Origin of the sequence: Nocardia shimofusensis NBRC 100134, from assembly GCF_001613125.1 — a bacterium.
In the GTDB taxonomy this organism is placed as follows: Bacteria; Actinomycetota; Actinomycetes; order Mycobacteriales; family Mycobacteriaceae; genus Nocardia; species Nocardia shimofusensis.
Map to the genome: position 1 here is coordinate 1 of NZ_BDBT01000029.1, position 57,671 is coordinate 57,671.

At 69.2% G+C, this 57,671-nt stretch carries 52 protein-coding genes and 2 pseudogenes (1 of these 54 running past the window's edge); 28 read left to right on the top strand and 26 right to left on the bottom strand.

What is annotated here, in order from left to right; genetic code table 11:
* The 3 genes and pseudogenes from NS3_RS29285 to NS3_RS23095 form a co-directional block, all read right to left on the bottom strand.
* Positions 1-413, bottom strand: a pseudogene (locus NS3_RS29285) (hypothetical protein); the annotation flags it as partial.
* Between the two features lie 241 nt (positions 414-654).
* Positions 655-3,123 (bottom strand): DUF6049 family protein, encoded by a 2,469-nt coding sequence (locus tag NS3_RS23090; RefSeq protein WP_067863376.1) that lies wholly within the window; start codon positions 3,121-3,123, stop codon positions 655-657.
* Entirely contained in the window at positions 3,120-3,665 is a 546-nt protein-coding gene (locus tag NS3_RS23095) for an NUDIX hydrolase (protein ID WP_067863534.1), read from the bottom strand. Before NS3_RS23095 ends, NS3_RS23090 begins: the two co-directional genes overlap by 4 nt.
* A 133-nt stretch (positions 3,666-3,798) precedes the next feature.
* Here NS3_RS23095 and NS3_RS23100 point away from each other — a divergent pair, with 133 nt between their 5' ends.
* Entirely contained in the window at positions 3,799-5,244 is a 1,446-nt protein-coding gene (locus NS3_RS23100) for a CCA tRNA nucleotidyltransferase (protein WP_067863537.1), read from the top strand.
* A gap of 24 nt (positions 5,245-5,268) precedes the next feature.
* Here NS3_RS23100 and NS3_RS23105 read toward each other — a convergent pair whose 3' ends face one another.
* On the bottom strand, positions 5,269-6,087 hold the full coding sequence (locus tag NS3_RS23105; protein ID WP_067863378.1) for a hypothetical protein: 819 nt from the start codon (positions 6,085-6,087) through the stop codon (positions 5,269-5,271).
* Between the two features lie 107 nt (positions 6,088-6,194).
* Between NS3_RS23105 and NS3_RS30175 the strand changes: the two are divergent.
* The 4 genes and pseudogenes from NS3_RS30175 to NS3_RS23120 all read left to right on the top strand — a co-directional run.
* Positions 6,195-6,908, top strand: a pseudogene (locus NS3_RS30175) (LamB/YcsF family protein); the annotation flags it as partial.
* A gap of 45 nt (positions 6,909-6,953) precedes the next feature.
* Positions 6,954-7,247 (top strand): LamB/YcsF family protein, encoded by a 294-nt coding sequence (locus NS3_RS30615; RefSeq protein ID WP_373865338.1) that lies wholly within the window; start codon positions 6,954-6,956, stop codon positions 7,245-7,247.
* Positions 7,248-7,410: 163 nt separating this feature from the next.
* Positions 7,411-8,139, top strand: coding sequence for a 5-oxoprolinase subunit B family protein (locus NS3_RS23115; RefSeq protein ID WP_067863381.1), 729 nt, complete (start codon positions 7,411-7,413; stop codon positions 8,137-8,139).
* Positions 8,136-8,999 carry a 5-oxoprolinase subunit C family protein gene (locus NS3_RS23120; RefSeq protein WP_067863384.1) on the top strand — a complete coding sequence of 288 codons (864 nt, stop codon included), beginning with the start codon at positions 8,136-8,138 and terminating at the stop codon, positions 8,997-8,999. The genes NS3_RS23115 and NS3_RS23120 overlap by 4 nt, the downstream gene beginning before the upstream one ends.
* A gap of 16 nt (positions 9,000-9,015) precedes the next feature.
* Here NS3_RS23120 and NS3_RS23125 read toward each other — a convergent pair whose 3' ends face one another.
* Positions 9,016-10,611 (bottom strand): glycoside hydrolase family 183 protein, encoded by a 1,596-nt coding sequence (locus NS3_RS23125; RefSeq protein ID WP_067863387.1) that lies wholly within the window; start codon positions 10,609-10,611, stop codon positions 9,016-9,018.
* 103 nt (positions 10,612-10,714) lie between these two features.
* On the opposite strand from NS3_RS23125, the gene NS3_RS23130 reads away from it, so the two are divergent.
* A complete protein-coding gene (locus NS3_RS23130) occupies positions 10,715-11,245 on the top strand; it encodes a hypothetical protein (RefSeq protein WP_067863390.1) in 531 nt (176 codons plus the stop codon).
* A 12-nt stretch (positions 11,246-11,257) separates the two neighbouring features.
* Here NS3_RS23130 and NS3_RS23135 read toward each other — a convergent pair whose 3' ends face one another.
* Complete coding sequence (locus NS3_RS23135) at positions 11,258-12,688, bottom strand: MFS transporter (RefSeq protein ID WP_245649765.1); 1,431 nt, start codon at positions 12,686-12,688, stop codon at positions 11,258-11,260.
* A 45-nt stretch (positions 12,689-12,733) separates the two neighbouring features.
* A complete protein-coding gene (locus NS3_RS23140; RefSeq protein ID WP_245649766.1) occupies positions 12,734-13,255 on the bottom strand; it encodes an NUDIX hydrolase in 522 nt (173 codons plus the stop codon).
* Positions 13,256-13,445: 190 nt separating this feature from the next.
* Between NS3_RS23140 and NS3_RS23145 the strand changes: the two genes are divergently transcribed.
* Together NS3_RS23145 and NS3_RS23150 are read left to right on the top strand one after the other, a co-directional pair.
* Complete coding sequence (locus NS3_RS23145) at positions 13,446-14,183, top strand: pirin family protein (RefSeq protein ID WP_067863400.1); 738 nt, start codon at positions 13,446-13,448, stop codon at positions 14,181-14,183.
* Between the two features lie 161 nt (positions 14,184-14,344).
* Positions 14,345-14,896, top strand: coding sequence for a DUF4190 domain-containing protein (locus tag NS3_RS23150; RefSeq protein WP_067863403.1), 552 nt, complete (start codon positions 14,345-14,347; stop codon positions 14,894-14,896).
* Positions 14,897-14,906: 10 nt separating this feature from the next.
* Here the strand turns inward: NS3_RS23150 and NS3_RS23155 are convergent, their stop codons facing one another.
* Positions 14,907-15,449, bottom strand: coding sequence for a hypothetical protein (locus NS3_RS23155; protein ID WP_067863406.1), 543 nt, complete (start codon positions 15,447-15,449; stop codon positions 14,907-14,909).
* Between the two features lie 130 nt (positions 15,450-15,579).
* Between NS3_RS23155 and NS3_RS23160 the strand changes: the two genes are divergently transcribed.
* The 3 genes from NS3_RS23160 to NS3_RS23170 all read left to right on the top strand — a co-directional run bounded on the left by NS3_RS23160 (position 15,580) and on the right by NS3_RS23170 (position 18,995).
* Positions 15,580-16,431 carry a helix-turn-helix domain-containing protein gene (locus tag NS3_RS23160; protein WP_067863409.1) on the top strand — a complete coding sequence of 284 codons (852 nt, stop codon included), beginning with the start codon at positions 15,580-15,582 and terminating at the stop codon, positions 16,429-16,431.
* Positions 16,432-16,441: 10 nt separating this feature from the next.
* Positions 16,442-16,816, top strand: a complete 375-nt coding sequence (locus tag NS3_RS23165; protein ID WP_067863412.1) for a DUF397 domain-containing protein — start codon at positions 16,442-16,444, stop codon at positions 16,814-16,816.
* 70 nt (positions 16,817-16,886) lie between these two features.
* Positions 16,887-18,995: a M13 family metallopeptidase gene (locus tag NS3_RS23170; protein WP_067863415.1), complete on the top strand. Its 2,109-nt coding sequence runs from the start codon at positions 16,887-16,889 to the stop codon at positions 18,993-18,995.
* 67 nt (positions 18,996-19,062) lie between these two features.
* Here NS3_RS23170 and NS3_RS23175 read toward each other — a convergent pair whose 3' ends face one another.
* Entirely contained in the window at positions 19,063-19,959 is an 897-nt protein-coding gene (locus tag NS3_RS23175) for a L,D-transpeptidase (RefSeq protein ID WP_067863418.1), read from the bottom strand.
* A 459-nt stretch (positions 19,960-20,418) separates the two neighbouring features.
* Entirely contained in the window at positions 20,419-20,949 is a 531-nt protein-coding gene (locus NS3_RS23180; RefSeq protein ID WP_067863540.1) for a DUF6764 family protein, read from the bottom strand.
* Between the two features lie 210 nt (positions 20,950-21,159).
* Between NS3_RS23180 and lppU the strand changes: the two genes are divergently transcribed.
* Positions 21,160-21,780: an LppU family putative lipoprotein gene (lppU, locus tag NS3_RS23185; protein WP_067863421.1), complete on the top strand. Its 621-nt coding sequence runs from the start codon at positions 21,160-21,162 to the stop codon at positions 21,778-21,780.
* Positions 21,781-21,866: 86 nt separating this feature from the next.
* On the opposite strand, the gene NS3_RS23190 is transcribed toward lppU, so the two are convergent.
* Positions 21,867-22,541, bottom strand: coding sequence for a S1 family peptidase (locus NS3_RS23190; RefSeq protein WP_067863542.1), 675 nt, complete (start codon positions 22,539-22,541; stop codon positions 21,867-21,869).
* Positions 22,542-23,028: 487 nt separating this feature from the next.
* Between NS3_RS23190 and NS3_RS23195 the strand changes: the two genes are divergently transcribed.
* From NS3_RS23195 to NS3_RS23235, 9 genes are all read left to right on the top strand, one after another.
* The gene (locus NS3_RS23195) at positions 23,029-23,883 is read left to right on the top strand and encodes an MlaE family ABC transporter permease (protein ID WP_067863424.1); all 855 of its coding nucleotides are present in this window, start codon (positions 23,029-23,031) and stop codon (positions 23,881-23,883) included.
* A gap of 4 nt (positions 23,884-23,887) precedes the next feature.
* Positions 23,888-24,751, top strand: a complete 864-nt coding sequence (locus NS3_RS23200) for an ABC transporter permease (protein WP_067863428.1) — start codon at positions 23,888-23,890, stop codon at positions 24,749-24,751.
* Positions 24,752-24,758: 7 nt separating this feature from the next.
* The gene (locus NS3_RS23205; protein ID WP_067863431.1) at positions 24,759-26,285 is read left to right on the top strand and encodes an MlaD family protein; all 1,527 of its coding nucleotides are present in this window, start codon (positions 24,759-24,761) and stop codon (positions 26,283-26,285) included.
* Positions 26,285-27,325, top strand: coding sequence for an MCE family protein (locus NS3_RS23210; RefSeq protein WP_067863433.1), 1,041 nt, complete (start codon positions 26,285-26,287; stop codon positions 27,323-27,325). Before NS3_RS23205 ends, NS3_RS23210 begins: the two co-directional genes overlap by 1 nt.
* On the top strand, positions 27,322-28,320 hold the full coding sequence (locus tag NS3_RS23215) for an MCE family protein (protein WP_067863436.1): 999 nt from the start codon (positions 27,322-27,324) through the stop codon (positions 28,318-28,320). The genes NS3_RS23210 and NS3_RS23215 overlap by 4 nt, the downstream gene beginning before the upstream one ends.
* Positions 28,320-29,423 carry an MCE family protein gene (locus NS3_RS23220; protein ID WP_067863439.1) on the top strand — a complete coding sequence of 368 codons (1,104 nt, stop codon included), beginning with the start codon at positions 28,320-28,322 and terminating at the stop codon, positions 29,421-29,423. Before NS3_RS23215 ends, NS3_RS23220 begins: the two co-directional genes overlap by 1 nt.
* Positions 29,424-29,431: 8 nt before the next feature.
* Positions 29,432-30,523, top strand: a complete 1,092-nt coding sequence (locus tag NS3_RS23225; protein WP_169811677.1) for an MCE family protein — start codon at positions 29,432-29,434, stop codon at positions 30,521-30,523.
* Positions 30,520-31,683 (top strand): MlaD family protein, encoded by a 1,164-nt coding sequence (locus NS3_RS23230; RefSeq protein WP_067863445.1) that lies wholly within the window; start codon positions 30,520-30,522, stop codon positions 31,681-31,683. The genes NS3_RS23225 and NS3_RS23230 overlap by 4 nt, the downstream gene beginning before the upstream one ends.
* A 132-nt stretch (positions 31,684-31,815) precedes the next feature.
* Complete coding sequence (locus NS3_RS23235) at positions 31,816-32,655, top strand: hypothetical protein (RefSeq protein ID WP_067863448.1); 840 nt, start codon at positions 31,816-31,818, stop codon at positions 32,653-32,655.
* Between the two features lie 103 nt (positions 32,656-32,758).
* Here NS3_RS23235 and NS3_RS23240 read toward each other — a convergent pair whose 3' ends face one another.
* From NS3_RS23240 to NS3_RS23265, 6 genes are all read right to left on the bottom strand, one after another.
* Positions 32,759-33,334 carry a ribonuclease H family protein gene (locus NS3_RS23240; protein ID WP_067863545.1) on the bottom strand — a complete coding sequence of 192 codons (576 nt, stop codon included), beginning with the start codon at positions 33,332-33,334 and terminating at the stop codon, positions 32,759-32,761.
* A gap of 10 nt (positions 33,335-33,344) precedes the next feature.
* Positions 33,345-33,818: an SRPBCC family protein gene (locus tag NS3_RS23245; RefSeq protein WP_067863451.1), complete on the bottom strand. Its 474-nt coding sequence runs from the start codon at positions 33,816-33,818 to the stop codon at positions 33,345-33,347.
* A 226-nt stretch (positions 33,819-34,044) separates the two neighbouring features.
* Entirely contained in the window at positions 34,045-35,283 is a 1,239-nt protein-coding gene (gene lhgD / locus NS3_RS23250) for an L-2-hydroxyglutarate dehydrogenase (protein ID WP_067863454.1), read from the bottom strand.
* A 169-nt stretch (positions 35,284-35,452) separates the two neighbouring features.
* The gene (locus tag NS3_RS23255) at positions 35,453-36,106 is read right to left on the bottom strand and encodes a hypothetical protein (protein ID WP_157101494.1); all 654 of its coding nucleotides are present in this window, start codon (positions 36,104-36,106) and stop codon (positions 35,453-35,455) included.
* A gap of 449 nt (positions 36,107-36,555) precedes the next feature.
* Positions 36,556-37,347, bottom strand: a complete 792-nt coding sequence (locus NS3_RS23260) for a TIGR03084 family metal-binding protein (protein WP_067863459.1) — start codon at positions 37,345-37,347, stop codon at positions 36,556-36,558.
* Between the two features lie 127 nt (positions 37,348-37,474).
* A complete protein-coding gene (locus tag NS3_RS23265) occupies positions 37,475-38,830 on the bottom strand; it encodes a DUF445 domain-containing protein (RefSeq protein WP_067863462.1) in 1,356 nt (451 codons plus the stop codon).
* A gap of 232 nt (positions 38,831-39,062) precedes the next feature.
* Between NS3_RS23265 and lon the strand changes: the two genes are divergently transcribed.
* Complete coding sequence (lon, locus tag NS3_RS23270; protein WP_373865337.1) at positions 39,063-41,534, top strand: endopeptidase La; 2,472 nt, start codon at positions 39,063-39,065, stop codon at positions 41,532-41,534.
* 44 nt (positions 41,535-41,578) lie between these two features.
* On the opposite strand, the gene NS3_RS23275 is transcribed toward lon, so the two are convergent.
* Positions 41,579-42,511, bottom strand: a complete 933-nt coding sequence (locus NS3_RS23275) for an NAD-dependent epimerase/dehydratase family protein (RefSeq protein WP_067863468.1) — start codon at positions 42,509-42,511, stop codon at positions 41,579-41,581.
* A gap of 164 nt (positions 42,512-42,675) precedes the next feature.
* On the opposite strand from NS3_RS23275, the gene NS3_RS23280 reads away from it, so the two are divergent.
* On the top strand, positions 42,676-43,632 hold the full coding sequence (locus NS3_RS23280; RefSeq protein WP_245649767.1) for a GlxA family transcriptional regulator: 957 nt from the start codon (positions 42,676-42,678) through the stop codon (positions 43,630-43,632).
* Between the two features lie 89 nt (positions 43,633-43,721).
* On the opposite strand, the gene NS3_RS23285 is transcribed toward NS3_RS23280, so the two are convergent.
* A complete protein-coding gene (locus NS3_RS23285) occupies positions 43,722-44,156 on the bottom strand; it encodes a PaaI family thioesterase (RefSeq protein WP_067863473.1) in 435 nt (144 codons plus the stop codon).
* 53 nt (positions 44,157-44,209) lie between these two features.
* Positions 44,210-44,791: a TetR/AcrR family transcriptional regulator gene (locus tag NS3_RS23290; RefSeq protein WP_067863476.1), complete on the bottom strand. Its 582-nt coding sequence runs from the start codon at positions 44,789-44,791 to the stop codon at positions 44,210-44,212.
* A gap of 76 nt (positions 44,792-44,867) precedes the next feature.
* Between NS3_RS23290 and NS3_RS23295 the strand changes: the two genes are divergently transcribed.
* Entirely contained in the window at positions 44,868-45,938 is a 1,071-nt protein-coding gene (locus NS3_RS23295) for a DNA polymerase IV (RefSeq protein WP_174550508.1), read from the top strand.
* A 99-nt stretch (positions 45,939-46,037) separates the two neighbouring features.
* On the opposite strand, the gene NS3_RS23300 is transcribed toward NS3_RS23295, so the two are convergent.
* The 3 genes from NS3_RS23300 to NS3_RS23310 all read right to left on the bottom strand — a co-directional run bounded on the left by NS3_RS23300 (position 46,038) and on the right by NS3_RS23310 (position 49,127).
* Entirely contained in the window at positions 46,038-46,457 is a 420-nt protein-coding gene (locus NS3_RS23300) for a hypothetical protein (protein ID WP_067863481.1), read from the bottom strand.
* Positions 46,458-46,622: 165 nt separating this feature from the next.
* On the bottom strand, positions 46,623-46,868 hold the full coding sequence (locus tag NS3_RS23305) for a hypothetical protein (protein WP_157101495.1): 246 nt from the start codon (positions 46,866-46,868) through the stop codon (positions 46,623-46,625).
* Between the two features lie 381 nt (positions 46,869-47,249).
* Complete coding sequence (locus NS3_RS23310; protein ID WP_067863488.1) at positions 47,250-49,127, bottom strand: ABC transporter ATP-binding protein; 1,878 nt, start codon at positions 49,125-49,127, stop codon at positions 47,250-47,252.
* Between the two features lie 152 nt (positions 49,128-49,279).
* On the opposite strand from NS3_RS23310, the gene NS3_RS23315 reads away from it, so the two are divergent.
* Both NS3_RS23315 and NS3_RS23320 read left to right on the top strand, forming a co-directional pair.
* Entirely contained in the window at positions 49,280-52,111 is a 2,832-nt protein-coding gene (locus NS3_RS23315) for an FAD-binding and (Fe-S)-binding domain-containing protein (RefSeq protein ID WP_245649768.1), read from the top strand.
* Between the two features lie 209 nt (positions 52,112-52,320).
* Positions 52,321-53,262, top strand: a complete 942-nt coding sequence (locus NS3_RS23320) for a DNA-3-methyladenine glycosylase family protein (protein ID WP_084495860.1) — start codon at positions 52,321-52,323, stop codon at positions 53,260-53,262.
* A 45-nt stretch (positions 53,263-53,307) separates the two neighbouring features.
* Here the strand turns inward: NS3_RS23320 and NS3_RS23325 are convergent, their stop codons facing one another.
* Positions 53,308-53,514: a hypothetical protein gene (locus NS3_RS23325; protein WP_067863493.1), complete on the bottom strand. Its 207-nt coding sequence runs from the start codon at positions 53,512-53,514 to the stop codon at positions 53,308-53,310.
* Between the two features lie 398 nt (positions 53,515-53,912).
* Between NS3_RS23325 and NS3_RS23330 the strand changes: the two genes are divergently transcribed.
* Positions 53,913-54,842, top strand: coding sequence for a helix-turn-helix domain-containing protein (locus NS3_RS23330; RefSeq protein WP_245649769.1), 930 nt, complete (start codon positions 53,913-53,915; stop codon positions 54,840-54,842).
* Between the two features lie 95 nt (positions 54,843-54,937).
* A complete protein-coding gene (locus NS3_RS23335; RefSeq protein ID WP_067863497.1) occupies positions 54,938-55,135 on the top strand; it encodes a hypothetical protein in 198 nt (65 codons plus the stop codon).
* Between the two features lie 30 nt (positions 55,136-55,165).
* On the opposite strand, the gene NS3_RS23340 is transcribed toward NS3_RS23335, so the two are convergent.
* The gene (locus NS3_RS23340) at positions 55,166-55,912 is read right to left on the bottom strand and encodes a succinate dehydrogenase/fumarate reductase iron-sulfur subunit (protein WP_067863500.1); all 747 of its coding nucleotides are present in this window, start codon (positions 55,910-55,912) and stop codon (positions 55,166-55,168) included.
* A gap of 2 nt (positions 55,913-55,914) precedes the next feature.
* Positions 55,915-57,671: the 3' portion of a fumarate reductase/succinate dehydrogenase flavoprotein subunit gene (locus NS3_RS23345; protein WP_067863502.1), read on the bottom strand. The gene runs 232 nt beyond the window's last position; only the last 1,757 of its 1,989 coding nucleotides appear in the window; the start codon falls outside the window, past its right edge; its stop codon occupies positions 55,915-55,917.

Here is a 57,671-nt window from a genome sequence, read left to right on the forward strand (position 1 = left end):
TGGCCCGGGTCGGCCGCGTTGCCGCGCCCGCCGGGGGCGGCGCCGGGTCGGCCGGGCACCGGAGCGGGCGGCGCCGCGGGGTCACGCTGTGCGGGGAACGGCCGCGAGGGCGGTGGCATGGGACCGGTGGCCGGCCCCATACGACGGCCGGGCGGCATCTGCGGCCTGCTGACCTGCGGGATGCGCGGAGGCGGGCCACCCTGCGGATCGCGCGCCGTCATACCGGGCTGATCCTGCGGAACAGGCCTGCGCTCCCACGGTGCGGACGGGGTCCGGGCAGGCGGAGCGCCTTGCGGCCGGTTGTCGGACTCTTCGGACGAGCGGCCGCCTGCCTGCCAGTCGTCGCGCTGCCGGTCGGGAGTGCGACGGTCGCCGGGCTGCGGCCGATGAGCGGAGAGGTCATCGTCGCTCATCATGCCTCCTGTGTCGTCCATGACCCGTGCCCGGCGGCCCGGTCCGGCGTTTCGCCGACCGGGCATCTTCCCCCGCCGCGCCCTCGGATGTCGAACCCGTGCCCACGCGGCGGCTGCCCGGCCGAGGCGCTCACCGGGCAGCCGCCCGGCACAGGTGCTGCGGGTGGTGCGCCTCGCGCCGCGGCGGATCCGCCGATTCTCTTCGATTGTTCCTTACCGAGCGCGGGTGCCGGGGCCCGACTCACTCGTCCGCCGGATCCGGCCTGCCACGGAACCGGTGGTAGAGCCTGCGACCGGCCAACCCGAACAGCAGCAGCGCGGCGCACGCGGTGATGATGGCCAGGATCTGGCCGTAGGCGTTCGATCGCACCGAGACCGATGTCGACTCGCCGAGCAGTACGCCCTCGGCGGTGGTGACCGAGATCGGGATCACCAGATTGCGGCTGTCGTTCACCTCGGTGGGCACCCGGAACGAACGGGTGCCGTTCGGTGGCAGCTGCTGTTCGCCCAGGTCGGTGATGTTCGCGCCGGGGGGCGCCTCGATGCGGAACCGGATCCGGATCGCCACCGGCAGGTCGTTGCGCGCCACCAGCAGCAGCGGGCTCTGCTCGGTGGCGAGGGTGTAGACGCCGCCCGGCGGCAGCACGGTCACCGAGCGATACAGCTCGTCGAGGGTGCGCGTGGTCTGGTCGAGGCGGCGCCGGGCCCACGTGTCGGGCTGGTCGAAGGCACCCGACCGCCGGTCCGACAGGGTGAGCACACGCAGCAGGTCGTCGCGTAGCGGGGTGAGGAATTCGCTCGGCGTCGGTTCCAGCTCGGGTACAGAGACCAGCGAGGCGAACAGCTCGGTGATCCGCTTGCCCTGCACTCTGGTCGGCTCGACGAACCGGCCGGGCACGGCGTCGCTCGCGGCACGCTCCGAATAGTCCAGTTCGTAGGGCACCGGATCGGGCGCCTGCGCCACCAGATCGGTGAGCGCGCGGGGGGTGGCCAGCCCGGCTCGCATCAGCGACTCGACCTGGCGCAGCAGCGCGGTCGCCTCGTCGCCGCTGGCCCCCCACTGCTGCGGCGGCATCATCAGCAGCGAGCGCGCGCCCGTGGCCTGCGGATTCACCGCCCGCCAGGTGATCGCGCCGAGCGCGTCCTGCAGACGGGCGGTTCTGGAATCGTTGGTGACCTCGTAGCGCACGCTGCCCGGCGTGAACGACGGCGTCGACGGGTTCGAGCCGACCGCGGCCAGCGCCGTCGCCGACCAGATGTCGAAGGTCGTCACCCGCAGAGCCGAATCCTCGGGTATCACCGGCGCCGGGGCCGCGGCCGACGATTGCGGTGCGCCCGCGGCGGGCGGGCCCTCGAGAGCGGGCGCACCGCCCGCCGCGGGTTCGGCGCTCACCCCGGGCAGGCGCACCACATCGGGCGCGGGCGCGGGATCGGCCGCCGCCCAGGAGCCGCCGTAGGAATAGTCGAGTTCGCCGGCCGTGCTCCCGGCGCCCGCGCTGCCCTCCGGCGCGGTCGCGGTGCCCGCCAGCACCGCGCTCCCGTAGCCGTGGCCGCGCAGCAACGCCGCACCCGCGGAGTCGAGGGCGCCCGCGTCGGGCAGGGCCAGCCCGCGCACCGAGTTCACCGCGAGTGTCGCGTCGACGATCTCGGCGGGCTCGGCCAGCGCGCGCGCTGTCAGCGCCGGATCGCCGACCGCGGCCAGCGCCGCCGGATCCACCTGCGCGTAGGGCAGGGCCACCGTGCACAGGGTCGGCGCCAGTGCGCGCAGCCGGTCCAGCCACGCCGCGGCCTGCTCCTCGCCGATCCCCTCCCTGGTCGCGCCGTCCGGGTCCGAGGGGCTGGCCAGCACCCGGTAGCCGGCGGTCATCGCCTGCACCGTCACCAGCAGATCCGGATCGATGGCCAGGCAGATCGACGAGGCCAGGCGGCGATCTCCGGTCGTTCCCGTCCCGATGACCGTCTCCAGCGCGCCGAGCAGCTGGTCGAGCCTGCCGCCCTTGCCGAGCGAACCGGCCAGCTCGTCGTCGGTCAGGACGGTGGTGCTGTCGACCGATCCGGTGACACCCGCCACCAGCCGGGGCCGGTCGGCCAGCGGCCACACCACGGTCGTCGCGACCGGCGCGGGCGAGGGCGGCAGTTGCGCGGCCGGGTCGGCCTGCGGAACCCCGAGCACCGGCAACAGGAAGCGCGCGTCGTCCAGCCGCGCCTGTCCGCCGTAGGCGGGGGTTCCGTTGACGTTCAGCAGCACCGGATACACGCCGGGTTCGCTGATCTGCAGCGATGCCTCCGAATCCGATCGCAGCGGAATGCTCACCGTGAACTGGCGTCGTTGCCCCGGACTCAGCTCGTCGACCACGTCCTCGAACGGGCCGACGAGGTCGTAGCTCACCTGGTCCAACTGCAGAGTCGAACGCAGCTGCGAGGGCTCGGTGACCGCCGCCGCGCGCTGCACGCGCACGCTGACGTCCTCCACGGGGCGGTCGCCGATATTGGTCACCGTCCCCGCCACCGTGAGCACCGGATCCGAGGACGGGGTCACCGTCGACGGGGTGACCGAATCCACCGCCAGTTTCACGAATTCCGGGGTCGTGGAATTGCTCGATCCACTCGGCTGAGCCCGCGCGGGTGCGGCAGGAGTCCCCGCCACCATCGCGACCGAACCCAGCAGAGTCAGGACCGCAACGAATAACCGGAACAGCCCACGCGTCATTGCTTGCCGGTCTCCATCCGGTCGATCAACCGATTCGCCACCTCCGCCAGACGCCGTTCGTCCGCGTAGGCCAATCGGGAATTCAACTCCGTCAACGGAACCCACGCCACCTGCGTGACCTCCACATCCGCATCGGACAATTCACCGCCCACCGAACGCAGCAGGAAATGATGCACCGTCTTGTGCACCCGGCGTCCTTCCGTGACGAACCAATAGTCGATATCGCCGAGCTCGGCAACCACGACGCCCTGGATGCCGGTTTCCTCGGCAACCTCGCGGATCGCGGTCTGCTCGGCGGTCTCCCCCTCCTCGATATGTCCCTTGGGCAGCGACCACAACAGGCGTCCGCGCCGGTCGGTGCGCCCGATCAGCGCGGCGCACCGCTGCTCGCTCGGACCGTCCAGACCGTCGACCACCAGCCCCCCGGCCGATGTCTCCCGGACGGTGCGCATGCGAGGTTTCGCCACATCGCCCGTCGTGGCCGCCGAACCGCGGCGCCGAGGCTGGCGGCGTCGACTGTTCGCGCGATCGGCCGGAGACACCAAGCAAGCTTACTGTGTCATTTCCCCGCTCCCGCGCCGCGGCGCAGCAGCGGGCGGCCTCCGCGCCGCCATATACAGTTCGTTCGTGGTTTCGCCCGAGTCCGGAGATGTCGTCGTGTCCGATCAAGTCGCCTTGGCCGCCGAGGAGAGGCGTACCCGATTGCTGGCCTCGGCGGCGGTGACCCTCGGCAGGCTGGACGATGTGCTGGCCCCGCTCGGCGCGTTGTTCGCCGCCCACGGCCACGAGCTGTACCTGGTGGGCGGCAGTGTCCGCGATGCCGTGCTCGGCCGGTTGGGCACCGATCTGGATTTCACCACCGACGCGCGGCCCGAGCAGGTGCTCGAGATCGTGCGCGGCTGGGCCGACCACCTCTGGGACACCGGCGGGCTGGCCTTCGGCACGGTCAGCGCGGCCAAAGCGAGTCAGCAGGTGGAGATCACCACCTTCCGCAGCGACAGCTACGACCGGGTGTCGCGCCATCCCGAGGTCACCTTCGGCGATTCGCTCGAGGGCGACCTGGTGCGCCGCGATTTCACCGTGAACGCGATGGCCGTGCGCATCGCCGCGGACGGTTCGCTGGAGTTCGTGGACCCGCTGGGCGGAATGGACGCGCTGCTGGCCGGCGTGCTCGACACCCCGGCCGCGCCGGAGGACTCCTTCACCGACGATCCGCTGCGCATGTTGCGGGCCGCCCGGTTCGTCTCCCAGCTCGGCTTCGAACTCGCGCCCCGGGTGCGGACGGCGATCGTGGCGATGGCGGACGAGATCGACCGGATCACCGCCGAGCGGGTGCGCACCGAACTGGACAAGCTCATCGCCGGCGCCCACCCGATCGACGGCATCGACGTGATGTGCGAGACCGGCCTGGCCGAGCGGGTGCTGCCCGAAGTCCCCGCGATGAAACTCGAGATCGACGAGCATCACCAGCACAAAGACGTGTACTGGCATTCGCTGACGGTGTTGCAGCAGGCCATCGACCTCGAGGACGGCGATCCCGACCTGGTGCTGCGCTGGGCGGCGCTGCTGCACGACATCGGCAAGCCCGACACCAAGCGCAACGAGCCGGGCGGCGGCGTCAGCTTCCACCATCACGAGGTGGTCGGGGCGAAGATGGTGCGCAAACGGATGCGCGCGTTGAAGTATCCGAAGCAGTTCACCGAGGACGTCGCCCGCCTGGTGTTCCTGCATCTGCGCTTCCACGGCTACGGCAAAGGCCAGTGGACCGATTCGGCGGTGCGCCGCTACGTCACCGACGCCGACGACCTGCTGCCGCGGCTGCACAAGCTGGTGCGCGCGGACTGCACCACCCGCAACAAGCGTCGCGCCGCCACCCTGCGCGCCACCTACGACGATCTCGAGGCCCGCATCGAGCGGCTGCGCGAGCAGGAGGATCTGGCCAGGGTCCGCCCCGATCTCGACGGCAACGCGATCATGGAATTGCTGGATCTGCGGCCGGGCCCCGACGTCGGGCGGGCCTGGAATTTCCTCAAGGAACTGCGCCTGGATCGCGGTCCGCTCACCCGCGACGAGGCCGAGGCCGCGCTGCTGGAGTGGTGGAAGTCCCAGCAGCAGGCGTGATCTGCCCCGTCGGACGACGAGCGGTCAGAAGATGATCAGCGTGGTGCCCGCGACCACCGCGTCGCGGATCTGCGCCAGATCGAACGAGGCGGTGGTCGCGGGGAGTTCCAGGCGGAAGCGCACCAGGTCGCCCTCGCGGGCGGCGTGCGCGATCCGCAGACCCCGCGGCAGATCCGACAGCAGCACCCCCGGCGGGTCGACCGTCATCCGCCGGGGCAACCGGATGCCGCGCCACCACGCCCGCTCCACCCGCAGGGTCAGGCGGTCGTCGGTGATCTGCCCCTCCACCAGCGCGGTCAGCTTGCGCGTGCGATGCCTGGCCAGCAGGCTGCCGTCCTCGCGCACCTCCATCCGCCAGTCCAGGTCGAGGGCGTCGATCCAGCTCGCCAGCTCGGCGACGGTGAGGGCGCCGATCAGGTCGATGCCCGCCACGCGCACCTTGGTCGGTACGCCGGGAACAAGCCGGACCCCGTGCGCGACAGCGGTGACCGTCTCGAACCGGCGCGTGTCCCAGTGCAGTTCGGAGAGCACCGTCTCGGCCTGGAAGTGCGCTCCGCGCCTGCGTACCTTCAACACCCGCAGCGTGGCGCGCAGTTCGTGGCCGATCACGGTGACCGCGATGTCCTGACCGCCGAATCGGCTGAGGATGCCCTCGCTGAGCATGGTCATCAGCACGTCGGGCAGCAGCGCGGTGACCGTGCCCGAACCCAGGTCGAGCACCGGATCCACCCACGCGGTGCTCGCGGCGAACCATTGCTCCGGCCAGGACTGTTCGAACAGCCGTCGGCCGATCTCGACGGCCCGCAGCGGAGACCAGGAGGTCGGATCGAAATACGCGGCCATGGCGGTTCGAGCGTACCGCCGGGCGCGCGTCGACACCGCTCGCGCGTCGCGTCGACAATGGAGGGACACGCCGAGGCAGGCGTGCGCACCAGGTGGAGGGAGAGACGATGCCGCTGGATCTCAACAGCGATCTCGGTGAGGGCTTCGGCCCGTGGACGATGGGCGACGACGCCGCCATGCTCGACCTCGTCACCAGCGCCAACATCGCCTGCGGTTTCCACGCCGGTGACCCGTCGATCATGCGCCGCACCTGTGAGCTCGCCGCCGAACGCGATGTCCGGATCGGCGCGCACGTCGGCCACCGCGATCTGGTCGGCTTCGGCAGGCGCACCATCGACATCGCCCCCGCCGAACTGCGCGACGAGGTGCTCTACCAGATCGGCAGTCTGGACGCCTTCGCCCGCGCGGCCGGCAGCCGGGTCCGCTATGTGAAGCCGCACGGCGCCCTCTATCACTCGGCAGGCGCCCAGCGCGATCTCGCCGACGCGTTGATCGCGGCGATGATCGACTTCGACCCCGCCCTGGTCCTGCTCGGTCCGGCGGGTACCGCGCTCGAGCACGCCGCGGTGTCGGCGGGTGTCCGGTTCGTCGGCGAGGGGTTCGCCGACCGCGCGTACACCGAGACGGGCGGGCTGGCTCCGCGCGAGGTGCCCGGCGCGGTGCTTCCCGCCCACGATGCTGTCGAACAGGCCGTGTCGATCGCCACGACCGGCGGGGTCAGGATCCTGCGGATGTCGTCGGTGACCGTACGCGCGGCGCGGGTGACGTCGGTCCTCCCGAATGCCGGGGACGCCGGGGACACGGTGGACACCACCTCGGTGAGCGTGACCTCGGCGATGAGTGTGTCCTCGGTCGCCGCGATCCCGATGGATCCCGTTCTGCTGGAACCGGTCCTGGTGGACCCCGCGCTGGTGAATCCCGTTCCGGTGAGCCGACCGGCGTACAGTGGTCCCGCGTACCAGGGCTCCTCGCGTGCCGACGACCGTGCGGCTGCCGGGATCGGCGCGGGTCGCGACGATGCCGACCCGGTCGACGAGGCCGTGCTGGTGCGCGCGCGGAGCCTCTGTGTGCACGGCGACAGCCCGGCCGCGGTGGAGATGGCCCGCAGGATCCGGGCTGCGCTCGCCGAGGCGGGTGTCGCGGTCGAGGCGTTCACATGAGCACGCGGATCGACGCGCGCTCCCACCGGGTCGATGCGCTCCACGGACGAGACGGACACCCGCCTGCTCGGGGACGACAGTCGGGCGCGGACTGCCGGGTCCGGGCGAGGATGTCGCGGGGACGACGGTCGTGCGCGGACTGCCGGGGCCGACCGGGGACGTCATGACGGAATCGGACGGCGCGGCGGGTCGGGGGCAGATCCGGGCCGCGGGTGATCGGGCGTGGCTGATCGAGCCCGGCCCCTCGGTCGGCGCGGCCGAGTTCGCCGCCGCGCTGCGCCGCGCCCGGATCGCCGGCGTCGAGGACATCCTGCCCGCGGCCACGACCGTGCTGGTGACCGTGGTGTCGCCCCTCCTCGCCGAATCCGTCCGCCGCGCGGCCGCCGATCTGATGATCGCGCTGAGCCGCGGCGGTGGCGCGTCCGGTGCAGTGGTTGCCGGGACGATGGGCGCCGGAACGATGGGCGCAGTGACGATGGGCGCAGTGACGAGGGGCCCCGCGGACGGCGACCCGGTGGTCATCCCGGTCCATTACGTCGGGGAAGACCTGGAACAGGTCGCCGAACTGCTCGGGACGAGCGTGCGCGCGGTGATCGATCGGCACACCTCGACACTGTGGCGATGCGAATTCGTCGGCTTCGCGCCAGGATTCGGCTACCTGCGTGCCTCGCACGACGAACTGTCGGTCCCCCGCCGGGAGCGGGCGCGCACGTCGGTGCCCGCGGGCGCGGTCGCCCTGGCCGGCGGCTATTCGGCGGTGTATCCGCGCAGTTCGCCGGGCGGCTGGCAGCTGATCGGGCACACCGAGGCCGTGCTGTGGGATGAGCGCCGCGATCCGCCCGCGCTGATCCGGGCAGGCGGCGCGGTGCGGTTCGTCGAGGCCGGGCGATGATGCGGGTGCTGGCGGTGGGGCCCGCGACCACCGTGCAGGATCTGGGCAGGCCGGGATGGTTCGACTCCGGGGTCGGGGTGGCCGGCGCCGCGGACCGCGCTTCGCTGCGGCTGGCGAACCGGCTGGTCGGCAATCCGGAACACGAGGCGGCGATCGAGGTGCTGCTCGGCGGATTGGTGGTACGCGCCGAACACCGGCACATCGTCGCGGTCACCGGCGCCCTCGCCCCCGCGTTCGTCGACGACATCCCGGTGGGGCACGCGAGTGTGCTGCGACTCGAGGAGGGGCAGACCTTGCGGCTGGGGCAGGCCGCGAACGGGTTGCGGGCCTATGTGGCGATCCGAGGCGGGGTGGCGGTCGAATCGGTGCTCGGTTCCCGCAGTCGCGACACTCTGGCAGGCATCGGTCCCGAGCCGCTGCGCAGCGGGGACACGATCCCGATCGGACCGCCGCCACGCACATGGCCTCCGGTCGATTTCGCTCCGGTTGCGCAGGTCGTCGAGGTCGTGGAGGTCGTGGAGGTGCACGCGCTGCCGGGACCGCGGGCGGACTGGTTCGCCGAGCCGGACGCGCTGTTCGCCGGGGAATGGGCGGTGGCTCCCGAGACCGATCGGGTCGGCGCCCGGCTGCATCGGCTCGCCGGTCCGCCACTGCGCAGGGCGATCGACAGGGAGTTGCGCACCGAGGGCATGGTGCTGGGGGCCGTGCAGGTGCCGCCGAGCGGTGAGCCGGTGGTGTTCCTCGCCGATCACCCGATCACCGGCGGCTACCCGGTGATCGCGGTGGTGCGCAGCGGCGATGTCGACCGGGTCGCCCAGGCCAGACCGGGACAGCGCCTGAAGTTCCGCCGCGCGCCCTGATTCGGCGTCCAGGACGTCAGCGCCCCCGCACCTGCGCGCGCATGAGATAGACGTTGTAGCTGTCCCAGGCCGACATGGTGAAGTACAGCTCGTCGCTGCTCGACCAGGGATGGATGAATCCGCCGTAGGCCTTCGGATAGTCGGCGGTGGACAGCATCGGGGCCGCCTCGCTCCACGCGCCCTGCGGAGCCATGGCCTCGCGCAGGACGATCGCCCCGCGCGCGGAGTCCAGGTAGGCCATCTGCCAGCGTCCGGCGCTCTCGTCGTAGCGCACCGACAGCTCGCTGGCGATGCCGAAGAACAGTGGTGTGGCCTCGTTCTCGGCCGTGGGCCGCCACGTCCCGTCCACCCAGTACTGATAGGCGGACTTGTTGAGCACGTGCTCCTTCGGCACGCGGGCCAGGCCGACCACGCCGATCCGGCCGTTGGGGGTGCCGAACATGTAGACGTGCTCGCCGTGCGGCACCATCGCCGCCACCTGGAACCGGCCGAGCCCGAACATGTTGTCCCACCGTGCGTGCTCGTCCTTGGTCCACGTCGAGCCGTTGTCGTCGGACCAGGCGATGCCGCCGTAGTTGGTCCACCACATCCCGGGCACGGTGCTCCAGCGGTTGACCGACATGTAGCTCATGTATTGCCTGCCGTCGAGCGCGAAGCCCGAGGTGGGGATGACCGTCGTCTCGAAGTTCTTGATCTTGCGGCTGGACAGCAGCTCGGCCGCGTGACAGCGGCTGTCCTGAACCATCGAGTCGATGGTCAGACCGTCGGAGAGATCGGTGTCGCCGCTGTAGCCGAGCACGTTGGAGCGCCAGTCCGAGCCGTTCGCGCCACCGTAGGTCCAGCCCTCCCCGAAGGTGTCGCCGAACGCGACGGCCACCTTGCCGGGCTCGGTCTCCCACATGACGCCCAGGTCGGTGCCGTTGACCTGCCAGCGCGCATCGGTGCGGTTCTCCGATCCGTGGCCGGTGACCTGGCCGACCATGTCCATCGCGCCGATCACCGGGGTAGCGGGCGCCGGGGCCTGCCCGCCCGGCTCGGCGGCCGGGGTCAGCTCGGGCGGTGCGGGTTGTGGGTCCGTGCGCGGTCCGCCGGGCACCGGGATGGGGATCGGCTCGATCTGCGGGCGGAATTCCAGGCGCGGCAGCTGGATTCCGAAGACGCTGCTGCCCACGCTGCTGCCGCCGGCCGAGCCGCTGCTCGACCCGGTGCTCGCCGAACCGGGATCGGGCAGTGCCGAGCCTCCCGACCCCGTCCCGTCCGGCACGGTGGGCTCACGCAGATCGGGGCAGGGATCCCCGCACGGATCCGCCGGTGGCGGATCGGCCTCGACCCGCACGTCGCGCTGCGGCGGGCCGGGCACCGGGACGAAGGTGAGTTCCGGCAGCGGGAAGAACAATTCGATCTTCTCCGGCAATCGCAGCGGGGCGTTCGGCTCGCTCGGCAGCGGCACCCGCGCGAGGGGATCGAATCCCGTTTCACCGCAACTGTTCACCGGGGCGGGCGTCCACGGATGGGGCGCGGCGGAGGCGGGAACGGTTGCGGCCCCTACCAGGCCGGTCACGAGAAATCCCAGAAGTACCGGGGTTGCCGGTCTTTTCGGCGTGTCGGTCATCGGCCGATCACCCTGGTCGTCACCACAAGATCAAGTTACCCGGTCTGTCACCCATTCGTCCTGGTTACGGAACCGGATCGCGGACTGTCGCGTCCAATCCGATATGACCGACATCGAGTACTCGTTCGGTACCGGCGACGGCGTTGTCCACGACTGGTCGAGCGCCGCGGATCTGGACCTGGCCGGGACCGGCCTCTTCGACGCGGTCCGACTGGATTTCGACGGCGACGGATTGGCCGACGACGCGCTCTGGGATTCCACCGGCGCCGGAGTCGCCGACATCGCCGCGCTGGACCTCGACGACGACGGCGTGCCCGACCATTTCTACACCGACCCGACCGGCGAGGGCACGTGGGATCACCACGTCTCCGGCTCCCCCGCCGATGCGGCGAACGAGCCCCTGGAGTGGATCGTCCGCACCGGCCCTTCCTCCGGCGCGGAGGTGGCCCCCGATGCGGGATCCTCCCCCGGCGCGACCGTGGCCTGCGATATCGCCTTCGGCCGGTCCGCCTACGCCGCCCTACCCGAGGCGGGCGAGTACTCCGGCCGCCCGGGCGACCAGAGGGTCGAGCAGTCCGCCACCGAAACCGGCACGGACCTTCCGGTCACCGACGAGACCGAACCGACTCGCTGAGCGCGCCCACGGTCACGGGGTCCGCCCGGCTCGCCGGGAGTTCAGCACGACGACCATGATCGCGAGCGCGTACCCGGCGGCGCCGATCAGCACGATGCCCGCGGACCTGCCGTTCTCGGGAATCACCAGCGCGGTGACCACGATCGACAGGACGAAGGCGATATTGAACACGGTGTCCTGCAGTGCGAACACCTGCCCGCGCCGGGTGTCGTCGATATCGATCTGCATCGCCGCATCGCCGGTCAGCTTGATGAGCTGACCCGCCAGCCCGAACAGGAACGCGCCCGCGAGCAACAGCAGATGGGCCCGCCGGCTCGCCTCGTCCGATACCGCCAGCGCGGTCGGCATCACCAGCGTGAGCTGGACGAATACCGCCGCCACCAGCCCGGCGAGCACACTGCGGGTCCGGCCGAACCGTGGGATCACCCACGGCGCGAGTGCCGCCGCCACCAACATGCCGGTGGCGCTGGCCGCGATCGCCACCCCGAACCCGATCAGTCCCCCGCCGACCGGGTCACCCTCGGCGGGCTCCCGCAACACCAGCACCATGATCAGCGTGTTCGCCCCGAACACCACTCGATGCGCCCCGATCCCGACCATCGCCGTGGTCACCTCGGGCGCGCGCCACACCGCCCCGGCCGCTGTCGACAGCCCGCCCGCGATCGCCCGCAACGCACCCCGGTCCGGCGCACTCCCGACCGCCGCCGCCCTCGAGCCACCGGCCGCCGCGTCGAGGACGGCGTTGTCGATCGCACCGGGCCGGCCGATCGGGGTGCCGGGCGAACCGGGTCCGAGGACGTGTGGCCGGAATCCGACGGCCAGCGCCGCGCCGATCACCGAGCCCACGGCACTGCACGCGACCGCGATCGCGGAACCGGCGTCACCCGCCCCCACCACGCCGATCACCACCACGGCCGCCCCCGCCCCCGCCCCGGCGAACCCGGAGGACACCGTCGCGAGGACGGAGTTCATCGCCACCAGCCAGTGCTGTGCCAGCACGCGCGGCAACGCGGCCGAAACGCCTGCCGCGACGAACCGGCTCACGCCGACCGTCGCCAGCGCGAGCAGCAGCAGCGGGGTCTCGTCGACGCCGGCGGCCAGCACCGCGGCGGCTGCCAGAATGAGCCCGACGCGCAGCAGATTCGCCAGCAGCAGCACCGCGCGCCGGTCCCATCGGTCCAGCAGCGCGCCCGCGTAGGGGCCGATCAACGAATACGGCAGCAGCAGGACGGCGAAGCCCGCGGCGATGGCCAGCGGGTCGGTCTCGCGTTCCGGGTTGAACAGGATCGCGCCGGACAGCGCCGCCTGGAACATGCCGTCGCCGAACTGCCCGGCGAACCGGACAATCGCCAGCCGGGCCACGCCGGGACTCTCGCGCAGCGCGGTCCGCAACGGTGGCCGGTTCTCCGGCTCCGAACGTCTCTGCGGCTCCCCGTCTGGCACCGGGCCGATTCTGCCGTGCCGACCGGTGGCGGCTCCCCGCCGGGATCAATGCCCGGGGAACAGCGAGCGCACCGCCTCCCGGGTATCGGGCGTCATCGGCAGGGTGTCGAGGGTGCTCATGTCGGTCCAGACGAAAGCATCGTGTTCCCCGGGCGAGAGCGATACCTCGCCGGGATCGGCCACCACCAGGAAACTGAACTTGCGGACCCGTGGCTTGCTGCGCGTCGCATAGTCGATTTCTCCGAGAAACCGTTCGATGCGGCGCACGCGCAGACCGGTCTCCTCGAACAACTCGCGCACCACGCATTCGGTGAGAGTTTCTCCGGATTCCACCCCGCCGCCGGGTAATTCGTACATTCCCCCGAAATAATCGTCCGGGACCCGCCGGATTACCAGCAAACGGTCGTCCCGGAATACCGCGATACCGACCACGAAATCGGTGATCCCCGCCGCGCGCGCCCGTTCACACAACTGTTCTTCGACCTGCGCGAGTGCGTCCGGTCGCATCTCGTCACCTCCGCCTCGCCCATTGTGGCCCAGGGTTTTCCCCGCCCCGGCGTCCGGCACTCGCTCGGCTGCCGTTCACCGGCCCGCCGCTCGCGTAATATGCCCGATGCGGGACAATTTACTAGGAATACGAGTCACCGCACGCTCGAGTACACGTCGACGCCGGATCGAGCCGTGCGCGCTGGGAGAGGAGGACCGGGTGTCCACACTCGCGACGCCGCACATCGATGTCCATCGAGGTGGCGACCGGATGAAAACTCGGGTGTCCTGGCTCGATTCCAAGCATTCGTTCTCCTTCGGCGAACATTACGATCCGGACAACACCCACCACGGGTTGTTGCTGGTCAACAACGACGACATCGTGTTGCCCGGTCAGGGGTTCGACACACATCCGCATCGCGATATGGAAATCGTGACCTGGGTGCTCGAAGGCAGCCTGGTACATCAGGACTCGCTCGGCCACAGCGGTGTCATCTATCCGGGTCTGGCCCAGCGGATGAGCGCGGGCACCGGCATCATGCATTCGGAGAAGAACGATTCCTGGCGACTGGACAACAGCTCCGCCCACGACCGGCCGGTGCATTTCGTGCAGATGTGGGTGATGCCCGACGAGGCAGGCGTCGAACCCGGCTATCAGCAGCTCGAGATCGACGATGAACTGGCCTCCGGCGGACTGGTGACGGTGGCATCGGGCCTGCCGCGCTATCGCGATCGCACCGCCATCGCGATCAACAGCAGTCATGCCGCGCTGCACGTGGCCCGGCTGCCCGGCGCCGACACCGCCGGTGCGCCCGCGCAGGTGCGGCTGCCCGAGGCGCCGTACCTGCATCTGTTCGTCGCGCGGGGGCAGGTCGAGATGGAGGGGATCGGTCCGCTCTACGAGGGCGACGCCGTCCGTACCGGGCACAGCGGCGGGCAGCGGATAACGGCGCACGAGCCCGCGGAGATCCTGGTGTGGGAGATGCACGCCCGACTCGGCGGTCGGTGAACGGCACGTTTCGACGGTTCGGCCCCGCCGAACCCGCCCGCCGCCGGCTCGCCGGAGCTCCCGGTTCGTACGATTGGTCCGGCTACCATCGGGTATCGGACTGCGCGATCGAGGCGGGGTGAGCTCGTGCGAACGCGTCCGACCGACTGAGAGGTAGGCCCATGTCGCAATATCCTCCCCCGGGTCAATACCCCCCGCCGGGTCAGTATCCGCCACCGTCGGGTCCGTATCCGCCGTCGGGCCAGTATCCGCCGTCGGGTCAGTATCCGCCGCCGCCGGGGCAGGAACCGGGCGCGAGCGGCGGTTACTGGCAGGAATCGCCCAAGCGCACCGGGCTGGCGATCGCCGCCCTCGTCCTGGGCATTCTGGCGCTGGTCAGCTTCTGGACCGTGGTCGGCGGCTACCTGCTCGGCGTGCTCGGTGTCGTCTTCGGCATCGTTGCCGCGGTCAAGGCGCGCAACGGTTCCGCGGGCGGCATGGGGATGGCGGTCACCGGCCTGGTGCTCAGCGTGCTCGCGCTCATCGGCGCGACTCTGTTCTTGATCGTCGGCTGGAACTTCTTCGTCGATGTGGGTGGCAAAGATCTGGTGGACTGCCTCAACAAGGCGGGCAACGACCAGGCCGCGATCGACGAATGCGAACGTCGGTGGACCGAGAACATCGAGGACCGGTTCAGCATCACGCTTACCCCTGCCCCGGTCCCGACTCCCTGACCTGTGATTATCAGTTCACGCCACAGCGTGGCGCGGCCGCGGCCGTCCGTGTCACGCCGGTGACCTCGGCCAGGTTCGGCCGGTAGTCCTCCTCCGGCGCGCTGATCCACGAGCGGTAGCCGGTGCGTTCGTCGGCCGGAGAGGGCAGCACGATCCGGCTGCCGGGCAGCGCTATCGAGGCACACACCCGGAAGAGGTCGGCGAACAGGCCCATGTCCAGGTAGGAGTTGTCCGTCGGGCCGGTGAGGAAAGTCCACCGGTCCGATCGCGGGTGGGCGATGATCGGGCAGCGGCGCGGTCCGGACAGCGCTTCGGCGACTTTCGCGCCGAGCGTCGCGGGCATGACGACCGCGCCCACGGCGCCCACTTCGAGCATGATCCGCCCGAGGGCAGGATCGACGTCGGCGAACAGGCGATGGTCGGTGCGATAGCGACGGCAACGATGGAAAGCGTCTTCCTTGGCTGCCGAGCGGCGCCCGCCGGGGCGGGCAGGCAACACCTGAGTGGTGCCCAGCGTGCGGTGATTGCCAGATCCAGTGCCGGACGTGCTCATGAAGAACCTCGTCTCGATGCGGAGTGGATGTTTCGGGTGAACCAGCCGCTAACGAGTGACAGTAGCCCTGGGCAACTGCTGTGACAATAGTCACCGACGGCTCGTCGATCACGAAGTAGCATCGACTCGCATGGCACCCGTCTCGCCGACCGTCGCCCGCTGGGAACTGGTGCTGCGCCTGCGTGAGCTGCGTGAACAGCGCGGATTCGACTCGGCGAGCTTCGCCAGACAGGTCGGCTTCACCCCGGCCAACTGGTCGCACGTGGAGAACGGCAGGCGCGTGCTGACCGGCCGGACCATCGTCCCGGTGCTGGATCTGCTCGAGGTCGAGGACGAGGAGCGCGCCGAATTACTCGGCCTGCTACAGGCTGGCAAACAACGAGGATGGTGGAGCAAGTCCTCCGCGCTGATCGGCCCGGAGTTGCAGCGGCTCTACGGCATGGAGCACGGCGCGCAGAGCATCCGCAGCTATGACAGCCTCATCGTGCCGGGGCTGTTGCAGACCGAGGCCTACGCGCGGGCGCTGATCAGCGCCGACGTGATGATCCGGCCGGTCCAGGTCGACCAGTTGGTCGCCATCCGGATGCGCAGGCAGCAGCGGTTGCGTGGCCGGGATCGGGTGGAACTGACCGCCGTGATCGGCGAGGCCACCTTGCTCCAGCAGACCGGGGGGCCGCAGATCCTGCGCGGTCAGCTCGAGCATCTGGTCGCGCTGAGCGACGAGCTCGACACCCTCGACGTGCGCGTCATTCCGTTCAGTGCCCCGGACGGGGCGATCCTCGGCGGATCCAGCTTCCACCTGCTCGACTTCGCAAGTGAGCAGCTACCGACGTTCGGGTGGGCGGAGAGCGCGGTGTTCGGCGGTCCGGTGGAAGACCCCGAGCTGGTACGTGACCTGGGCTTCGCCTACCTGCGGGTCCTCGAGCAGGCCCTGTCCAGATCCGATTCCGAAGCCCTGATCAGGGGTTACGCACGGGAGTAGACTTTCGGGCATGGCCACCAACGCCGGCGGCCGGCCGATTCGCACCGGCTGGTTCACCTCGTCCCGGTCCAACAACGGCAACCAGTGCGTCGAAGTGAAGTTCGACGCGGACGCCGTCTGGATACGGGACAGCAAATATCGCTCCGGGGCCGCAGGAGAGTCCGCGGCTCAGCCGGTCCTCTCGGTCTCCGCGGCCGAGTGGGACGATCTGGTGGCGCGGCTGCGGACGGGCGGCCCGGTCCCCGAGATGATCACCGAGAACGGCGCGGGCGGTGTGGAACTGCGTCGTGGCCCCACCGTGCTGACCTTCACCGGCGCCGAATGGGACGCCTTCCTCGCCGGAGTGGCCGACGGCGAATTCGACCGGGTTCCGCAGCCGGGCTGACCCGTTCCGGTAGGCCCTCGCGTTCGGCGACCCCGGCCGTGTTCAGGTATGGATCGGCATACTGGACGGCGTGACCTCCGAGCTGATCAGTCCTTCCGGTATCGATCTATCCCATCTGGACGAGGCCGTCCGGGTCCAGGACGACCTGTTCGCGCACGTCAACGGTAAATGGCTGGCCGAGTACGAGATTCCCGCCGACCGCGCCGTCGACGGCGCCTTCCGCGCCCTCTACGACCAGGCCGAACTCGACGTCCAGGCCATCATCCAGCGGTGCGCGGAAGGGGCGTACGGCACCACATCCGGCAGCGCCGCTTCTGTGAACGCCGCTTCTGTGAACGCCGCTCCGGCGAACGACACCGTGGCGAACGACACCGCGGCGAACGACACCGCCGACGCCCGCCGGATCGGCGACCTCTACCGCTCCTTCATGGACACCGAGACGGTGGCGGCCGCGGGTCTGTCGCCGATCGCCGGGGAACTGGCCGCCCTGCGCGAGCTGACCGACCGCTCGGCCTTCGCCGCGCTGCTGGGGCAATGGCATCGCACCGGCGTGCCCGGCGCGGTCGGCTTCTACATCGACTCCGACGCCAAGAATTCCAGCCGGTATCTGATCCAGATCTACCAGTCCGGCCTCGGCCTGCCCGACGAATCCTATTACCGCCAGGACGAATACGCCGAGATCAGGACGGCGTACATCGCCCACATCGACCGCATGTTCGCCCTGGCGGCCGACGACCCGCGGGTGGGTGCCCTGCTGCCGCCCGACCTCGGCACCGTCGGACAGCGGATCTTCGACATCGAACGCGCACTCGCCGCCGGTCACTGGGACGTGGTGCGCCGCCGCGACGCCGAATTGAGCTACAACCTCACCACCTTCGACGCGCTGCGCACCGAGCATCCCGAATTCGACTGGACGGCATGGACGGCCGCGCTGGCCGAGGGCCTCGATCGGTCCGGTCCGGAACTGTTCGCCGAAGTGGTGGTGCGCCAACCCGATTACCTGGGCGTCTTCGCGCGCCTGTGGGCCGACGCCGATCTCGCCGACTGGCAGGCCTGGGCCGCCTGGCGGCTGCTGCACGCTCGCGCGCCGTACCTCACCGACGACATCGTGGCCGAGAACTTCGACTTCTACGGTCGCATCCTCACCGGCGCCACCGAGAACCGCGAACGCTGGAAGCGCGGGGTCTCGCTGGTGCAGGAGCTGCTGGGCGAAGCGGTCGGCAAACTGTATGTGGCCGAGCACTTCCCGCCCGAGGCCAAGGCCAAGATGCAGGAACTGGTCGCCAATCTCGCCGAGGCCTACCGGCGCAACATCACCGACCTGGACTGGATGAGCCCCCAGACCAGGCAGGCCGCGCTCGCCAAACTGGAGAAGTTCACCCCCAAGATCGGTTACCCGAACCGCTGGCGCGACTACTCCGGGCTGCACATCGACCCGATGGACCTGCTCGGCAACTACCGAAACGGCTGCGCCGCCGAGCACGATCGGGAACTGCGCAAACTCGGTGGACCGGTCGACCGGGACGAGTGGTTCATGACCCCGCAGACGGTCAACGCCTACTACAACCCGGGCATGAACGAGATCGTCTTCCCGGCCGCGATCCTGCAACCGCCGTTCTTCGACATGAACGCCGACGACGCCGCCAACTACGGCGGTATCGGCGCGGTGATCGGCCACGAGATCGGCCACGGCTTCGACGACCAGGGCGCCAAGTACGACGGCGACGGCAACATGATCGACTGGTGGACCGACGCCGACCGCGCCGAATTCGGCAAGCGCACCAGGGCCCTGATCGAGCAGTACGACGTGCTCTCGCCCAAGGATCTGGCCGACGAGCACACCGTCAACGGCGAGTTCACCATCGGCGAGAACATCGGCGATCTGGGCGGGCTGTCCATCGCCCTGCAGGCCTACAAGATCGCCCTCGGCGACGAGCAGGCCCCGGTGATCGACGGCCTCACCGGGCTGCAGCGGGTCTTCTACGGCTGGGCGCAGGTGTGGCGTACCAAGGCGCGCGAAGAGGAAGCCATCCGCAGGCTGGCCGTCGATCCGCATTCGCCGCCGGAGTTCCGGTGCAACGCGGTGGTGCGCAATATCGACCTCTTCCACGAGGCCTTCGGCGTCGAACCGGGTGACGCGCTGTACCTCGACCCGGCCGAGCGCGTCCGCATCTGGTGAACGACAACGAGACGCCGGCCGCGCGGATGGCGCGGCCGGCGTCTCGTTCGAGCGGGGGATCGGGCGATCAGTTCCAGTCGCCCAGACCGTCGCGGGCGTTGAGGGTGCCGCCCGCGGTGTTCTGCACGATGACCGGGTCGCCCTTCTGGGCGTTCTCGAAGAACCAGCGGGCGTCCTCGGTGCTGACGTTGAGGCAGCCGTGGCTGACGTTGGACACGCCCTGCTGGGCCACCGACCACGGCGCGGCGTGCACGAAGATCCCGCTGTTGGAGATGCGGGTCGCGTACTCCACGTCGAGCTTGTAGCCCTCGGGCGCGTCGACCGGCACACCGTAGGTCGAGGAGTCCATGACCATCTCACGGTGGCGTTCGCCGACGATGTAGGTGCCGTTGGGGGTCTCGTGGCCGGGCTTGCCCATCGAGGTCGGCATCGTCTTGATCACCTCGCCGTTGCGGGTGACGGTGATGGTCTTGGTGGCGTCGTCGGCGGTCGCGATCAGGGCGTCGCCGATGCGGAACGCGCTGGTCGTGCCGCCCGCCTTGACGAAGACGTCGGTGTTGGCCGGCCAGAACTCGTTCGGCTTCCAGCGGACCTGCTTGTCGCTCCACCAGTAGAAGTGGCCGGGCGCCTCGTTCGAGGAGGTGATCTCGATGGCCTTCTCCGCGATGGCGCGATCGGCGATCGGCTCCTTGAAGGTGATGATGATCGGCTGCGCCACGCCGACGGTCTCACCGTCGGCGATGTTGATGTTCGGCGGCGCGAAGTTGGCCTGCGGCTCGGGTTCGGTCACCAGCGGTGTAGCCGACCCGAGGTCGACTCCGGGGAGCAGCGGCTCGGCCTGTGCGGGAGCGATGATCAGCGCGCCCGCGGCGGCGATCGACGCGGACAAGAGGACGCCCTGGCGAAGCCGGTGGGACAGCCGGTCTCGCGTCGGCAGCGACCTGTTGTTCGAAGCGGCATGCATTGGTTAATCGTCCATTCCATCTGCCGCGCGGATGCGCGGGAGATTTCATCGGCGTGGAGCCTCGACGATCTCCCCGGGGCTGAGAGCTCCCGAGGGGATCTCCCCGAGGGGGTGACCACGTGCGGGTTTCGCGAAGGCTGTCCACGGGTATTGATGCGGGACCGGGATCTATCACGGGCCCGCGGGTATGACGGCCCGACCGCGTCCATTCCTACCCTTCGCGCCCGGCCCGGGGCCACTCGTCGCGGACGGTCATGCGCTACGGGTACGACAAGTGAGCGCAGTCACATAAGTTGTTGTCCGGCAGGGATTTCGGCGAAAATCGCCGGTCACGCCCTCGTTCGGTGACCTCGCGGCCCATATGCCGTACGTCCGGTTTGCGGGTAGGGCGGACGGGCTTGTGAGGCATATCACCGCTCCTGGCTCCGGTCGCCCGGCGCGTCGGGAGGGTGTGCGGCATCAGGAGTCGGGTGGGGTGGGCGTCCACTGTCCGAAGGGCGTCGCCAGGCAGCTCGCGCCGCTGGTGGTGTTCCAGGCGAAGGCGCCCGCGCCGAGGCAGACCACCGTGCCGTCGGTGGTGCCGCCGACCTCCGCGCGTGAGCCCTCGAAGGCGATCGCCACCGCCATCTGCTGACCGTCGTACGGCACGGGATCGGCGACGGAGCTCAGCGCCATCGCGTCGGGACCGAATCCCAGCGCGATCGGGATGCCGCCGAACCCCTCGCTCGCGCCGACGCCGCCCGCCGCGCCGACGCCGAACGCGTTCGCGCCCATCGCGGCGTAGGCGTACCCCACCCCGTCGAACCCCGTCGCCAGCGCGCGCCCGTGTTCGTCGGTGGCGGCCCGGCACCCGGTGCGGCCCTCGATGCGGGTGAGGTCGCCACCGCGCTCCGCGGTGCAATGCAGAGGGGTTGCTGAGGCGGTCGCCGGTACCGTGACCGCGGTGCCCAACGCGGCGGCCGAGCAGATAATCACCCTGATCAGGTTCATGACTGGCCCCTTTCGCGCCGTGATCACCACCATACCCAGAGAGATTGCTGGAGGAGGTTCGGCGCGGTTCGGACGGCCCGCGCCCGCGGGTGACTCGACGGTGACGGCGCAGGTGGTGTATGCATGGCGTGGTATTTCAGCTCAGCTCGTCATCTGCGGGTCAACAGGCCGGGTGTGAGTTCGGAGCGTTACAGCTCGGGAGGACTGTACGTGTCTCGTCAATTGTTATCCGGTCTCGCGCTCGCGGTGGGCATCGCCGTCGCGGCGTTCACGCTGTCGGCCTGCGGGTCGACCGTCGACGGCCATGCCCAGCCCGCCGTCGGCGGCACCATAGATGCCCTCACCAGCACGCCCAAGCCCGGTCCGCCGAAGCCGAGCACGCCGCCGAAGTCCAGCGCGCCGCGCACGACGACGCAGGAGGCCGGGGACACCGACTTCCAGGCCGAGATCGGCGACTGCGTGACCCTGGGCGGTACGACCACCGACGCCACCATCGCAAAGGCGTCCTGTGGCAGCCGCGCGTCCAACTACAAGGTCATCGGCAAGGCCACCAGCAGCGCGTTGTGCCCGGCCGATCGCGACAACTACTACGCCGAGACGCTGAACGGTCTCGAACAGGGCGCGTTCTGCCTGGACATCGATTGGGTGATCGGCGGCTGCATGGATATCGGCGGCGACGACCCTCAGCGCATCGACTGCGGCGAGTCCGGCCTGCAGCCGGTGCGGGTCGACGAGATCGTCCAAGGCGCGGGCGACGTCGGCGCCTGCGACACCGGTTTCGGGTTCGAGTACACCGAGCGCCGGTTCGTGGTCTGCGTCGAGGAGTTGTAGAGCCCGGTCCGGGGGGAACCGGTGAACGCACAAGGAGCGGACCGAAAGGTCCGCTCCTTGTGCGTCTTACCTGGTGACCGGCTGGATCAGATGGGCCGGAAGCCCGCGCCGATGTCGCCGCGGCGGTTGAGGTCGTCCATGATCGTGGTCATGTTGGTGCCGACCTCGGGGCCGAAGCAAGCGATGGCCAGGTAGGCGTTCACCATGCCGACCAGCGTCGAGCCGACGACCACCGGTGCACCGGAGTCGCCTTCCACCACGCACATCTGGGCCCAGGTCTCCATATTGCTGCCGAAGATGTCGCCGTAGGCCAGACCACAGGTGTTTCCGGTGGTACGGCCTTCCTTGCAGACGATCATCGGGAACTGGGCGGGTGCGCCGATCCCGGTGATGGTCACGTTGCCGATCCGGTTGACCGGGGTGATCGAGCCGGGCTGGAACTGGATCACCGCGTAGTCGAGGGTCGGGTTGGAGTAGACGAAGCGGCCGATCACACCGGCTCCCGGGTCGATCTCCGAGTACACCTGTGCGCCCGCCTCGCCGCAGTGGCCTGCCGTCAGGCCGACCAGCCTGCCCGCGTTGTCGTGGCCGACGGTGGTGACGGTGCACTCGTACATGTTGTCGACGATGATTCCCGAACCGCCACCGATCACCGGCGCGCCCGGGTCCGCCACCGCGGTCCCTGCGCCCGTCCCGAGCAGCGCCGCGCCCAAGGCCACGGCGAGGACGGCGTTGGCCGCCTTGGCGAGTTTGCTGAACATGTCCCTCCAGATGTCGGAAGCCCGCACGATATCAATCTGTCGCATTCATCGTGTCAGTATTCGGTCTCGGTCGCGTCTCGCCGGGTGGCGGGGCTCCTGGCCCGATCGCCCGGCGTGTCATAGCTTATCGGTATCAAAATGGTGGACCCGGCGCGTGTCAGCGATATTCCCCGCCGGTCGTGCGGTATGCCCACGGCATTCGGATACTGCGAATGATTTTAGATGATTATTTTCCACGCAATTCCTCGGACTCAATTGCGCAAGCCCATATCGCCGGGCTGCGGCTGCAACGTGTTCTAAAAAATTCTTCGTTTGTCGATGTTTCGGAAGAGCGCCACTGTGGTGTCTCCCAGTCTTTTCGGGCGAGTGATCGCTATCTATGACTGCAATCACATGTCAGTGGTGTGTTCAGCACTACCCCGTAGTAAGGTGCGTCAAGCAAACGAGTCGTCGGGGTTGTCCAACCGGCGTCGAGAGGGGTTAGCCAGTGCAGTCGACCAAGAGTCCTCCCGGAGGATCCCGCATAAGTGAAGCGGTCGATTGGACGAGGGCCTATTGGGAAGACCACCCGAAACGGTCCCTGGAGACCTTCGGCCGACAGATCACCATGGGCATCTCGGCGGTCGCCGAGTTGTTCGTCGCCATCTTCCGGGGCCGGTTCCCCTTCGGAGAATTCGTCCGCCAGTGCGCGTTCATGGCGAATGTGGCCGCCGCCCCCACCCTGCTGGTCGCCATCCCGATCGGCGTCATCGTCTCCATCCAGGTCGGCGCGGTCGCCGGCCAGGTCGGCGCGACCTCGTTCATCGGCGCGGCCAACGGCCTGGGCATCGTCCAGCAGGGCGCGCCGCTGGTCACCTCGATCATGATCGCCGGCGCGGTCGGTTCGGCCATCTGCGCCGACCTCGGCTCGCGCACCATCCGTGAAGAGATCGACGCCATGAAGGTGATGGGCGTCGACCCGATGCGCAGACTGGTCGCGCCTCGGCTCGGCGCGGCGATGCTGGTCAGCGTGCTGCTGTGCGGCTTCGTCGTGTTCGTGGGCTTCCTGACCGGCTACGTGTTCAACATCTTCGCCCAGGGCGGCACCCCCGGCTCCTACATCGGCACCTTCTCCTCGTTCGCGGTCACCCGGGACCTCTTCGTCGCATTGGTCAAGTCGATGATCTTCGGCCTGCTGGCCGCGATCATCGCCTGCGACACCGGCCTGAACACCCGCGGCGGCCCCGGCGGCGTCGCGAACTCCGTCAACTCCGCTGTGGTGAGCTCGGCCATCATGCTCTTCGGCGTGAACCTCGGGATCACGCAGATCTACAGCGCCCTCTTCCCCCCACAGGTGGTCTGAGCCGGTGTCGTCAACTTATGTGCCGCCGCTGCTGCGGCCGCTACATCAACTCAAGAAGACCGCGCAGGCTCCGGTCGACCTGCTCGCGCGCATCGGCCATCAGGTGTTCTTCTTCCTGCGGTCGGTGGGCTCGATCCCGTTGGCACTCAAGCAGTACCCCAAGGAAGTCTGGCGCCTGCTCACCGACGTGACCTGGGGCAACGGAAATCTGGTCGTCGGCGGTGGCACCATCGGGGTCGTCATCATCCTCAGCGCCTTCGGCGGCATGACCGTCGGCATCCAGGGCCACACCTCGCTGAACCTGCTCGGCCTGAGCCCGATCACCGGTGCGATCTCGGCCTTCGCGACGACACGCGAGCTCGGTCCGCTGCTGGCCTCGCTGGCCTTCGCTGCCCAGGCGGGCTGTCGATTCACCGCCCAGCTGGGCGCCATGCGCATCTCCGAGGAGATCGACGCGCTCGAGTCGGTGGCGATCCGGCCACTGCCTTATCTGGTCAGCACCCGCATGTTCGCCGCCATCGTGGCGATCGTGCCGCTGTACTGCCTGGGCCTGGCGGTCGCCTACATCTCCTGCTCGCTGACCGTGCAGATGATCGGCGGCACCGCCTCGGGCACCTACTCGCACTACTTCTACCAGTTCCTGATCCCGACCGACGTGCTCTACTCGCTGCTCAAAGCGATCGTGTTCGTCGCGATCACGACATTCATCCAGTGCTACTACGGGTTCTTCGCCTCCGGCGGCCCGGAGGGCGTCGGCGTGGCGGCCGGCCGCGCGATCAAGATGTGCATCATCCTGGTCGTGTTCGCCGATCTGTTCATGACGTTGGCTATCTGGGGCGTCGACCCCGGAATCCGGATCTCGGGGTAAGGGCGAGATGATCATCGATCCCAGTGGGCGCGGGCCCACGATGCGGCAATTGCTGATCGCCGGCGCGTGTGGGCTGTTGGTCTTCGCGGTGGTGCTCGGTCTGCTGATGGCCCGATACCAGGGCTATTTCGTGCCGAAGGTCAATGTGACGGCCAATCTGACCACCACCGGTGACGGCCTGCCGTCCGAGGCGGACGTGAAGTTCCGCGGTGTGCTCGTCGGCGCCGTCGACGAGGTCGAGGTGGCGGCCAAGGGCGAACTGCAGAAGGTGCAGATCGAGCTGAAGCCGGAGTACGCGGGCAGCATCCCGGACAATGTGACCGCCCGCGTGGTGCCCAGCAACCTGTTCGCGGTCACCTCCGTCGAGCTGGTCTTCAACGGGCCCTCCGACACCTACCTGAAGGAAGGGTCGGTCATCGAGGAGGACCGCAGCAAGGGCACGATCGCGCTGCAGGACACGCTCACCACGGTGCGCGACATCCTGGAGAAGATCGACCCGGTGCAGTTCGGCCGCGTGCTCGGCACGCTGTCCCAGGCCCTCGACGGCAGCGGCCGGATGCCCGGCTCGACCGTCGAGCGGCTGGACCGCTGGGTCACCGCGGTCGACGAGTCCATTCCCGACCTCGGCGTGCTGCTCACCGATTTCTCCAATTCCTTCGCCGCGCTCAACGAGTCGGCTCCGGAACTGGTCGACGTGCTCGGCGAGTCCGTGCTCACCGCGCGCACCATCGCCGACCGGCGCACCGAGCTGATGTCGCTGATCACCGGCACCAGCGGCACCATCGACTCGGTGAACACCCTGTTCGCGCGCAATCCCGACGCGGGCAAACAGATCACCGCGGGCACCGCCGACATGTTCGGCGCCATGACCGCGGATCCGTCCGCGATCACCCGCGCGCTGCTGAACCTCAGCGAGTCGCTGCGCAAGCTGAACGCCGTCTTCCACTGGGGTCCGGCGAATCAGATGGTGTGGGACGCGGGCATCACCCTGACGCCGTACAAGCCCTACACGGCCGAGGACTGCCCGCGCTACGACGAGATGGCGGGCCCGAGCTGCGCCACCGCTCCCACGGTGGCCGAGCTGCCGCCGCTCCCGGAGAAGCTGCGCCCGCGCGCGCTGGATTCGGCCAAGGGCCTGCCGCCCGCGGTCCCGGTGCCCGGCCTGCCGCTGATCCCCGGCATGACGGGGCTGGAGTCCCAGGTCGTCGCGCCGGACGATCAAGCCGCGCCCGGCCCGTTCGCGGGCACGCCGCTGGAAGGCATCATCCCCGGCCTGCCCGCACTGCCCGGCCTGCCCGCGCTGCCCGGGCTGACCGCGCCGCAGCCGGCCGGTGCGCCCGCGACCGAACCGGCGACCGAACCCGCCTCGGACCCCGAGGCGGTGACGCCGCAGCAGGCGGGCGCGATCGCCTTCCGTGGTGACGACGCCATCGCGGTGCTGCTCGGCCGCCAGCCGACCACCGCGGAGTACCTGCTGCTCAGCCCGATCCTGAAGGGCGGAACCATGACCGTGTCCGAGAGCGGGGAGCGCTGATGAGCATCCGTAAACCGCTGATCGGCTTCAGCATCTTCGCGCTGGTCTCGATCCTGGTGACCGTGGTCGTCTGGAACACCCTGGCCCGCACCGTCGCAGGCGCCACCAACACCTACACGGCGGTCTTCACCGACGTGCTCGGTCTGCGCGAGGGCGACGACGTCCGGATGGCCGGTGTGCGCGTCGGCAAGGTCGAAGGCATCGATCTCGTCCGCGACGACGACAACGTCTCGGTCGCCGAGGTCACCTTCGTCGTGCAGCGTGACCAGACGATCTACGAGGACACCAAGGCGCTGGTGCGGTACCAGAACCTGATCGGTCAGCGCTACGTCGCGCTGGAACCCGGTGAGGAGACCTCGCCCGCCCCGCTGGAGAACAAGGGCACCATCCCGGTGGACCGCACCGAACCCTCCTTCGACATCTCCGGGCTGCTCAACGGTTTCCAGCCGCTGTTCCAGGTGTTGCAGCCCGAGCAGGTCAACCGCCTGTCGGAGACGTTCATCCTCGCGCTGCAGGGCGACGGCGTCTCGCTGAGCTCGTTCATCGTCCAGGCCGCCCAGCTGGCGACCGACTTCCAGCGCCGCGACGCGATCCTGTCCGACGTCATCACGAACCTGTCCGGGGTGATGTCGGGCCTGGCCAATCGGGGCGAGGAGCTCGAGACGCTGGTGACCCAGACCAGGGCGCTCATCGGCGGGCTCTACGACCAGGGACAGTCCCTGCTCGGCTCCACCGAGACCATCGCCGCCGCGACCACCGACCTGGTCTCCATGGTCGGTCGTATCCAGCCCGGCCTCGAGCTGGCGCAGAACTCGACCACCGCGGCGCTGAACATGCTGCTCTACAACGGCGCCAAGCTCGACCAGGCGGCGGTCGATGTGCCCAACCTGCTCGCGGCGGCCGGTAGGCACACCTCCGAGGGCGCCTACGCCAACGCCTACCTGTGCGGCCTGGACCTCTCCCTCTACGGCGTGCTCTTCCCGCGCGGTCTGTTCTCACAGATCGGCGGCAACTCCCATTCGGCGGTGTGTGGACCATGATCGCGAAGATGAAACGCCGCTTCGACGGCAACCGGAATTTCTGGCTCGGCATCATCGGTGCCGTGGTGGTGGTGGCCCTGCTCGCGGTGGCCAGCGTGTTCCGTCTGCTCGGCGTCGGCCAGCAGGAGATCAAGGCCGAGTTCGTCCAGGCCGCGGGCATCAAGATCGGCGACCGGGTGAACGCGGCGGGCGTCGCGGTGGGCACGGTGGCAGGCGCGGAGATCGAAGGCGATCACGTGCTGCTCACGTTGAACATCGACAACAGCGTGGACCTCGGCCCCGATGCCGAGGCCTCGATCAAGATGGCGACGTTGCTCGGCGCCCGCTATGTCGATCTGAACCCCGGTGACGGGTCGGGCCTGCCCGGCGGGCGGATTCCACTGTCGAACACCAGCGTTCCCTACGATCTGGCCGACGTGGTCCAGATCGGCACGCCGAAGTTCGAGGCGCTCGACACCGAACAGCTGGCCGAGTCGCTGAACGTGATCAACCAGGAGCTCGGGGACACCCCGGCGCTGGCCGCCCAGGCGCTCGACAGCGTCGGCGCGCTGGCCAAGACCATCGACACCCGGCGCGAACAGGTCGACCAGCTGCTCAAGGACCTGGACCGGGTCACCGAGATCCTGGCCGACAACCGCAACAGCGTGCTGCTGGTGATCACCCAGGGCGAGGCCATCGCCAACCGGGTGATGGAACGCCAGGATCTGCTGCGGCAGCTGCTCGACAATGTCGCCGCCCTGACGCGGCAGCTCGAGGAGATCGGCGCGCAGAACGACAACCAGCTCGGCCCGACCATCGCCCAGCTCAACACCATGGCCGAGGGCCTGCAGAAGAACAAGGACAACCTGGACCGGATGCTGTCCATCATGCCGCCGTCGGTGCGCTACCTGGCCAACTCGTGGGGCGGCAGTGGCCCGTACGGCGTGGTCGCGGTGCCGTGGCTGTTCCCGGACAACTGGTTGTGCTTCGCCCAAGTCATCGAGGGGTGCCAGTGATGAAAACCGCCACGACGGCGAAACTCCGGCACGCGGCCAAGGCCGCCGTGATCGGCGTCGCCGCACTCGCCCTGGGCAGCTGCTCGCTGCTACCGGACGCGGTGAATCCGTCGGCCGACACCCGCATCACCGCCGACTTCCAGAACATCGCGGGCATCTTCGTGGGCAACCCGGTGACGGTGCTCGGCCTGCAGGTCGGCACGGTCGAGAAGATCGTGCCCAAAGGCACCCTCGTCGAGGTGCATCTGTCGATCGACTCCGATGTGCAGATCCCCGAGGACGTCGAGGCCGCGATCATCTCGCCCTCGATCGTGACCGACCGGCACATCGAACTCACCCCGGTCTACACCGGCGGCGAGGAACTGGCCGACGGCTCGCATCTGCCCACCGCGCGGACCCGTACCCCGGTCGAGCTGGACACCCTGATCAAGACGATCGACGAGTTCGCCGCCGCACTCGCCCCGCAGCCGGGGTCCGAAGGCATCGGTCCGCTCTCGGGCCGGGTGCTCTACCCGATGCTCGACGGCAACGGCGAGAAGATCCGCGACACCCTCAACGCGCTGTCGGGCGCGCTGAAGGTCGGCGTCGACAACAAGGACGCCGTCTCCAACATCATCGTGCGGCTCAACGAGCTGACCACGATGCTGGCCGAGAACGACCAATCGGTGCGCGATTTCAGCAACCGGGTCACCCAGATGACCGGGCTGCTCGCCGACCAGGCCCCCGGCCTGCAGGCGACGCTGGATCAGCTCAACGCCTTCCTGGCCAACACCTCCACGACCCTGGGCGACTACCAGGGCGAACTGCAGGGCACCCTGACCGGCCTGACCAACGTGACCCAGCAGTTGCGCGACAACGCCTACGAACTCACCGAGGTCGTGGACGTGGCGCCGCTCGCGCTGCAGAACATCGACCGCATCGTGAGCCGCGAGCACCAGTGGGTGCGCCTGAACGCGGCGATCGGCACCTTCCTCAACGGTGAGATCGTCAGCCTGTTCTGCGAGCGGCTGCAGATGCGCGAGGACGGTTGCCGCACCGGCAATGTGCAGGACATGGGACCGGACTACGGTCTCACCGCCGCACTGCTCGGACTGACGAAATGACGAACCGAATGAGCAACAAGGCACGCCGGGCGCTGGTCGCCCTGGCCGCGGTCGCCGGAGTCGGCATCACCTCGGGGTGCAGCCTCACGGTGGAAGATCTGCCGCTGCCCAAGCCGGGGCAGTCCGGGGAGACCTACACCCTGCACGCGGTGTTCGAGAACGCGCTGAACCTGCCCGATCAGGCCAAGGTGAAGATCGGTGGTTCCGACGTCGGCGTGGTCTCCAACATCAAGACCAAGAACTTCCAGGCCGTCGTCGATCTGACCATCGACAGCGATATCGAACTGCCCGAGGGCAGCACCGCCGAGCTGCGCCAGGCAACTCCGCTCGGCGATGTGTTCGTGGCGGTCTCCAAGCCGGTCGCCGAACCGGGCACACCCATGCTCTCCGACGGCGACACGCTGACCCTGGAACAGACCTCCGCGGGCGCCACCGTCGAGCAGCTGCTGATCTCGGTGTCGCTGCTGTTCAACGGCGGCGGCGTGGCGGCGCTGTCCAAGATCGGCGCGGAACTCGATTCCATCGTCGGCGGTCGCGGAGAGCAGCTCGCGCATCTGATCACCGAGCTGACCGGCGTGGTCGGCAGCCTGAACGAGAACTCCGCGCGGGTGGACTCCACCCTCGATCAGTTCCATACGCTGGCGGGCACCCTGGAGAGCCGGCGGGCCGAACTCGGCGAGGTCGCCGACACGCTGCCGCAGATGATCGGCGCCATCGCCGAGAACAACCAGGCCATCGGTGAACTGCTGACCAAGCTCTCGACGGCGAGCGCGGCGATCGGCGACTACTCGGTCACCTCCGGCGAGCAGCTGGCGAACCTGCTGAACAGCACCCACGAACTGATGAACGCGCTGGCGGCGACCGGCAGCGAATTCGAGGTCATGCTCGATCGCATGCACGAGATCCGCCCGAAGGTGGACGCCACCTTCCGCGGCCGCAGCTTCTCCGTCTACGCGACCGCGACGAATCTGGACGTGAGCGCGCTGACCGACCCGGCCTACGCCGGCCTGTGGGACCTCAACGACGTCGCCGACTTCACCGGAAGCATGCTCCAGGTACTGCAGCTGGTGCAGAACCGGGTCGGAGGGGGACAGCGATGAAGTTGTCACGCACGCAATGGCTCTCGGCCCTGGGCCTGCTGCTGGTGCTGGTCGTCGGCGCGAGCTACCTCGCGGTGGCGGTCATGCGGTTCAATCCGCTGCGCTCGGAGTACTCGGTCACGGTGAAGCTGGACCGCTCCGGCGGCCTGCAGCCGGGCAACGACGTGACGCTGCGCGGCTTCCGCATCGGCAAGGTCGATTCCATCGAACTGATCGATCGCGGTCAGGCCATCGCGGCCGTCGCCAGGATCGACAGCGACTACGAGATCCCGGTCGACACCATGGTGTCGGTGCAGGCGCTGTCCGGCGCCGGTGAGCAGTACATCGATTTCCGGCCCAACACCGAGGACGGTCCCTACCTCGGCGACGGCGCTGTCGTCGAGTTCGACGCCGAGCGGGTCAAGACCCCGACACCGATCTGGTCGGTGCTGGACAACTCCAGTCTGCTGATCTCCCAGATCGATCCGGACAAGTTCAGCGTGATCCTCAACGAGCTCGACATCGCGCTCAGCGGCGGCCCCGATCAGCTGCGCGGCATGATCAACGGCATCTCGCTGGCCACCGCGGGCTTGGACTCGCTGCTGCCGCAGACGACCAACCTGATCACCAATCTGCGCACGATCGCCTCCACCACCTCCCAGGCCCAGCCGGATCTGGCGACGCTGACCGCCAACTCCGGGGTGTTGTTCGAGCAGTTCAACAACGCCAACGCCGAGGTGCAGCGGGTGCTCGACCAGGCGCCCGAGCAACTCGCCCGGCTCGGCGCGGTGCTCGACACGACCACCGACCCGATGACCGGCCTGGTCACCAACTTCGTCGCCATCACCAAAGCGGCGCAGCTGCGCCTGCCCGCGCTGCGCGCGCTGTTCCCCTCGCTGGCCGCGGGCGTCGAGGCGCTCGGCGTGCCGGCGGTCAACGGCGAGTTCCGCGCCATGATCGACATCTGGCCGCGTCCCTTCTGCACCTACGACACCGAGGTGTACCGCAACGAAGTGGTGCAGGACGGCGCGATCCCGAAGTGGAACTACTGCGTCAATCCGCCTCCGGGACAGCAGATCCGCGGCGCTGCCAACGCGCCTCGCCCGGATGTGCCGAACAACGGCGCGCAGATGCCGCCCGGTGTGGATCCGAACGAGCGGACCCTCCCGCCGATCAAGTGAGTCGACCCGGGCCGTGGGTGTTCACCTGGGCCCGGCATACTCGCCGACAGAACGGGCACGGTAGCTCTCTCGCAGTGCGACCGGCCACCCGATCGGCGCTCTTCAGCGCCGGGAAAGTGCAGGTACCTATCGATGGCCACCGACAACGCCGACAACACCGACGACAAGGGCACCACGGGAAGCGATGACGAGACCGTGGTGTCGAAGAAGGAAACGTCCGCCGATCCGGACGCGGAGACGGTCGTGGTGAAGAAGGCCGCGTCGACCGAGGCCGCCGAGAAGACCGAGAAGGTCTCGACGGCTGAGACCGCTCCAGCCGCTCCAGCCGCGCCCGCGTCCTCGGGCGGCGGCGCCAAGGGCGGTATAACTCCGCTCGTCGCCGCGTTCGTGGCCGGCATTCTGCTGGTCGCCGCGATCACCGCCGTGGTGGTGTTCTATCTGCAGGCCGATCGCCGTGGCGCCGAACTGGCCGCCGTCGACGACGCCACCCGCGCGGCCTGCGACTTCGGCCGCACGGTCTCGGAGTACGACTACGCCAACGACCTCGAGGGCTACTTCACCAGGGTCGAGGACAACGCCACCGGTGATTTCCGAGAGGAGTTCGACCAGGCGGGCCAGGCGCTGTCGGAGGCGATGGTGCAGGCGCAGGTGAAGTCGTGGGTCGACGACGTGCAGTGCGGCTTCCAGCAGGGCGACACCGAGCAGGCGACTGTGCTGGTCACCATGACCCAGTTCCGCACCAACTTCACCCAGCCGACCCCGGATCGCCAGTTCATCGTGGTGATCGCCGATCTGCGCAACGAAGACGGCAAGTGGAAGGTCGCCAAGCTGGATTCGCCGATGCTCAAGGGCGCGGGCGCGGGTCTGCCCGGCGGCACGCCCGCTCCTGCCGAGGGCGGCACTCCCACCGAAGGCGCTCCGGCCGAGGGGGAGCCCACCGAGGAAGCGCCCGCGCCCGCACCGGGTAACTGATCGGGCGCCCGCACAACCGAATACCGAAGACGCCTCCGGCGGTGGGACCTGGGTCTCCACCGCCGGAGGTCTTTCTCCGTGGACTTCGCGCGCCGTGTGCGGGTCAGAACAGGGTGAGCGCCTGTGGACCCGCCGGGACAGCCTCTCCCGTGGCAGCCTTGCCCGTGACGACCTTCCCTGTGACCGGCGGTTGGGCCGGCGTCGTCACGACGGGCGCGGCCTCGTCGCGCGCAGTCTCCCCCGGAGCTGCCGCCGCTCGCCTGGCAGCCTCACCGGCCAGCGCGTCGGCGCGTTCGTTGAAGTAGTTGCCGACGTGGCCGCGCACCCAGCGGAACCGCACCGGCCCCGGCCGTCCGGCGATGGCCCGATCGATCGCGGCGATCAGTTCGGCGTTCTTGACCGTGTTCCCGTTGGAGGTACGCCAGCCGTTGTTGCGCCAGCCGTGGATCCACTCCGAGGCGCACTTGATGGCGTAGAGCGAATCGCTCTCGATCAGCAGGTGTTCCTCGCCGGGGTGGGCGAGGATCGCCTCGAGGACGGCGCGCAGTTCGGCGACCTGATTGGTGCCGGTGGGCGCTCCGCCGCTGCCGCTGCCGCCGCCCTGATGATCGACCCACGCCCAGCCGATGGCGCCACCGGGGTTGCGCAGGCACGAGCCGTCGGTGCTCACGATGATCATGGCGGGCACTCTATGCGATCCGCCCGACAAGATCGGTTCCGTGGAACTCTTCGATCTCTCTCCGCAACTGCGATTCGGTGCGCCGCAGCGCCCGGCGCACCGCGGCCTCGACCAGCCCGGCGCACATCCGGCCGATCAGGCCGCTCGGTTCGTCGTAGCGGGCCTCGGAGGTCAGGACCGAGCGGCCGTAGCCCAGTGGGTCGAAACGCAGCGTCAGAGTCCCGTGCAGGCGCCGTCCACGCAGCGCGTAGGACAGCACGGCGTTACGCCGGTGCTCGGTGATCTCGCAGCTGATTCGCCCTGGCCACGGCACCAGGCGCGTGGTGGCCGCGAAAACCGCACCGAGGCCCGCGTCGATGTCTCCGATCGGCTCGAAGGCACTGACGCCGAACATCCAGTCCGGCACGAACAGGTGGTTCTCGGTGTAGGTGAAGGCGACCTCGACGGGTGCGCCGACGTCGCTCGCGTATTTGATGTGGCCCATAGGCCCTCCCTGATCCACAGCTGCGACAAAAGTACTACAGCAGTCCTCTTTATTCGAGACCTCGACACGGAATCGCTCGGCGCCCGCGGGCGATCCCGGAGCCTGTCGAGGGGTTCGGAGTTCTTCGGCGAGTTCGGTTTCGGCCGAGCCGGGGCCGAGTCGGAGGGCCGAGTTCAGGGTGGCCGAGTTCAGGGGTGGTGGAGTTCGGAATCGATCGAGTTCCAGATCAATCCTGTTCGGAGTCGGGCGAGTTCGGAGTCGGTGGAGTTCGGAGTCGGTCGACGATATAGCGCGCGATCGGTACGGCCGAGGTCGCCGCGGGCGACGGCGCGTTGAGCACGTGGATCGAGCGTGGTGTGCGCTCGATCAGGAAGTCGTGGACCAGCGTGCCGTCCGGCAAGACCGCTTGCGCCCGGATACCGGCGGGACGCGGCCGCAGATCGCCCACGGTCAGCTCCGGGCAGTACTTGCGGCATTCCGCGAGATAGCCGCGTTTGAACAGCGAGTTGCGCAATTCCCGTGCGCCGGTGCGCAGATGGGTCCTGGCCACCCGTCGCATCCCGGGGAAGGTGAGGATGTCGCGCAGGTCGCGCAGATCCACGCTGCCCTTGCGGTAGCCCTCCCGCGACAGACCGAGCACCGCGTTCGGGCCGACGGTCAGCGCGCCGTCGACCGTGGGACTCAGGTGCACGCCGAGGAACGGGAGGCTCGGATCGGGGATCGGATAGATCAGTGTGTTCACCAGATCGGCACGCTCGGGCGGTAATTGGTAGTACTCGCCGCGGAACGGGACGATGCGCAGGCCGATGTCCAGTCCCGCGAGCCGGGCCATCCGGTCGGCCTGCAGGCCCGCGCACACCACCAGCGTGCGCGCCGTCCAGCGCCGGGCCGGCCCCGCCGTGCTCGCAGTACTTTCTACGGTGACGTGCTCGTCGGTCTCGGTGATCGCGGTGACCGGCGCGTCGAGCACCACCGTCCCACCGAGCGCGCGTACCCGCCCGGCCAGCGCCTCGGTGATCGCGCGATAGTCGACGATGCCGGTGCCGGGCACGAACAGCGCGCCCAGGCCGGTGACATGTGGCTCGCGCCTGCGCAATTCGGCCGCGTCGAGCAGTTCGACCCGCACGCCGTTGGTGATCGAGCGCTCGTGCAGCGCCAGCATCCGCTCGTGCTCGACGGCGTCGGTGGCCACCAGCAGCTTGCCGCAGATGCGGTGCTCGATCCCGTGTTCGCGGGCGAACTCGGTGGTCCAGCGTGCACCCGCGCGGCACAGTCGCGCCTTGAGGCTGTCGGGCTCGTAGTAGATGCCGGAGTGGATCACGCCGCTGTTGTGCCCGGTCTGGTGGGCGCCGAGCCGGTCGGCCTTCTCCACCAGCACCACGCTCGCGCCGGGGTTCCTGCTCAGCAGTTCGTGAGCCGTCGCGACGCCGACGATGCCGCCGCCGATCACACAGAAGTCGTACACGTCGGCACACAGTACTTCGCTCGCCCGAGGCCGCCCCGTCGCGTGGCGACGGAGGCACGGCGCACGTTTACCCGGGCACGGCGTGTGGCTCCGTGGGCGCAGGGCGCGTGGCCGGGCGGGCACAGGGCGCCGGACACCCGGCTCGTGGCTCCCTGGGCGCCGCGCGTGGCTACGCGGACGGCAGGGGGCCGGTGGGGCGCGCAGGCGGCGTCGTGCCCGGCATCTCCACGCTCCGCTCGCCGAGCACCGGGTCGGAGAAGCCGACCGCCACCCCACCGCGCCCACGGTCGATCTCGGTACTGAGCGTGGTGGAATCGCCGGGGGCGGTGGGGAAGTCGGTGAGCGCCCCGTACAGCGCCGCGGTGACCTCGGGGTCGATCGTGAGGGTGACCGTCGTGCGCTGTTCGTCGCGGCGGGTGTCCACCTCGGCCACGCCGAGGTCGAGATGGCCTCCGGACTCGGATCGACGGGCGGGCGCGGGCTGGGCTCCGGCTTGCTCGCCGCCGGCGGGGAGATCGACGGGATCGGCCGCGGGCTCGGTGACGGCCGCGCGGACCCGGCCCTCCGCCCCGCCGACGGCGAACGAGGCAGGGGCCGGGACGCCGGGCGCTGCGGCGGTGAATGCCCGCGCGATCCGGGGCTCCACCTCCACGACCGAGCGGTCCGGTCGGTCAAGGGTGGTTGCCGGTGCGGTGCTCGAGGCGCTCGGTGATATCTGGCTCATCACGTAGGCCCCCGCGGCCACGGTCAGGGTGAGGCTGGCCGCGCTCGCGGACACGATCGCGGTGTACCTGGCGGCCTGATTCGCCTGTTGTCCGGTCACGATGCGTTCCTCCTCGGTGTCCCGAAAGCCCCGGTGGTGTCCCGAAAGTCCGGTGGTGTCCCGAAAGTCCGGCCCGCATCGTCGAAAGCCGGACGCGAGGCCAGCGTACGACAGCGGCCGAACGGCGAACTCCGGTGCGTCCAGGATCACATTCGCACGTTTCCGCGGGGTTTCCATCGAGCGGCAATGGGTATCCCTGGCTGAGCAGGCGAGCGCCATACTCGACTGCCGGCGAGACCTCCGGCCAACGGCGTCCGGCCGTCGACACGAACGGCGCACCCAAGTTTGGCGCTCGCTTGCTCCCCGGCTCGATCCCTCGGCTCGCCTGCTTTCCGGCTCGATCCCTCGGCTAGCTCGTTTCCGGCTCGATCCCTCGGCTAGCTCGTTTCCGGCTCGATCCCTCGGCTAGCTCGTTTCCGGCTCGATCCCTCGCCCGAGCCGCTCGTGCTTCAGTCGAACTGGCCCGCCGTCCGCCCCGACCCGCTCGGTCCCGCGAAGGCTTGAGCGATGCTCAGCCATTGGACGGCCTCGGCTCCCCGCGCGCGCACCGCGAGGTCGTCCGGATGCCGTCGCTGTGTCACCAGCAGGCAGAAGTCGACCGCGGGTCCGCTCACTCGCTGGGTCGCCGTCTCGGGGCCCCAGGTCCACAGACCGCCGTCCGGCGCGGTGAGCTCGATCCGGAACTCCTCGGCGGGCGGCGTCTCGCCGCGCACCGCGTACGCGAAATCGCGGGTGCGCACGCCGATGTGCGCGATCCCGCGCAGCCGCGCCGTGGGTTCCCTGCGCACGCCGAGGGCGTCGGCCACGTCCTGCCCGTGCGCCCAGGTCTCCATCAGCCGGGCGGTGGTCATCGAGGCGGCGCTCATGGGCGGGCCGAACCACGGCAGCTTCGTCCCCGCGGGCACCGCGCGCAGGGCCGCGATCAGACCGTCGCGTCCAGCACGCCAGCGCCGCAGCAGATCGGCGGGCGCCATCTCGGCGGCCTCGGCGGCGACATCGTCGACCATGGTGAGCACGCCCGCCCCGGCCTCGGTGACCCGCCGGGTGAACTCGGCCGGATCGGTCGCGGCGACGGTGGCGATCTCGTCGGTCCAGGCCAGGTGCCCGATCTGATGGGCGATGGTCCAGCCGGGCGCCGGCGTCTCGGTACGCCACTGCGCGTCGGTCAGCGGGGCCACCAGCTTTTCGAGATCCGCGCATTCCGCGGCGAAATCGCCGAGCAGAACTTCCAGGTCAGCCATCACTACCCCTTGCCGGTCAGGGGCACACGGTCGTTGTGTGCCTGCTACCGACCAGCATCGCAGCGCCGACCGGGCAAACACAAGCACGCGTGCTGGTTTTTCCTGAGTCGGTCGATTCCGGCGGTCCTCACCAGCCGAACAGCAGCAGATGCACCGCGCCGACGCCGAGGCCCAGCACCGCGCCGTGCAGGTAGAGCAGCCAGGCGTCCTGTTCGACCGAGGCGTAGAACATCTCCATGAATTCCCCGGGCGAGAGCATCCGCAGTTTGCGGGTGGCGAACTCGTCGATCTTCGAGGCTTGTTCGCGGGCGAACGCCTCGTCCTCGGCCAGGCTCGGCGCCAGCCCCACCGCCGCGCCCGCGGCGCCGACGGTCAGGTTGTCGAACTGGCGTGCGCCGAACGCCGCGCGCACCACCGAGTGGGTCGGTCCGAGCTGGCGGTGGATTTCGTCGGAGATCAGCCGTTCGATGAGCTGGCGGGTTTTGTCGCCGTTGGGCCCCTCGAGCAGTTCCTCCGACAGATTCGGCAGGGTGAGCACCTGATAGGCCAGAATGTGCGCGAGGTCGGTCGCCGCCTGCGGCTGTCGCTTGGCCAGCAGCGCCTGGCGCCACAGATATTTGTAGCGCGGTTGCGGATCGCCGGGTTCGAACACCATCTTCACCGCGATCACATTGACGATCACGCCGATGGCTGCCGAGGCCAGTAACACGATCAGCCAGGCCGGAAGCCAGCCGATCACCGGAATGCTGTCGTGCACGTGCAGATACAGGGCCAGCAGCAGGCCGAACGGCGCGCCGAGCAGGCCGATCCGGATCATGAATCTCAGTTCCGGCTCGGCGATGGTGGTGGTCAGATCCTTCAGGATCTCCGGATTCTGGCGCAGGTAGCGGATGACAAAGGTCTTGATATCGATGAGCTGGTCGATATTGTCGCCGAGGGATTCGAACGAGCGCCTGCACAATTTCGGCAGCTGGGCGTCGACGCGCTGATAGATCACCTGCTTGACCTGGCGCGGCACCGCTTTCCACAGATCCGGGTTCTCCCGGTACATCACCTCGTCGACGATCTCGGGTGTCCGTGACCGGGCGATCTCGGCGATATAGTCCGCGACGCCGTCCAGATCGAGTTCGTGGATGAAATCTCGCGGACTGCCGATCCGCATCAGCGCCTTGTCGACGCAGATACTGGCCATCTTCTCCGCGCGCGCCGGAATGAAACCCTGAAAACCCAGCCGTCTGCCGTCACCGGAGAACGTCGGCAGCACCTGCACCCGCCGCGGCAGATACGGATAGAGCACGTGCAGTCCGGGAATGCGCACGCCGCGGAATTCCACCGGCCAGAAGAGCATGAGCACGCCGGTCCAGTTGGTGAGCAGGCCCGCGATCGCGGCGAATATCGGGAAACTGATCAGTTCGACGACGAACGTGGATTGTCCGGTGAGTCCCTCCCAGTCGATGAACACCCCTGCCGCGAGTGTCGACATCCTGGAGGTCCCCCTTCAACCGATCCTGTGAACTAGCTCGAGGCCTCACATTCTCATTGCCCTGATCGGGTGTCAACGCGCGCTGTAGCGCCGCTGCCGCCGATCGTCCGGCCGCCGCGCGCTTGTCGGTGACCGCCGCTTCGCTGTCGGTGAACACCGCCACCAGGGGGAACAATGCGAAATCTCGGCGGGTTGAGTAGGTATCGCTCAACTCCTTGGAGGGATCGAAGACGTGACTACACCCCGTGATCTGCCGGTGCTGTTCCTGACCGATCCGATCGTGCTGCCCGGCATGGTCGTGCCCATCGAACTCGACGAATCCGCGCAAGCCGCGATCGATGCCGCGCGCGCCGCGGAGACCGACGCCGTGCTGCTCGCACCCCGCCTGCCCGAGGGCTACGCCGCCTACGGCGTGATCGCGACCGTCGAACAGGTCGGCCGGATGCGCGGCGGCACGCCCGCGGCGGTGCTGAAGGCCGAACGCCGCGCCAGGATCGGCCACGGCGTCACCGGACCAGGCGCGGCGCTGTGGGTCGAGGCCGAGCCGGTCGACACCCCGCCCGCCGACGGCCGGACGAAGGAACTGGCCGCCGAATACAAGAAGCTGGTGATCTCGGTGCTCCAGCGCCGGGAGGCCTGGCAGCTCATCGACGCGGTCGATCAGCTGACCGACCCCTCCGCGATCGCCGACACCGCGGGCTACGCCCCCTACCTGTCCGCCGAGCAGAAGCGCGAACTGCTCGAGACCCCCGAGCCCGCGCAGCGACTGACCTCGCTGATCGAATGGACCAAGGCGCACATCGCCGAGTCCGAACTCACCGAGAAGATCGGTGAGGAGGTCCGCGAGAACATGGAGAAGACCCAGCGCGAATTCCTGCTCCGCCAGCAGCTCAACGCCATTCGCAAGGAACTCGGCGAGGGCGAACCCGACGGCGCCGACGACTACCGCACCCGCGTCGAGCAGGCCGACCTGCCCGGCGCCGTGCGCGAGGCCGCCTTGCGCGAGGTCGGCAGGCTGGAGCGGGCCGGCGACCAGAGTCCCGAATCCGGCTGGATCAGGACCTGGCTCGATACCGTGCTCGAGCTGCCGTGGCAGGACAAGACCACCGACAGCACCGATGTCGCGGCCGCCCGGGCGGTGCTCGACGCCGACCACCACGGGCTCGACGAGGTCAAGGACCGCATGGTCGAGTATCTGGCGGTGCGTGCCCGGCGAGCGCGCCGTGGGCTGGAGGTCGTCGGCGGACGCGGCTCCGGCGCGGTGCTGGTGCTCGTCGGCCCGCCCGGTGTCGGCAAGACCTCGCTCGGTGAATCGGTGGCGCGGGCGCTGGGCCGGAAGTTCGTGCGCGTCGCCCTGGGCGGTGTGCGCGACGAGGCCGAGATCCGCGGCCACCGGCGCACCTACGTCGGCGCGATGCCGGGCCGCATCGTGCGCGCGATGAAAGAGGCCGGGTCGATGAACCCGGTGGTTCTGCTCGACGAGATCGACAAGGTGGGTTCGGATTTCCGCGGCGACCCCGCGGCGGCGCTGCTCGAGGTGCTCGATCCGGCGCAGAACCACACCTTCCGCGACCACTACCTCGATCTGGATCTGGATCTGTCCGATGTGCTGTTCATCGCGACCGCCAACGTCATGGACACCATCCCCGGTCCGCTGCTGGACCGCATGGAGCTGATCACGGTCGACGGCTACACCGAGGACGACAAGGTGGCCATCGCCCGCGACTTCCTGGTGCCCAGGCAGCTGGAACGCAACGCGCTGACCGCCGAGGAGGTGCGCGTCACCGAGGCGGCGCTGCGCGAGATCGCCGCGAACTACACCCGTGAGGCCGGTGTGCGACAGATGGAACGGCTGATCGCGAAGGCGCTGCGCAAGGCGGCCACCCGGCTCTCCGAAATCGAGTCCGGCGCGGCCCCGAGCGGTTCGGAGTCCGGTGATCCGGACGTCGTCACCGCGATCGACGCCGGATACGCCCCCGAACTCGGCTACGACGACCTGATCGTGGGTGAGAAGACCGCCCCGGCAACGGTTTCCGGCTCACTGACCATCGACGTCGGCGACCTGCTGGACTACCTGGGCAGGCCGCGGTTCACCCCCGACTCGGTGGAACGCACCGCCGTCCCGGGTGTGGCGACCGGCCTCGCGGTGACCGGCGCGGGCGGCGACGTCCTCTACATCGAGGCCAATGCCGCCGAGGGCGAGCGCTCGCTCACCCTGACCGGGCAGTTGGGTGAGGTCATGAAGGAGTCGGCGCAGATCGCGCTGACCTACGTGCGCTCGCACCTCGAGGAGATCGGCATCGAGCCCTCGGTGCTGGACCGCAATATCCACATCCACTTCCCGGCGGGCGCGGTGCCCAAGGACGGCCCGTCCGCGGGCGTCACCATGGTGACCGCGCTGGTGTCGCTGGCCTTGGGCCGTCAGGTCCGCGCCGACGTCGGCATGACCGGCGAGGTCACCCTGAACGGCCGGGTGCTGCCCATCGGCGGGGTCAAGCAGAAGTTGCTCGCCGCCCAGCGAGCGGGTCTGAAGACCGTCTTCATTCCCGCCCGCAACGAGCCGGACCTCGACGAGGTCCCCGCCGAGGTGCTCGACGCGCTGGACGTTCGCCCGGTCGCCGACGTGGGCGACATCCTCGCCTACGCCATCGAGCCGGTCGCCGAACCGGCGGCCGAGGGCGCGAGGTTGGCGGCGACGGCCTGATCGTCGCCGCCCGAGGGCATCCCCTGTGGGTGACCGGATAGTCCTCAGATGGCCGCAGACCCGGCGTGCTCTGCGGCCATCTCCGACAACACGTCGTCGATGAGGGTAGGCAAGACATCCAGCGCCTTCATGGTGAACGACGCGTCGAGGATGTTCGGCCGGTCGTACAGGTACAGCATCTCCGGGATCTCCGCCATGATCGAGTCCGACCTTCCGATCTCCTCGAGCTCGGCCCTCGTCATCGGATGCAGCCGCGGGTCGGGGGCACCGGCTGCGGCGGCCAAGCGTGCTGCGAGTTCGCGCACCGGCGCCGAGGAGGTGGGCGGCACATGCCAGGCACGTCCCCAGGACTGCTCATGGCGCGCCGCGGTCACGAGAGTGCGCGCCGCATCGCCTGTGTAGGTCCAACTGTGTGGCGCATCGAGGTCGCCAGGATAGGAGGCGGGCGATCCGGCCAGCACATGCGCGCCGACCATGAGTGTGAACGGTGAGTAGGCGCCCGCGCCGAGGAAGTCGCCGGCTCGGACCTCGGTTACCCGAACCCGCCCGGCGTCGTAGGCGGCGCGGGCATCATTCCACATCTGAGCCCGCACACGGCCTTTGACACTGGTCGCCGCCAGCGGAAGGTCTTCTGTCAGAGGTGAATCGGTATGACCGTAGCCGTAGGTGTTGCCGAGCATGACGTAGTCGGCGCCGGTGCGTTCGGCCGCTGCCAGCACAGCGGCGGCCAGCGGAGGAAAATCGGTCGGCCAGCGGTCGTAGGCGGGCATGGCGCAGTTGAACAGGGCGACTGCGCCGCGCGTCAACTCGATGAGCCGCGTGGTGTCGGTGGCGTCGGCGGCGACTCGCTCGATGCGCTCGTGCACCGGCCCACCGCCGTGTCGGGTGACGAGTCGAACCTGCTCCCCGGCATCTGCCAGCAAGCGGGCAGTGGCCGATCCGGTGGCTCCGGCTCCGATGACGACATGCGTGGACATCCGCGTTCTCCCTGGTCACAGAGGTATGGGTGGCGCCGGACGCGAGAGCGCGACGACGTGTTCCCAAGCTTCGGCCCTGAGGAATCCATACGATAGGGGCCCAGATGCCAACAATCCGGAGGTTCAGGCCAGTGCAGGTTCGGGCCACGCATCGAGTGGCTGTTGTGGCCGTCCCCCCAGTCACTACCTTCGATCTGTCCATCCCCGAGTTGGTGCTCGGCGAAGCCATGGTCGACGGCGCCCCTGGCTACCTCGTGCGTGTATGTACCGCGCGGCCCGGATCTGTCGCCACCAACAGCAGCCTCGAGGTCACCGTCCGCCACGGCCTGGAAGCCGCCGGTGACGCCGACACGGTCATCGTCACCGGAACCGGTGCGCGTGACGACATCGACCCGCGCATTCTCATGATGCTGCGCCGTTCCGCAGTCGCAGGTAAGCGAATCGCCTCGATCTGCACCGGAGCCTTCGTGCTCGCCCAGGCCGGTTTGCTCGACGGCCGTCGAGCCACCACCTACTGGGCGAAATCCGACGAGTTCGCCGGCCGCTACCCCGAAGTGGAGCTTCGCCCCGACGTGCTGTACGTCGAGGACGGCAACATCGTGACGTCTGCCGGACTGTCGGCAGGCATCGACCTGTGCCTGCATCTGGTGCGAACCGACTACGGCGCCGTGACAGCCAACGCGGTTGCCCGCCTCATGGTGGCGGCGCCTGTGCGACCGGGTGGACAAGCCCAGTTCATCAAGACACCGCTACCGCCGGAGACCGGCACCTCCCTGACGGACACCCGTAGTTGGGCACTCGACCGACTGCATGAGCCACTCACCCGTGCTGCTCTGGCGAATCATGCCCGCACCAGCATCCGTACTCTGACCCGCAAGTTCCATGCGGAGACTGGTCTCAGCCCGCTCCAATGGCTGCTTCATCAGCGCATCAATCGAGCCCAGGAGTTGCTGGAAACGACCGACTTGCCGATGGACCGAGTTGCCTGCCTCAGTGGCCTGGCAACCACCGATTCCTTGCGCAAGCATCTGTCGCGGAGTACTGGACTGACACCGAGCGCCTACCGCGCCGCGTTCACCCAGCACCCGGACCGGCCGCGCGGAGGCGTGCCCGGAGCGTGAACGAAGGACCAGCGGGGGAGAGATCTGGGCCTGTGTAGGTTCCCGACCGTCCGATTGTCATCAACCGCGTGTCCTTTCGGAAGGGTGGGTCAGCTGAGGGTGCGCTCCACAGCCCGCGTCGTGCCCTGGGCGAGGGCGCACAGCACCGGCTCAGCACCGTCGGTCTCGGCGAAGATCTCGCAGTTCACCACCGCCTGTCGCCGGGTCGAGCCGGTCACCTGGGCCTCGGCGCGCAGCCTCTGCCCGGAGGCGGGCCGCAGGTAGGTGATGCTGAACCCGCCGGTGAGCACATTGGCGCCGAGCACGGTGCCCGCCGCGAACGTGAGCGCGTTGTCGGCGAGGTAGGACAGCACTCCGCCGTGCACGTATCCGAACTGCTGGCCGAGCTGCGGCCGGATCGGTACCAGCAGGGTGGCCGCGCCGTCACCGAAGGCGGTCAGCCTGGTGCCGATGAGCTCCGCGAACGGCTGGGCGGAGAGCACTTGCACGGCCTGGTCGAACTCGAGGGTGGTGGAGCCGGTCATGGGGAAGCCTTTCTGGGGGGCGGGGGCAGGAATCGGCTTGTAGCGGAACGAGATCAATCGTCGGAGGGCTGGGTTGCCTCGGGCGCGCCCGCCAATACCAGCCACGCCGCGCGGGCGAGTTCGCCGGCGACTTCCGTCGGCGGCGCCGCGACCGCCCCGCCGAGCCATTGGCGTGAATACTCCTGTGCCGGACCGAGCCAGAGCGCGTAGAGCACGTCGACATCGAGCGCGCGCACCGCGCCGTAGCCCGCGTGTGTGCGCCACCACCGGGCGACGTCGGTCAGGAAGACGCGGTTGCTCTCGCTCTCGTGGACGCCGGGTGGTCGCGCGGACATGAGAATCGTCGCCCGGTGCCGGTTCTCGGTGACCCAGCGCAGATGCTCGTGGACACCACCGATCACCCCGGCGCGAGCGTCGGCGCTGTCGCCGACCACGGCCCAGAAGTGCCGCTGGTAGTCGCGCAGCGCGTGCGCCCACACCTGCCGGTACAGCTCCGCCTTGTCCGGGAAGTGGTGGTACAGCGCGCCGACGCTCGCTCCCGCGCTCGCCCTGATGCTCGCCAGGGTGGCGTCAACGGTCCCCTGTTCGGCGAACTCGCGCTCGGCCGCCAGCAGCAACCGATCTCGAATCTTCACAACCAGAATTTAGTTCTGTTTTTCCGGTGTGGCAAGCCGTGCCGCAGCTGTCGCCGGGATGGGGTATGACGGACAGGTGGCCAGATGGCTGTTGCACGTCGATCTCGACCAGTTCCAGGCGGCGGTGGAATTCCGGCGTCATCCGGAACTGCGCGGCAGGCCGGTGATCGTCGGCGGCAACGGTGATCCCGAGGAGCCACGCAAGGTCGTGACCTGCGCTTCCTATCCGGCCCGCGCCTACGGTGTGCGGGCGGGCATGCCGTTGCGGTCGGCGGCGCGCCGCTGCCCGGAGGGTGTCTTCCTGCCGCTGGACATGGCCGCCTACGAGGAAGCCTCCGACGAGGTCATGGCGCTGCTGCGAACCTTCCCCGGGCGGGTCGAGGTGTGGGGATGGGACGAGGCGTTCCTGGCCGCCGACACCGACGACCCCGAATCACTGGCCCGCGAGATCCGCGCCGCTGTGGCGGAATTGGACCTCGGCTGCGCGATCGGCATCGGCGACAACAAACTCACCGCGAAGCTGGCGACCGGATTCGCGAAGTCGGCGGGCAAGTCCTCGGCCGCACCGGCGGACGACCCGGGCGCGGCGACCGGCACCTTCCGCCTCACCGCCGCCAACTGGACCGAGGTCATGGGCCACCGCCCGACGAACGCGCTGTGGGGCATCGGCAACCGGATCGCCGCCCGCCTGGCCGAACTCGGCATCGAGACCGTGGCCGACCTGATGGCGGCCGACCACCGCCGCCTCGCCGCCGAATTCGGTCCGAGCACCGGCCCCTACCTGTGGGTGCTCGGCCACGGCAAGGGCGACACCGAGGTGAGCACCCAGCCCCGGATTCCGGTGGGCCGCAGCAGATCCGAGACCTTCCCCACCGATCTCACCGACGCGGCCGAGATCCGCGCCCAGGTCGCGCGGCTGGCGACCGAGGTGGCCGAGGAGATGGCCGAAGCCGGTCGGATCACCGTGCGGGTCTCGGTCACCGTACGCACCAAGACCTTCTTCACCCGCAGCAAGCAGGCGAAACTGTCGGAACCGACCGCCGACGTCGCCGCCATCGCCGAAGCGGCGCTGCGCGTCGTCGACCGGTTCGAGCTGGACCGCCCGGTCCGGCTGCTCGGCGTCCGCCTGGAATTCGCGCCCGAATAGACCGCTGGGGTGAGCCGGTCTCAGCGGCGCTGCAGTCAGACCCCCGCCGGAGGGTGGCCGGCGGGGGATCGAATCCGTACCCGAACTCGCCTGCCCCGATCAGCGCCGCTGCAGCGTGAGACCGGCGAGCAGTTGTGGCACCTGCACCGCGGTGCCCGCGACATTCAGCGTGCCGGTCCACATGCCCTGGCGGGGATCGATGTCGTGCAATGCCAGTCCGATCGGCAGGCCGTCCAGAACGATGTAGGTCTCGTTCGGGCCGACGGGGATCTGGCGCCCCGCGCGGTCGAAGGCCGGGCAGTCGAGGAACACGTTCGTCGCATTGCCGTCGACATGCAGGTCACAGCCGTCGAGAGGCGTCCCGACGACATTGGGGGCGCCGCGGGTGATGTGGTAGACCCCTGGCGGCACGATCCCGTTGCGCGGGAACTCCGGGTCGTCGGCGTGAGCGGCGGCGGGCAGGGCGCACAGCGCGGCGGCGACGAGCGCGACACTCGCTGCGAGGGAGCGGATCAGCATAGGTCGAAGCCCTCTCGATGATCGTTTCTGTCGTTCCATCGTAGGGACTCGGCTCGCGTGCCCGGTCCCATGACCGATTCCGTCGGCGCTTTCGCCGCACAGCGGGCCGGCCCGGCAGCAAGTAGGCTGGCCACACCCGGATGTCGTGCTATCGACGAAAGCCGGTTACGGGGTGGCGGGTGCGCCGCCACCATTGCTCGACCCGAGCGCCAACCCCTCGTACAGCGCTATCCACAGCTCCATCAAGGGGCCGCACTGGAGATTGCAGCCGATCTCGGACGAACCCGCCACCTGGCTCGCCTGCGCGGGAGCGGCGGCCGGCGGCCCGGCGACGGCCGAACCCGCGGCTACGAGCTGGCCCGGAAAAAGCAGCGCACCAGCCAATGCCAGTCCGGTGATCGAACGCTTCATGTGATCCTCTCTGGTATTTGTCCCCCGACAAGTGCCTCTCGCACGGACTGAAAGTTACTGACTGGAAATGACATTGCGAAGCCCCAGATTCCAGGGTGTAACAGCGGAGCACGCGCCCTCGATAGCTTCCCGCTCCCACTCCGCCCGCTGACCCGCTCAGGCTGTGTGTATTTCGCCTGAGCGGGGCGTGCTGCGTGGTGACGCTGCGCTCCCACTCCGCCGCTGACCCGCTCAGGCTGTGTGTGTTTCGCCTGAGCGGGGCGTGCTGCGTGGTGACGCTGCGCTCCCACTCCGCCGCTGACCCGCTCAGGCTGTGTGTGTTTCGCCTGAGCGGGGCGTGCTGCGTGGTGACGCTGCGCTCCCACTCCGCCGCTGACCCGCTCAGGCGGCGACCTCGGCGGGTTCGGCGAACTGGGTGCGGTACAACTCGGCGTAGCGGCCCTCGGCCGCGAGCAGTTCGGTGTGGGTGCCCTGCTCGACGATGCGGCCGTCCTCCAGCACGACGATCAGGTCGGCGGCGCGGATGGTGGACAACCGGTGGGCGATCACCAGCGCGGTGCGGCCTTCCAGTGCCTCGGTGAGGGCTTCCTGCACCGCGGCTTCGGAGGTCGAGTCCAGGGAGGCGGTGGCCTCGTCCAGGATCACCAGGCGCGGTTGCTTGAGCAGCAGGCGCGCGATGGTGAGGCGCTGGCGTTCGCCGCCGGAGAGGCGGTAGCCGCGTTCGCCGACCACGGTGTCCAGGCCGTCGGCCAGCGATTCGACGAGGTCGCCGAGGCGGGCGCGGCGCAGTGCGTCCCACAGTTGCGCCTCGTCGGCCTCGGGGCGGGCCAGCAGCAGGTTGGCGCGGATGGTGTCGTGGAAGAGGTGCCCGTCCTGGGTGACCAGGCCGACGGCGGCGCGCAGTGAGCGGGCGCCGATCCGGCGCACGTCGACCCCGTTCAACCGCACGGACCCCGAATCCACGTCGTAGAGCCGCGAAACCAGCTGCGCGATGGTCGATTTGCCCGCGCCAGATGATCCGACCAGCGCCACCAGCTGTCCCGGCTCGGCGCGCAGTGTGATGTCGTGCAGCACCTCCACGCCGCCGCGCGTGTCCAGGGTCGCGACCTCCTCCAGCGAGGCGAGCGAAACCTTGTCCGCCGAGGGGTAGCCGAAGTGCACGCCGTCGAGCTCCAGCCGTACCGGGCCGTCCGGCACCGGCACGGCGTCCGGCGCGTCTTCGATGAGCGGCTTCAGGTCGAGCACCTCGAAGACCCGCTCGAAACTGACCAGCGCCGCCATGATCTCCATCCGCGCACTGGCCAGCGCTGTCAGCGGCGCGTAGAGCCTGGTCAGCAGCAGCGAGAGCGCGACGACCGCGCCCGCGTCCAGCCTGCCGACCAGCGCGTACCACCCGCCGAGGCCGTAGACCAGCGCGACGGCCAGCGCCGAGACCAGGGTCAGCGAGGTGACGAACACCGTCTGCAGCATCGCCGTGCGCACACCGATGTCGCGCACCCGCCCGGCCCGTGCGGCGAACTCGGCGGACTCCTGCTCGGGCCTGCCGAACAGCTTCACCAGGGTCGCGCCGGGGGCCGAGAAACGCTCGGTCATCTGGGTGCTCATGGCGGCGTTCAATCGCGCCGCCTCCCGTTGCATCTCGGCGAGCCGATGGCCCATCCGGCGCGCGGGCACCACGAACACCGGCAGCAGCAGCAGCGCCAGCACGGTGATCTGCCAGGAGATGGTGAGCATCACCCCGAGTGTCAGCGCCAGTGTGACGAGATTGGTCACCACCCCGGAGAGGGTGTCGCTGAACGCGCGCTGCGCGCCGATCACGTCGTTGTTGAGCCTGCTCACCAGGGCGCCGGTGCGGGTGCGGGTGAAGAACGCGACCGGCATCCGCTGCACGTGGTCGAACACCGCGCGCCGCAGATCCAGGATCAGGCCTTCGCCGATGCGCGCGGACAGCCACCGGATCACCAGCCCCAGTCCGGCGTCGGCGACGGCGAGCGCGCCGATGGCCGCGGCCAGGATCACCACCACCCGCGGCTCCGCCGCGCCGACGATGCTGTTCACCACCCGGCCCGCCAGCACGGGCGTGGCCACCGCGAGCAGCGCCGAGATCACGCTGAACAGCAGGAACACCGCGATGCGCCGCTTGTGCGGCGTCGCGAAACGCAGGATCCGCCGGGCGGTGGCGGCACGGAACGGCCGTTGCTCGTCGGGTGCGTTGGCCTGTTGATACATCTGGTGCCAGGCCACGGATTCGATACTCACGTCTACTCCCTTTCGACCACGCTCATTCCACCCCAGGCCACCGACACTAGAACCTCAACTATTATCGAGGTCAAGCTATTTCCGGCCGCATCGACCGGACAACGCGGCATCGTGCCCGACCGCGCGGCGGTGCGCTCACTAGGCTGACGGAGGTGAGCGAGGAACAGCTGTTCGCGGCCTTGCGGGCCGGGATCGACGGCGAGGTGGACACCTCGCCGCGCAGGCGCGCCGAGTACTCCTCCGACGCTTCCAACTACCGGGTGCCGCCCGCCGCCGTGGTCTTCCCACGCGGTGACGACGACATCGCCGCCACCCTGGTTTTCGCGCGCGAGAACGGCCTGCCCGTCACCGCGCGCGGCGCGGGCACGTCGGTGGCGGGCAACGCGGTGGGGCCGGGCCTGGTTCTGGATTTCAGCAGGCACATGAACCGTGTCCTGGTTGTCGATGCCGAACGCCGCGTGGCACGGGTGCAACCCGGCGTCGTGCTCTCGTCTCTGCAACGCCTCGCCCGTCCGCACGGCCTGCGCTTCGGTCCCGACCCCTCCACCCAGGACCGCTGCACCCTCGGCGGCATGATCGGCAACAACGCCTGTGGACCGCGCGCGGTGTCGTGGGGGCGCACCAGCGACAACATCGCGGCATTGCGCGTCCTCGACGGTCGCGGCGCCGAGCGCGCCCTGGCAGCCGACCTGTCGGTCGTGCCCGGTCTGCCGGAATTCACCCGCTCGCACCTGGCGCTGCTGCGCACCGAATTGGGCCGCTTCGGCCGCCAGGCCTCCGGCTACGGACTCGAACACCTGCTGCCCGAACGCGGCTCCGAGGTCGCCAAGGCCTTCGCCGGGACCGAGGGCACCTGTGGCCTGCTGCTCGACGCCGAGGTCCGCCTGGTCCCCCTGCCCGGCGCGACCACGCTGACCGTGCTCGGTTACCCCGATATCGCCACCGCCGCCGACGACGTGGCGGTGGTGATGTCCTGCGATCCGATCGCGGTGGAAGGCATCGACTCCCGCTTGGTCGATGTGGTGCGCACGCACCGCGGCTCGGTGCCCGACCTGCCGCGCGGGGGCGCCTGGCTGTTCGTGGAGACCGGCGGCGCTACCGCGGACGAGTCGCTCGAGGCCGCGCGCGGGTTGTGCGGCGCCGCGCACGCGCTCGAGGCCAGGATCGTCACCGATGCCGCCGTGGCCGCGACGCTGTGGCGGATCAGGGCCGACGGCGCGGGACTCGCCGGTCGCACCGCGCAGGGCCGTCCCGCCTGGCCGGGCTGGGAGGACGCGGCCGTCCCGCCCGAACGCCTCGGCGGCTACCTGCGCGAATTCGCCGCACTCACCGCCGAGCACGGCGTCGACGGCCTGCTCTACGGCCACATCGGCGACGGCTGCATTCACGTCCGCCTCGACCTGCCGATCGCCGACGCGCCCGCCCGATTCCGCGCCTTCCTCGTCGACGCCGCCGAACTCGTGGTGCGCCACGGCGGCTCGCTCTCCGGCGAGCACGGCGACGGGCGGGCCCGCTCGGAATTGCTCGCCGTCATGTACCCGCCGCCCGTCCTCGCCGCGTTCGCCGAATTCAAGGCGCTGTTCGACCCGGACGGCGTGCTCAACCCCGGCGTGCTGGTCGAGCCGAACGCCGTCGACGCCGATCTGCGGGTGGCGGGCGTGGCGCCGCTGCCCTCGGTGGGTGGTTTCGCCTTCCCGCACGACGGCGGCGACCTGGCCGCGGCCGTGCACCGCTGTGTCGGTGTGGGCAGATGCCGGGCGGACAACCGGCAGGCGGGTGGCTTCATGTGCCCGTCCTACCTGGCCACCGGAGACGAGAAGGACAACACCAGGGGGCGCGCCAGGGTGCTGCAGGAAGTGGTGCGCGGCGCGCTGCCGGTGACCTCACCCGCCGTCGCGGAATCGCTGGACCTGTGCCTGTCGTGCAAGGCATGCCGCACCGATTGCCCGGCGGGCGTCGACATGGCCGCCTACAAATCCGAGATCCTGTACCGGCGCTATCGCCGCCGCCTGCGCCCCGCCGACCATTACACCCTGGGGATGCTGCCGCGCTGGCTGGGGCCGGCCACCAGGATGCCCCGCCTAGCCAACGCGCTGGCGAACCAGAAGCTGCTGCGCCGCTGGGGTTTACGCGCGGCCGGTCTGGATCCGCGCCGCCCGGTGCCGCGCCTGGCGGGCCGGTCCTTCCGACGGGCCTGGCACGGCCGCGAGAACCGCGCGGACCGAGCCGCCGACGCGCCGACGGTGATGCTCTGGCTCGACACCTTCACCGACGCCTTCGCCCCCGAGATCGCCGAAGCGGCGGTGCGGTTGCTGGAATCGACCGGTCACACCGTGATCATCCCGGGCAGGCGGGTCTGCTGCGGGCTGACCTGGATCAGCACCGGCCAGCTCGACGGCGCCCGCGCCCGGCTGCGCGCCACCCTCGACGCCCTCGACGACCACGTCCGAGCGGGAGGTCTCGTCGTCGGCCTGGAACCCTCCTGCACTGCCGCGCTCCGCGCCGACCTGCCCGAACTGCTTCCCGAGGACCCCCGCGCCGAGCCGGTGGCGCGGGCCGTGCGAACCCTGGCCGAATTCCTCGCCGAACAGCCGGACTGGCGTCCCCCGGATCGCGCCGGGCGCTCGGTGGTGGTCCAGCCGCACTGTCACCAGCACGCCGTGCTCGGTTTCGCCCCTGATCGCCGGATAATTGCCGACACCGGGGCCGAGATCGTCGAGATCAGCGGATGCTGCGGACTGGCCGGGAACTTCGGCATGCAGGCGGGCCATTACGACATCTCCGTGCAGATCGCGGGCGCCGGCCTGCTCCCCGTGCTGGCCGAGGCAGGAGAAGCCGCCGTGTTCCTCGCCGACGGCTTCTCCTGCCGTACCCAGGCCGCCCAGCTCACCGGCCGTGGTAGCGCACATCTGGCGCAGTTCCTGCTCGACGCCGATCCGGGTGCGGCTCAGAGTCCGAACGGCAGCGTGCCCGGCGGAATCTGATAGCCGGAGCTGCCCGCGGAGACAGCGCCCCACGCGCCGAGCAGCCAGTTGAGTGCATTGGTGATCATCGGAACCTCCGTTGTGCCAGCTGTTTGCCGATCGCCGGAAACATCGCCGCACCGCGGATGTCTGTTACGTGAGGTCCGTGATGTGGGTGCCACCCGGACGTCCATCGATCGGCAGCCGGGGCCGGGGCGCACAATGGACCGGTGCGTACATCGACCACACCGGCGATCGGGGGCGAGCGATCCCGGACGGTCGCCTCACCCCGGCCCGTCGACCTCGCGCACACCCTCGCCCCGTTGCGTCGCGGCGCGGGCGACCCGTGTACCCACCGCGACGACGCGGGCGGGCACTGGCAGGCCACCCGCACCCCCGCGGGCCCCGTCACCTATCGGCTGATCCAGTCCGGCTCGCACACCGTGCACGCGCGAGCCTGGGGGCCGGGCGCGCAGGTCTTCCTCGACGACCTGCCCGCCATGCTCTGCCTCGACGAGAATCTCGACGACTTCACCCCCGAGCATCCGCTCATCGACGACGCGCACCGCAGGCACCCCGGCCTGCGGATGTTGCGCACCGGCCGGGTCTTCGAAGCGCTGGTCCCCTCGGTCATCGAGCAGAAGGTGCACACCATCTCGGCGCTGGCCTCGTGGCGAAAACTGGTGCGGCAGTACGGAGAACCCGCGCCCGGCCCGGCCCCTGCGGGTCTGCTGCTGCCGCCCGCCCCCGAGACCTGGCGGCGGATACCGTCCTGGGAATTCCATCGGGCGGGCGTCGGCCCGCAACGCGCCCGCACCATCGTGCGCGCCGCGGCGATCGCCGACTCGCTCGAGCGCACCGCCGCTCGCGCCCCCGCCGAGGCCGCCCGAATGCTGTGCACCGTCCCCGGCATAGGGGTGTGGACCGCCGCCGAGACAGCCCAGCGCGCCTTCGGCGACGCCGACGCGCTGTCCGTCGGCGACTACCACCTGGCCGCGATCATCGGCTGGACCCTGCTCGGCCGTCCGCTCGACGACGACGGCATGGTCGAGTATCTGGAACCCCTACGCCCGCATCGTTATCGGGTGGTCCGCCTGCTCGAGATCAGCGGCCACGCGCGCAAGCCCAAGTTCGGTCCGCGTACCCCGCTCACCGATCACACCTGGCACTGACCTCGGGCCGCCGCGCGAGCGTATCCGCGCGGCGGCCGCGTCGGATCAGATGCGCAGTGCGCGTTCGTCGAGAACGCATTTTCCCGCTTCGACCAGCGTCGCCCTGGCGCGACGTCGCACCAGGCACCGGTCCACGGTGCAGTCCAAGTGCAGCTGCATCGCCGAATGTGCCTGCGTGGTCGTCATGATTCCGGGATCGCTACCGCAACTGAGCAGCCCGGACGACCACATCCCCTGGTTCGCCATCTGCATCACGCCACCGCCGCGTCTGCGACCATCGACGGTGGCGATGTGACATCTGACGCTGTGACATCTTCAGCCATGACTCCTCGTTCCCGCGTGCGATCGGTTGACGCGCCCGGAGAGTTCCACGCGCGCAAGGACAGTCGCACGCGAGTTCCGAGCACACTTCCAGCACACCATTTGTGCGGCGCGTCGGCGGGCGGCTCGCGGTAGATCCATGAGATTTACCGCGAATCCCCAGCATGTCATCCATTCTGGAGTACAGGATTGTCCACAGTGGATGAACACGTCTCGAATCACAGGTCGGTAGCACGAGTACCCGAGCGGCATCGTGGGGAACCGAGCTCGCAGGTCCGCCCCCCGATACGCCCCCGGTCAGGCCGGGGTTGGAGAACGGAGCGTTGACGGTGACACCGAGTTCGACACGAGCACTGCTCGATTCAGCCCCCTCGACAGATTCGTCGTCGACGATCGCCCGTCGGCAACTGGGTCGTTACCTACGGGACTGGCGTACACAGGCCGGCCTCACCATCGCCGACGCCGCTCGGCTGATGGAGTGGGGAGCGACCACCCTGCAACGGCTGGAGAAGGGCCAGGCCGATCGCCTGCGCACCATCGACATCCAGGAGCTGTGCCGGATCTACGGCATCCCGGACGAGACCAGGGAAGCGCTCGCCGGTCTGGCCAAACAGCGCCCGGGCAACAGCTGGTGGCATGCCTTCGGCGAACTGATCCCGGCCGGCTTCGACATCTACGCCGGCGTCGAGGCCACCGCGCGGGAATTGTTCTGCTATCAGTCCGAACTCGTCCCCGGCTCGATGCAGACCCCGGACTACGCGCGGGCGCTGTTGCGGCATCTGACCGCCGAGGTCGACGAGGAGGAGATCGAACGCCGGGTGCAGGCGCGGATGCAGCGACAGGCGGCGCTCACCAGGAAGGTCGCGCCGGTGCACGCCGATGTGGTGCTACACGAGGCGGTGTTGCGCCGGATGGTCGGCGGCCCGAAGGTCATGGCGGGGCAGCTGCGTCATCTGGCGGACCTGAGCACGCGCTCGACCATCGGAGTGCGAGTGCTGCCGTTCGCCGCGGGCATGCCGCTGGGCGAACCGACCGGCCCGTTCACGGTGCTGTGCTTCGACGGCGAGGGGCGCGGTAAACGGGCCGATCCGCCGATCGTGCACGTGCCCGGTTTCACCGGAGACCTCTACCTGGAGCGAGGGGTCGACGTGCAGCGGTTCCTGGCCGCCCACGAATGCCTGCGCCGCTGCGCCCTCGACGTGCAGGCGGGCAGACGGTTGCTGCGCGAGCTCGCCAAGGACTACACGTCCGCGCTGTGAGCGGCGGGTCGACACGCGGCCGGAAAGATCACGAAACGACGCACGTTCGGCAACGGAACGGGTTTATGTCGGTCGCGCGTGGGTAATCACAATACATGGACCGTGGGATCAAGAATTATCACACACGGTACCGGAAATTGCGGCCCGGCGACTGGGTGGAATGGCTCATTGTCGCGTTGCTTTTCGCGGTGTCGACAGTGGGCGTCTTCGTGCTGACCGGATCTTTTCTGCCCGCCCTGTTCGTCGGGGCGCTGGTGTGGGTGGTAGCGCTGGGAGTCGTCGCCACGATCTAGACCCGGACCGGCGGGGCTCGGTCCGGCGGCTCAGCGTCGAAAAAGCTTGTTGCCCAACCAGACCAGCGGATCATACCGACGATCGACCACCCGCTCCTTGAGCGGGATCAGCGCATTGTCGGTGATCTTTATGTTTTCCGGACATACCTCGGTGCAGCACTTGGTGATATTGCAGTAACCGAGGCCCTGCTCTTCCTGGGCCAGCTGCCTGCGATCTGCGACGTCGAGCGGATGCATTTCCAGCTCCGCGATGCGCATCAGGAATCGCGGCCCGGCGAAAGCCTCCTTGTTCTCCTCGTGATCACGCACCACATGGCAGACATTCTGGCACAGGAAGCACTCGATGCATTTCCGGAATTCCTGCGACCGTTCCACGTCGACCTGATTCATCCGGTAGTCGCCGGGCGCCAGCTCCGGCGGCGGCGTGAAGGACGGGATCTCGCGAGCCTTCTGATAGTTGAACGACACATCGGTGACCAGATCGCGGATGACCGGGAAGGTGCGCATCGGCGTGACGGTCACCAGCTCGTCTGTGGTGAACGTCGACATCCTGGTCATACACAGCAGCCGAGGCCTGCCGTTGACCTCCGCCGAGCACGACCCGCACTTGCCCGCCTTGCAGTTCCACCGCACCGCCAGATCGGGAGCCTGGGTGGCCTGCAGCCGGTGGATGATGTCGAGCACCACCTCGCCCTCGTTGACCTCGACGGTGAAATCCTCCAGCGCACCGCCGGTGTCGTCACCGCGCCACACGCGGAACTTCGCGTCGTATCCCATGACTAGCCCTCACCTTCCGAATCGGTCTCCGCCGCACCCGCGCCGGACGGATGGCCGACGAGTTCGCCCGAGTGGTAATACTTCTCGAGCTCGCCGAGATCGAACAGCGCCAGCAGATCGGCGCGCATCGGGATCTGGTCCTTCGGGACGACCCGCACCGGCGGGGACACCGGATCGGCGGCCGTCCCGGCATCGATCGAGCAGACCAGCAGCTTGTTCCGCCACGCCGGGTCCATGCCCGGATGGTCGTCGCGGGTGTGCCCGCCGCGGCTCTCGGTCCGCAACAGTGCCGCCCGCGCGACGCACTCGCTGACCAGCAGCATGTTGCGCAGGTCGAGGGCGAGATGCCAGCCCGGATTGAACTGCCGGTGTCCTTCGACGGTGACGCTGCCGAAGCGCGCCCGCAGTTCGGCGAGCCGCTCCAGCGCCTGCGCGAGTTCGTGCTCCTTGCGGATGATGCCGACCAGGTCGTTCATCACCTGCTGTAGATCGGTGTGCAGGGTGTAGGGGTTCTCGCCACGGCCGTCGGCGGGCGGATCGAACGGCGCCACCGCGATACGGGCCGCGTCGGCGACCGCGCCGTCGGAGACCTGCGGTCGCTGCGCGAGCCCCTCGACGTAGGCCGCGGCTCCCAGACCGGCGCGCCTGCCGAAGACCAGCAGATCCGACAGCGAATTGCCGCCGAGCCGGTTGGAGCCGTGCATGCCGCCGGAGCACTCACCCGCGGCGAACAGGCCGGGGACGGTCGCGGCGCCGGTGTCCGGATCGACCTCGATGCCGCCCATCACGTAGTGGCAGGTCGGCCCGACCTCCATCGGCTCCTTGGTGATGTCCACATCGGCCAGTTCCTTGAACTGGTGATACATCGACGGCAGCCTGCGCCGGATCTCCTCGGCGGGCAGCCGGGAGGCGATGTCGAGGTAGACCCCGCCGTGCTGGGTGCCGCGCCCGGCCTTGACCTCCTCGTTGATCGCGCGTGCGACCTCGTCGCGGGGCAGCAGATCGGGGGTGCGGCGCGCGGAATCGTTGTCCTTCAGCCACTGGTCGGCCTCGGCCTCGGATTCGGCGTACTGGCCCTTGAACACCGGGGGGATGTAGTCGAACATGAACCGCTTGTCGTCGGAGTTCTTGAGCACCCCGCCGTCACCGCGCACGCCCTCGGTCACCAGGATGCCCTTGACGCTCGGCGGCCAGACCATCCCGGTCGGATGGAACTGCAGGAACTCCATGTTGATCAGCGTCGCCCCCGCGCGCAGCGCCAGGGCGTGCCCGTCGCCGGTGTACTCCCAGGAGTTCGAGGTGACCTTGTAGGACTTGCCGATGCCGCCGGTGGCCAGCACCACCGCGGGGGCCTCGAACAGCACGAACTTGCCGGATTCGCGCCAGTAGCCGAACGCGCCGCAGATGCGCCCGTCGTCGGTGAGCAGTTCGGTGATCGTGCATTCGGCGAACACCTTTATGCGGGCCTCGTAGTCACCGGTGGCCGCGAAATCCTCCTGCTGCAGCGCGACGATCTTCTGCTGCATCGTGCGGATGATCTCGAGGCCGGTGCGGTCGCCGACGTGGGCGAGCCGCGGATAGGTGTGCCCGCCGAAGTTGCGCTGGCTGATGCGGCCGTCGGGCGTCCGATCGAACAGCGCCCCATAGGATTCCAGCTCCCACACCCGCGCGGGCGCCTCCTGGGCGTGCAGTTCGGCCATGCGCCAGTTGTTGAGGAACTTGCCACCGCGCATGGTGTCCTTGAAGTGGGTCTGCCAGG

Coding starts and splice junctions, on each gene's coding strand:
- NS3_RS23090 (WP_067863376.1), bottom strand. CDS start 3,123: ATGACGCGTGGGCTGTTCCGGTTATTCGTTGCGGTCCTGACTCTGCTG.
- NS3_RS23105 (WP_067863378.1), bottom strand. CDS start 6,087: ATGGCCGCGTATTTCGATCCGACCTCCTGGTCTCCGCTGCGGGCCGTC.
- NS3_RS30615 (WP_373865338.1), top strand. CDS start 6,954: ATGGATCCCGTTCTGCTGGAACCGGTCCTGGTGGACCCCGCGCTGGTG.
- NS3_RS23115 (WP_067863381.1), top strand. CDS start 7,411: ATGACGGAATCGGACGGCGCGGCGGGTCGGGGGCAGATCCGGGCCGCG.
- NS3_RS23120 (WP_067863384.1), top strand. CDS start 8,136: ATGATGCGGGTGCTGGCGGTGGGGCCCGCGACCACCGTGCAGGATCTG.
- NS3_RS23125 (WP_067863387.1), bottom strand. CDS start 10,611: ATGACCGACACGCCGAAAAGACCGGCAACCCCGGTACTTCTGGGATTT.
- NS3_RS23130 (WP_067863390.1), top strand. CDS start 10,715: ATGACCGACATCGAGTACTCGTTCGGTACCGGCGACGGCGTTGTCCAC.
- NS3_RS23145 (WP_067863400.1), top strand. CDS start 13,446: ATGAAAACTCGGGTGTCCTGGCTCGATTCCAAGCATTCGTTCTCCTTC.
- NS3_RS23150 (WP_067863403.1), top strand. CDS start 14,345: ATGTCGCAATATCCTCCCCCGGGTCAATACCCCCCGCCGGGTCAGTAT.
- NS3_RS23155 (WP_067863406.1), bottom strand. CDS start 15,449: ATGAGCACGTCCGGCACTGGATCTGGCAATCACCGCACGCTGGGCACC.
- NS3_RS23160 (WP_067863409.1), top strand. CDS start 15,580: ATGGCACCCGTCTCGCCGACCGTCGCCCGCTGGGAACTGGTGCTGCGC.
- NS3_RS23165 (WP_067863412.1), top strand. CDS start 16,442: ATGGCCACCAACGCCGGCGGCCGGCCGATTCGCACCGGCTGGTTCACC.
- NS3_RS23175 (WP_067863418.1), bottom strand. CDS start 19,959: ATGCATGCCGCTTCGAACAACAGGTCGCTGCCGACGCGAGACCGGCTG.
- NS3_RS23180 (WP_067863540.1), bottom strand. CDS start 20,949: ATGAACCTGATCAGGGTGATTATCTGCTCGGCCGCCGCGTTGGGCACC.
- NS3_RS23190 (WP_067863542.1), bottom strand. CDS start 22,541: ATGTTCAGCAAACTCGCCAAGGCGGCCAACGCCGTCCTCGCCGTGGCC.
- NS3_RS23205 (WP_067863431.1), top strand. CDS start 24,759: ATGATCATCGATCCCAGTGGGCGCGGGCCCACGATGCGGCAATTGCTG.
- NS3_RS23210 (WP_067863433.1), top strand. CDS start 26,285: ATGAGCATCCGTAAACCGCTGATCGGCTTCAGCATCTTCGCGCTGGTC.
- NS3_RS23215 (WP_067863436.1), top strand. CDS start 27,322: ATGATCGCGAAGATGAAACGCCGCTTCGACGGCAACCGGAATTTCTGG.
- NS3_RS23220 (WP_067863439.1), top strand. CDS start 28,320: ATGAAAACCGCCACGACGGCGAAACTCCGGCACGCGGCCAAGGCCGCC.
- NS3_RS23225 (WP_169811677.1), top strand. CDS start 29,432: ATGAGCAACAAGGCACGCCGGGCGCTGGTCGCCCTGGCCGCGGTCGCC.
- NS3_RS23230 (WP_067863445.1), top strand. CDS start 30,520: ATGAAGTTGTCACGCACGCAATGGCTCTCGGCCCTGGGCCTGCTGCTG.
- NS3_RS23235 (WP_067863448.1), top strand. CDS start 31,816: ATGGCCACCGACAACGCCGACAACACCGACGACAAGGGCACCACGGGA.
- NS3_RS23240 (WP_067863545.1), bottom strand. CDS start 33,334: ATGATCATCGTGAGCACCGACGGCTCGTGCCTGCGCAACCCCGGTGGC.
- NS3_RS23245 (WP_067863451.1), bottom strand. CDS start 33,818: ATGGGCCACATCAAATACGCGAGCGACGTCGGCGCACCCGTCGAGGTC.
- NS3_RS23260 (WP_067863459.1), bottom strand. CDS start 37,347: ATGGCTGACCTGGAAGTTCTGCTCGGCGATTTCGCCGCGGAATGCGCG.
- NS3_RS23265 (WP_067863462.1), bottom strand. CDS start 38,830: ATGTCGACACTCGCGGCAGGGGTGTTCATCGACTGGGAGGGACTCACC.
- NS3_RS23275 (WP_067863468.1), bottom strand. CDS start 42,511: ATGTCCACGCATGTCGTCATCGGAGCCGGAGCCACCGGATCGGCCACT.
- NS3_RS23285 (WP_067863473.1), bottom strand. CDS start 44,156: ATGACCGGCTCCACCACCCTCGAGTTCGACCAGGCCGTGCAAGTGCTC.
- NS3_RS23300 (WP_067863481.1), bottom strand. CDS start 46,457: ATGCTGATCCGCTCCCTCGCAGCGAGTGTCGCGCTCGTCGCCGCCGCG.
- NS3_RS23305 (WP_157101495.1), bottom strand. CDS start 46,868: ATGAAGCGTTCGATCACCGGACTGGCATTGGCTGGTGCGCTGCTTTTT.
- NS3_RS23325 (WP_067863493.1), bottom strand. CDS start 53,514: ATGCAGATGGCGAACCAGGGGATGTGGTCGTCCGGGCTGCTCAGTTGC.
- NS3_RS23335 (WP_067863497.1), top strand. CDS start 54,938: ATGGACCGTGGGATCAAGAATTATCACACACGGTACCGGAAATTGCGG.
- NS3_RS23340 (WP_067863500.1), bottom strand. CDS start 55,912: ATGGGATACGACGCGAAGTTCCGCGTGTGGCGCGGTGACGACACCGGC.